General features: G+C 68.9%; 59 protein-coding genes, 1 tRNA gene and 1 pseudogene (2 of these 61 only partly in view). 44 read left to right on the top strand and 17 right to left on the bottom strand.

What is annotated here, in order from left to right; translation table 11 throughout:
• A protein-coding gene (gene bioD, locus ACFTWF_RS25430) for a dethiobiotin synthase (protein ID WP_378463927.1) crosses the window boundary here: on the top strand, positions 1-319 show its end. It extends 401 nt beyond the left edge of the window; 319 of the gene's 720 nt are visible here — the last part of the coding sequence; its start codon lies beyond the left edge, outside the window; it ends in the stop codon at positions 317-319.
• On the opposite strand, the gene ACFTWF_RS25425 is transcribed toward bioD, so the two are convergent.
• Entirely contained in the window at positions 306-680 is a 375-nt protein-coding gene (locus ACFTWF_RS25425; protein ID WP_378463926.1) for a VOC family protein, read from the bottom strand. The two genes, bioD and ACFTWF_RS25425, sit on opposite strands and share 14 nt — an antisense overlap.
• A gap of 22 nt (positions 681-702) precedes the next feature.
• Entirely contained in the window at positions 703-1,089 is a 387-nt protein-coding gene (locus ACFTWF_RS25420) for a VOC family protein (protein ID WP_378463925.1), read from the bottom strand.
• Positions 1,090-1,287: 198 nt separating this feature from the next.
• Here ACFTWF_RS25420 and ACFTWF_RS25415 point away from each other — a divergent pair, with 198 nt between their 5' ends.
• Genes ACFTWF_RS25415 through ACFTWF_RS25400 form a run of 4 tightly spaced genes read left to right on the top strand, consistent with a single transcriptional unit; the run spans position 1,288 to position 5,103 of the window.
• A complete protein-coding gene (locus ACFTWF_RS25415) occupies positions 1,288-1,572 on the top strand; it encodes a hypothetical protein (RefSeq protein WP_185724391.1) in 285 nt (94 codons plus the stop codon).
• Positions 1,569-2,393, top strand: coding sequence for a hypothetical protein (locus tag ACFTWF_RS25410; RefSeq protein ID WP_378463924.1), 825 nt, complete (start codon positions 1,569-1,571; stop codon positions 2,391-2,393). The genes ACFTWF_RS25415 and ACFTWF_RS25410 overlap by 4 nt, the downstream gene beginning before the upstream one ends.
• Before the next feature lie 21 nt (positions 2,394-2,414).
• Positions 2,415-4,349 (top strand): fumarate reductase/succinate dehydrogenase flavoprotein subunit, encoded by a 1,935-nt coding sequence (locus ACFTWF_RS25405; RefSeq protein ID WP_378463923.1) that lies wholly within the window; start codon positions 2,415-2,417, stop codon positions 4,347-4,349.
• 1 nt (position 4,350) lies between these two features.
• Positions 4,351-5,103, top strand: coding sequence for a succinate dehydrogenase/fumarate reductase iron-sulfur subunit (locus ACFTWF_RS25400; protein WP_378463922.1), 753 nt, complete (start codon positions 4,351-4,353; stop codon positions 5,101-5,103).
• A 43-nt stretch (positions 5,104-5,146) separates the two neighbouring features.
• On the opposite strand, the gene ACFTWF_RS25395 is transcribed toward ACFTWF_RS25400, so the two are convergent.
• The 4 genes from ACFTWF_RS25395 to ACFTWF_RS25380 all read right to left on the bottom strand — a co-directional run bounded on the left by ACFTWF_RS25395 (position 5,147) and on the right by ACFTWF_RS25380 (position 8,443).
• Positions 5,147-5,818, bottom strand: coding sequence for a sterol desaturase family protein (locus ACFTWF_RS25395; RefSeq protein ID WP_378463921.1), 672 nt, complete (start codon positions 5,816-5,818; stop codon positions 5,147-5,149).
• The gene (locus ACFTWF_RS25390) at positions 5,815-6,549 is read right to left on the bottom strand and encodes a FadR/GntR family transcriptional regulator (RefSeq protein WP_378463920.1); all 735 of its coding nucleotides are present in this window, start codon (positions 6,547-6,549) and stop codon (positions 5,815-5,817) included. The genes ACFTWF_RS25395 and ACFTWF_RS25390 overlap by 4 nt, the downstream gene beginning before the upstream one ends.
• A gap of 53 nt (positions 6,550-6,602) precedes the next feature.
• Complete coding sequence (locus ACFTWF_RS25385; RefSeq protein WP_378463919.1) at positions 6,603-7,736, bottom strand: lipase family protein; 1,134 nt, start codon at positions 7,734-7,736, stop codon at positions 6,603-6,605.
• A 77-nt stretch (positions 7,737-7,813) separates the two neighbouring features.
• Positions 7,814-8,443, bottom strand: a complete 630-nt coding sequence (locus ACFTWF_RS25380) for a TetR/AcrR family transcriptional regulator C-terminal domain-containing protein (RefSeq protein ID WP_005260290.1) — start codon at positions 8,441-8,443, stop codon at positions 7,814-7,816.
• Positions 8,444-8,597: 154 nt separating this feature from the next.
• Here ACFTWF_RS25380 and bioB point away from each other — a divergent pair, with 154 nt between their 5' ends.
• From bioB to ACFTWF_RS25365, 3 genes are read left to right on the top strand one after another with little or no spacing between them, the layout of a single operon-like run.
• Positions 8,598-9,611 (top strand): biotin synthase BioB, encoded by a 1,014-nt coding sequence (gene bioB, locus ACFTWF_RS25375; protein WP_378463918.1) that lies wholly within the window; start codon positions 8,598-8,600, stop codon positions 9,609-9,611.
• A 5-nt stretch (positions 9,612-9,616) separates the two neighbouring features.
• The gene (locus tag ACFTWF_RS25370) at positions 9,617-9,844 is read left to right on the top strand and encodes a hypothetical protein (protein ID WP_378464013.1); all 228 of its coding nucleotides are present in this window, start codon (positions 9,617-9,619) and stop codon (positions 9,842-9,844) included.
• A 10-nt stretch (positions 9,845-9,854) separates the two neighbouring features.
• Complete coding sequence (locus ACFTWF_RS25365; RefSeq protein ID WP_378463917.1) at positions 9,855-10,412, top strand: DUF2567 domain-containing protein; 558 nt, start codon at positions 9,855-9,857, stop codon at positions 10,410-10,412.
• Here ACFTWF_RS25365 and ACFTWF_RS25360 read toward each other — a convergent pair.
• Entirely contained in the window at positions 10,402-11,214 is an 813-nt protein-coding gene (locus tag ACFTWF_RS25360; RefSeq protein ID WP_378463916.1) for an SDR family NAD(P)-dependent oxidoreductase, read from the bottom strand. The genes ACFTWF_RS25365 and ACFTWF_RS25360 overlap by 11 nt on opposite strands.
• An 83-nt stretch (positions 11,215-11,297) precedes the next feature.
• Between ACFTWF_RS25360 and ACFTWF_RS25355 the strand changes: the two genes are divergently transcribed.
• Both ACFTWF_RS25355 and ACFTWF_RS25350 read left to right on the top strand, forming a co-directional pair.
• Positions 11,298-11,897 (top strand): TetR/AcrR family transcriptional regulator, encoded by a 600-nt coding sequence (locus ACFTWF_RS25355; protein ID WP_378463915.1) that lies wholly within the window; start codon positions 11,298-11,300, stop codon positions 11,895-11,897.
• 76 nt (positions 11,898-11,973) lie between these two features.
• Positions 11,974-12,357 carry an SDR family NAD(P)-dependent oxidoreductase gene (locus ACFTWF_RS25350; RefSeq protein ID WP_378463914.1) on the top strand — a complete coding sequence of 128 codons (384 nt, stop codon included), beginning with the start codon at positions 11,974-11,976 and terminating at the stop codon, positions 12,355-12,357.
• Between the two features lie 9 nt (positions 12,358-12,366).
• On the opposite strand, the gene ACFTWF_RS25345 is transcribed toward ACFTWF_RS25350, so the two are convergent.
• Positions 12,367-13,101: an NUDIX domain-containing protein gene (locus ACFTWF_RS25345; RefSeq protein ID WP_378463913.1), complete on the bottom strand. Its 735-nt coding sequence runs from the start codon at positions 13,099-13,101 to the stop codon at positions 12,367-12,369.
• A 78-nt stretch (positions 13,102-13,179) separates the two neighbouring features.
• On the opposite strand from ACFTWF_RS25345, the gene nadA reads away from it, so the two are divergent.
• Genes nadA through nadC form a run of 3 tightly spaced genes read left to right on the top strand, consistent with a single transcriptional unit; the run spans position 13,180 to position 16,651 of the window.
• The gene (gene nadA / locus ACFTWF_RS25340; protein WP_378463912.1) at positions 13,180-14,217 is read left to right on the top strand and encodes a quinolinate synthase NadA; all 1,038 of its coding nucleotides are present in this window, start codon (positions 13,180-13,182) and stop codon (positions 14,215-14,217) included.
• A complete protein-coding gene (locus ACFTWF_RS25335) occupies positions 14,214-15,782 on the top strand; it encodes an L-aspartate oxidase (RefSeq protein WP_378463911.1) in 1,569 nt (522 codons plus the stop codon). The genes nadA and ACFTWF_RS25335 overlap by 4 nt, the downstream gene beginning before the upstream one ends.
• Complete coding sequence (gene nadC / locus ACFTWF_RS25330) at positions 15,782-16,651, top strand: carboxylating nicotinate-nucleotide diphosphorylase (protein ID WP_378463910.1); 870 nt, start codon at positions 15,782-15,784, stop codon at positions 16,649-16,651. The genes ACFTWF_RS25335 and nadC overlap by 1 nt, the downstream gene beginning before the upstream one ends.
• Positions 16,652-16,703: 52 nt before the next feature.
• Here nadC and ACFTWF_RS25325 read toward each other — a convergent pair whose 3' ends face one another.
• Both ACFTWF_RS25325 and ACFTWF_RS25320 read right to left on the bottom strand, forming a co-directional pair.
• Positions 16,704-17,333 carry a LysE family transporter gene (locus tag ACFTWF_RS25325; RefSeq protein ID WP_378463909.1) on the bottom strand — a complete coding sequence of 210 codons (630 nt, stop codon included), beginning with the start codon at positions 17,331-17,333 and terminating at the stop codon, positions 16,704-16,706.
• Between the two features lie 36 nt (positions 17,334-17,369).
• Positions 17,370-18,647, bottom strand: a complete 1,278-nt coding sequence (locus tag ACFTWF_RS25320; RefSeq protein ID WP_378463908.1) for a glycoside hydrolase family 1 protein — start codon at positions 18,645-18,647, stop codon at positions 17,370-17,372.
• A gap of 87 nt (positions 18,648-18,734) precedes the next feature.
• Here ACFTWF_RS25320 and ACFTWF_RS25315 point away from each other — a divergent pair, with 87 nt between their 5' ends.
• The 13 genes from ACFTWF_RS25315 (at position 18,735) to ACFTWF_RS25255 (ending at position 29,146) form a co-directional block, all read left to right on the top strand.
• A complete protein-coding gene (locus ACFTWF_RS25315; RefSeq protein ID WP_378463907.1) occupies positions 18,735-20,678 on the top strand; it encodes an acyl-CoA dehydrogenase family protein in 1,944 nt (647 codons plus the stop codon).
• A 232-nt stretch (positions 20,679-20,910) separates the two neighbouring features.
• The gene (gene hisD, locus ACFTWF_RS25310) at positions 20,911-22,233 is read left to right on the top strand and encodes a histidinol dehydrogenase (protein ID WP_378463906.1); all 1,323 of its coding nucleotides are present in this window, start codon (positions 20,911-20,913) and stop codon (positions 22,231-22,233) included.
• Positions 22,230-23,372, top strand: a complete 1,143-nt coding sequence (locus ACFTWF_RS25305; RefSeq protein WP_378463905.1) for a histidinol-phosphate transaminase — start codon at positions 22,230-22,232, stop codon at positions 23,370-23,372. Before hisD ends, ACFTWF_RS25305 begins: the two co-directional genes overlap by 4 nt.
• A complete protein-coding gene (hisB, locus tag ACFTWF_RS25300; protein ID WP_011594184.1) occupies positions 23,369-23,983 on the top strand; it encodes an imidazoleglycerol-phosphate dehydratase HisB in 615 nt (204 codons plus the stop codon). The genes ACFTWF_RS25305 and hisB overlap by 4 nt, the downstream gene beginning before the upstream one ends.
• Before the next feature lie 13 nt (positions 23,984-23,996).
• On the top strand, positions 23,997-24,149 hold the full coding sequence (locus ACFTWF_RS25295; protein WP_378463904.1) for a hypothetical protein: 153 nt from the start codon (positions 23,997-23,999) through the stop codon (positions 24,147-24,149).
• On the top strand, positions 24,149-25,330 hold the full coding sequence (locus ACFTWF_RS25290; RefSeq protein WP_378463903.1) for an MFS transporter: 1,182 nt from the start codon (positions 24,149-24,151) through the stop codon (positions 25,328-25,330). The genes ACFTWF_RS25295 and ACFTWF_RS25290 overlap by 1 nt, the downstream gene beginning before the upstream one ends.
• 9 nt (positions 25,331-25,339) lie before the next feature.
• Complete coding sequence (gene hisH / locus ACFTWF_RS25285; protein WP_185724367.1) at positions 25,340-25,975, top strand: imidazole glycerol phosphate synthase subunit HisH; 636 nt, start codon at positions 25,340-25,342, stop codon at positions 25,973-25,975.
• On the top strand, positions 25,972-26,229 hold the full coding sequence (locus ACFTWF_RS25280) for a hypothetical protein (RefSeq protein ID WP_378463902.1): 258 nt from the start codon (positions 25,972-25,974) through the stop codon (positions 26,227-26,229). The genes hisH and ACFTWF_RS25280 overlap by 4 nt, the downstream gene beginning before the upstream one ends.
• Before the next feature lie 19 nt (positions 26,230-26,248).
• The gene (priA, locus tag ACFTWF_RS25275) at positions 26,249-26,983 is read left to right on the top strand and encodes a bifunctional 1-(5-phosphoribosyl)-5-((5-phosphoribosylamino)methylideneamino)imidazole-4-carboxamide isomerase/phosphoribosylanthranilate isomerase PriA (RefSeq protein WP_012687996.1); all 735 of its coding nucleotides are present in this window, start codon (positions 26,249-26,251) and stop codon (positions 26,981-26,983) included.
• A gap of 9 nt (positions 26,984-26,992) precedes the next feature.
• On the top strand, positions 26,993-27,826 hold the full coding sequence (locus ACFTWF_RS25270) for an inositol monophosphatase family protein (RefSeq protein WP_378463901.1): 834 nt from the start codon (positions 26,993-26,995) through the stop codon (positions 27,824-27,826).
• Positions 27,823-28,596 (top strand): imidazole glycerol phosphate synthase subunit HisF, encoded by a 774-nt coding sequence (gene hisF, locus ACFTWF_RS25265; protein ID WP_005247506.1) that lies wholly within the window; start codon positions 27,823-27,825, stop codon positions 28,594-28,596. The genes ACFTWF_RS25270 and hisF overlap by 4 nt, the downstream gene beginning before the upstream one ends.
• Positions 28,593-28,937, top strand: coding sequence for a phosphoribosyl-AMP cyclohydrolase (gene hisI, locus ACFTWF_RS25260; RefSeq protein WP_378463900.1), 345 nt, complete (start codon positions 28,593-28,595; stop codon positions 28,935-28,937). Before hisF ends, hisI begins: the two co-directional genes overlap by 4 nt.
• Before the next feature lie 20 nt (positions 28,938-28,957).
• Entirely contained in the window at positions 28,958-29,146 is a 189-nt protein-coding gene (locus tag ACFTWF_RS25255) for a 4-oxalocrotonate tautomerase family protein (RefSeq protein WP_378463899.1), read from the top strand.
• Between the two features lie 39 nt (positions 29,147-29,185).
• On the opposite strand, the gene ACFTWF_RS25250 is transcribed toward ACFTWF_RS25255, so the two are convergent.
• Positions 29,186-29,695, bottom strand: a complete 510-nt coding sequence (locus tag ACFTWF_RS25250; protein ID WP_378463898.1) for a MarR family winged helix-turn-helix transcriptional regulator — start codon at positions 29,693-29,695, stop codon at positions 29,186-29,188.
• 197 nt (positions 29,696-29,892) lie between these two features.
• Between ACFTWF_RS25250 and ACFTWF_RS25245 the strand changes: the two genes are divergently transcribed.
• Positions 29,893-30,672, top strand: a complete 780-nt coding sequence (locus ACFTWF_RS25245) for a dioxygenase (protein ID WP_378463897.1) — start codon at positions 29,893-29,895, stop codon at positions 30,670-30,672.
• Here the strand turns inward: ACFTWF_RS25245 and ACFTWF_RS25240 are convergent.
• Positions 30,660-31,124 carry a peroxiredoxin gene (locus ACFTWF_RS25240; protein ID WP_378463896.1) on the bottom strand — a complete coding sequence of 155 codons (465 nt, stop codon included), beginning with the start codon at positions 31,122-31,124 and terminating at the stop codon, positions 30,660-30,662. The genes ACFTWF_RS25245 and ACFTWF_RS25240 overlap by 13 nt on opposite strands.
• Positions 31,125-31,183: 59 nt before the next feature.
• Here ACFTWF_RS25240 and ACFTWF_RS25235 point away from each other — a divergent pair, with 59 nt between their 5' ends.
• The 13 genes from ACFTWF_RS25235 to ACFTWF_RS25175 all read left to right on the top strand — a co-directional run bounded on the left by ACFTWF_RS25235 (position 31,184) and on the right by ACFTWF_RS25175 (position 49,333).
• On the top strand, positions 31,184-32,770 hold the full coding sequence (locus tag ACFTWF_RS25235; protein ID WP_378463895.1) for an anthranilate synthase component I: 1,587 nt from the start codon (positions 31,184-31,186) through the stop codon (positions 32,768-32,770).
• The gene (locus ACFTWF_RS25230; RefSeq protein WP_378463894.1) at positions 32,767-33,468 is read left to right on the top strand and encodes a TIGR02234 family membrane protein; all 702 of its coding nucleotides are present in this window, start codon (positions 32,767-32,769) and stop codon (positions 33,466-33,468) included. The genes ACFTWF_RS25235 and ACFTWF_RS25230 overlap by 4 nt, the downstream gene beginning before the upstream one ends.
• An 86-nt stretch (positions 33,469-33,554) precedes the next feature.
• Positions 33,555-34,364, top strand: coding sequence for an indole-3-glycerol phosphate synthase TrpC (gene trpC / locus ACFTWF_RS25225; RefSeq protein ID WP_378463893.1), 810 nt, complete (start codon positions 33,555-33,557; stop codon positions 34,362-34,364).
• 63 nt (positions 34,365-34,427) lie between these two features.
• Positions 34,428-35,747, top strand: coding sequence for a tryptophan synthase subunit beta (gene trpB, locus ACFTWF_RS25220; protein WP_185724355.1), 1,320 nt, complete (start codon positions 34,428-34,430; stop codon positions 35,745-35,747).
• Complete coding sequence (trpA, locus tag ACFTWF_RS25215; RefSeq protein WP_378463892.1) at positions 35,744-36,547, top strand: tryptophan synthase subunit alpha; 804 nt, start codon at positions 35,744-35,746, stop codon at positions 36,545-36,547. Before trpB ends, trpA begins: the two co-directional genes overlap by 4 nt.
• A complete protein-coding gene (gene lgt / locus ACFTWF_RS25210; RefSeq protein WP_378463891.1) occupies positions 36,544-37,596 on the top strand; it encodes a prolipoprotein diacylglyceryl transferase in 1,053 nt (350 codons plus the stop codon). Before trpA ends, lgt begins: the two co-directional genes overlap by 4 nt.
• Positions 37,589-38,416, top strand: a complete 828-nt coding sequence (locus ACFTWF_RS25205; RefSeq protein ID WP_378463890.1) for an NINE protein — start codon at positions 37,589-37,591, stop codon at positions 38,414-38,416. The genes lgt and ACFTWF_RS25205 overlap by 8 nt, the downstream gene beginning before the upstream one ends.
• A gap of 273 nt (positions 38,417-38,689) precedes the next feature.
• A complete protein-coding gene (gltB, locus tag ACFTWF_RS25200; protein ID WP_378463889.1) occupies positions 38,690-43,273 on the top strand; it encodes a glutamate synthase large subunit in 4,584 nt (1,527 codons plus the stop codon).
• A complete protein-coding gene (locus ACFTWF_RS25195; RefSeq protein WP_378463888.1) occupies positions 43,266-44,768 on the top strand; it encodes a glutamate synthase subunit beta in 1,503 nt (500 codons plus the stop codon). The genes gltB and ACFTWF_RS25195 overlap by 8 nt, the downstream gene beginning before the upstream one ends.
• A gap of 37 nt (positions 44,769-44,805) precedes the next feature.
• Complete coding sequence (pyk, locus tag ACFTWF_RS25190; RefSeq protein ID WP_378463887.1) at positions 44,806-46,224, top strand: pyruvate kinase; 1,419 nt, start codon at positions 44,806-44,808, stop codon at positions 46,222-46,224.
• Positions 46,225-47,103: an acyl-CoA thioesterase gene (locus ACFTWF_RS25185; RefSeq protein WP_378463886.1), complete on the top strand. Its 879-nt coding sequence runs from the start codon at positions 46,225-46,227 to the stop codon at positions 47,101-47,103. It begins immediately after the preceding gene.
• 105 nt (positions 47,104-47,208) lie between these two features.
• Positions 47,209-47,451, top strand: coding sequence for a hypothetical protein (locus ACFTWF_RS25180; protein ID WP_378463885.1), 243 nt, complete (start codon positions 47,209-47,211; stop codon positions 47,449-47,451).
• Positions 47,452-47,545: 94 nt separating this feature from the next.
• Complete coding sequence (locus ACFTWF_RS25175) at positions 47,546-49,333, top strand: ABC transporter ATP-binding protein/permease (protein ID WP_378463884.1); 1,788 nt, start codon at positions 47,546-47,548, stop codon at positions 49,331-49,333.
• 7 nt (positions 49,334-49,340) lie between these two features.
• Here ACFTWF_RS25175 and ACFTWF_RS25170 read toward each other — a convergent pair whose 3' ends face one another.
• The 3 genes from ACFTWF_RS25170 to ACFTWF_RS25160 form a co-directional block, all read right to left on the bottom strand.
• Complete coding sequence (locus ACFTWF_RS25170; protein WP_378463883.1) at positions 49,341-50,366, bottom strand: DUF4185 domain-containing protein; 1,026 nt, start codon at positions 50,364-50,366, stop codon at positions 49,341-49,343.
• A gap of 18 nt (positions 50,367-50,384) precedes the next feature.
• Positions 50,385-50,888: an SRPBCC family protein gene (locus ACFTWF_RS25165; protein WP_378463882.1), complete on the bottom strand. Its 504-nt coding sequence runs from the start codon at positions 50,886-50,888 to the stop codon at positions 50,385-50,387.
• A 104-nt stretch (positions 50,889-50,992) separates the two neighbouring features.
• On the bottom strand, positions 50,993-51,868 hold the full coding sequence (locus ACFTWF_RS25160; RefSeq protein ID WP_378463881.1) for a sigma-70 family RNA polymerase sigma factor: 876 nt from the start codon (positions 51,866-51,868) through the stop codon (positions 50,993-50,995).
• A 98-nt stretch (positions 51,869-51,966) separates the two neighbouring features.
• Between ACFTWF_RS25160 and ACFTWF_RS25155 the strand changes: the two genes are divergently transcribed.
• The gene (locus ACFTWF_RS25155) at positions 51,967-52,422 is read left to right on the top strand and encodes a carboxymuconolactone decarboxylase family protein (RefSeq protein WP_378463880.1); all 456 of its coding nucleotides are present in this window, start codon (positions 51,967-51,969) and stop codon (positions 52,420-52,422) included.
• Between the two features lie 83 nt (positions 52,423-52,505).
• Here ACFTWF_RS25155 and ACFTWF_RS25150 read toward each other — a convergent pair.
• A tRNA-Leu gene (locus tag ACFTWF_RS25150) sits at positions 52,506-52,579 on the bottom strand.
• A gap of 100 nt (positions 52,580-52,679) precedes the next feature.
• Here ACFTWF_RS25150 and ACFTWF_RS25145 point away from each other — a divergent pair.
• Entirely contained in the window at positions 52,680-53,309 is a 630-nt protein-coding gene (locus tag ACFTWF_RS25145; RefSeq protein WP_378463879.1) for an ANTAR domain-containing response regulator, read from the top strand.
• Between the two features lie 43 nt (positions 53,310-53,352).
• Here the strand turns inward: ACFTWF_RS25145 and ACFTWF_RS25140 are convergent.
• A pseudogene (locus ACFTWF_RS25140) lies at positions 53,353-54,192 on the bottom strand (oxidoreductase).
• A 110-nt stretch (positions 54,193-54,302) separates the two neighbouring features.
• Between ACFTWF_RS25140 and ACFTWF_RS25135 the strand changes: the two are divergent.
• Together ACFTWF_RS25135 and ACFTWF_RS25130 are read left to right on the top strand one after the other, a co-directional pair.
• Positions 54,303-54,863: a TetR family transcriptional regulator gene (locus ACFTWF_RS25135; protein ID WP_378463878.1), complete on the top strand. Its 561-nt coding sequence runs from the start codon at positions 54,303-54,305 to the stop codon at positions 54,861-54,863.
• 166 nt (positions 54,864-55,029) lie between these two features.
• On the top strand, positions 55,030-55,135 hold the 5' portion of the coding sequence (locus ACFTWF_RS25130) for an ABC transporter substrate-binding protein (RefSeq protein WP_378463877.1). 1,217 nt of this gene lie beyond the right edge of the window; 106 of the gene's 1,323 nt are visible here — the first part of the coding sequence; it begins with the start codon at positions 55,030-55,032; its stop codon lies off the right edge, out of view.

The raw sequence follows: 55,135 nt of genomic DNA, 5'->3' as shown, positions 1-55,135 counted from the left end.
TCCGGCCGTCGTGGTCGCCGCCGCCGGGCTCGGCACCCTCAACCACACCGACCTCACGATTAGGGCGCTGGCAGCGGCCGGCCTGGTCTGCGCCGGAACGGTGATCGGGTCGTGGCCGGACGAGCCGGACCTCGCCGAGCGGTGCAATCTCGAGGACCTGCCCGCGGTGACGGGAATCGACGTCGTCGGCTCGGTGCCCGCGGGCAGCGGGCGCCTCGACCCGGCGTCGTTCGGTGCGGCCACGTCCACCTGGTTCGACGCGACCTGGCTGACGGCGACGGTCACCGCACCCGGATCCGCGGGCGTCAGGATTCCCTGAGCACCGACAGCACGTTGCCCGCGGGGTCGGTGAACCAGGCGATGTCCGGGCCATTGCCGCGCATGATCCCCTTGTCGTCCTGGTCGAATCCGTCGTACCGCAGGAACTGGATCCCGCGCTCGGTGAGGGCGTCGACGGTCTTGTCGACGTCGTCCACGGCGAAGTTCAGGATGGTGAACGAAGCCGGCGTGTGATCGGGTTTCGGGTAGATCAGCACCACCGGACCCTGGGGGAGATGCAGGCCCAGCAGACCCATCTCCTCCTCGGTGACCTCGAGTCCCAGGGTGTCGGAGTAGAAGGACTTGGCCGCGGCGATGTCGTCGACGGCGAATCCGCTGAATGCTCTCGCATGATTCAACATGTCTGGTCTCTTTTCGTGAGGGTCAGGACATCTCGGCCCGCGCCCGCGCGCTGAGCTCGATGATCTGGACGTAGTTGCCGTCGGGATCGACGGCGGTGCCGAACCAGCTGCCGTCGCGATCCTCGAGCGGGGACAGCCACGTGGCACCGAGGTCGTCGAGGCGACCGGCCGCGGCGCGGGCGTCGGTGACCTCCACGTTGAGCAGGACGCGTCCCGGTTCGGGATTCGTGTCACCGACGTCGTCGCGCCGGTCGAGCATGATGTAGAAGCCGTCGAAGTCGAGGACGTCGTAGCCCGGTTCGCCGGGCGTCCGTTCGACCTTCGGCGAGAATGCCGCAGTGTACCAGTCCCGCAGCCGTTCGGGTTGTGTGCTGGCGAGCAGGATGCTTCCGATCGTGGCGTCGGCCATGATGTCCTCCGGGTGGGTTCGTCGGTGATCGTCCTACAGGTACTGACTCGGCGGCCCACCGAAAGTCATCGACGGACTCGGCGGCACCGCCGAAATTTCGTCGCGGCGAGTTGAGGGCCGAAATGTGCGCGAGGTACCCGGCATGTCGGTAGTGTGATTCGTGTCACGGCGTCATCCGGCTGGGTTGGGAGGGGTCACATGTCGACCTCCGAAATGCTCGAATTGAATCGCACAATCGACCGCCTTCGGCGCGCTGTCGGTTCGCTGCAGACGATGTACGGCGACGCCGCATCCGTGCGGCGACTGAGCAACGATCTGGAGCGCCTCGAGATCGACGCGCGCGACCTCGACTCCTCGCCACCCAACGTCGTCCACCGCGAACCGGTGGAGCGAATCAAGGTGTCGGACACCCCATACGACGCGTCGATGTGGCTCGGTGTCGACGACGAGGGGCTGGGCGGGCTCCACTACGAGCGCGGATGAGCGCGCCGCCGAAGAATCCCGAAAGTGCCGGCGTCGGGTCTCCGACGCGTGCCCGGATCGCGGAACGCACCCTCCGGACCGACCGGTGGTGGCTGGCCCCGCTGCTGACGGTCCTCGGCCTGTCCGTGTTCGTCGTGTACGCATCGGTCCGGTCATGGGTCCGTACCGCGTACTTCGTCGAGGACTACCACTACCTGACCCCGTTCTACTCGCCGTGCCTGAGCGATTCGTGTGTGCCCGGTTCGAGCGACTTCGGGACACCCATCGGCGAGTTGCCGATGATCATCCCGCTCGGGTTCCTGGTGCTGCCGTTCCTGCTCGGCTTCCGGCTCACGTGCTACTACTACCGCAAGGCCTACTACCGGTCCGTGTGGTTCTCGCCGCCCGCGTGCGCGGTCGCGGAACCGCACGGCCGGTATACGGGTGAGACGCGACTGCCGCTGATCGTCCAGAACGCGCACCGCTACTTCTTCTACGTCGCACTCGTCGTCTCGCTGATCAACACGTACGACGCGATCCGCGCGTTCCACGGCGCCGACGGCGGATTCGGAATCGGGCTCGGCACACTCATCCTGGTCGGCAATGTGATCCTGCTCTGGGCGTACACCGTCTCGTGCCATTCCTGCCGGCACGTCACGGGCGGCAGGCTCACCCACTTCTCCAAGCACCCGATCCGGTACCGGCTGTGGACCGGGGTCAGCAAGCTGAACACGCGGCACATGCAGCTCGCGTGGACCACCCTCGCCACCCTGATCGTCACCGACTTCTACGTGATGCTCGTCGCGAGCGGCACCATCTCCGACCTGCGCCTGATCAACTGACTGCACCGAAGAGGGAGTGGAATGACGGAAGTCGAACGGCACCAGTACGACGTCGTGGTCATCGGTGCCGGGGGCGCCGGACTGCGAGCCGTCATCGAAGCCCGGGAGCAGGGCCTGTCCGTCGCCGTCGTCTGCAAGTCGCTGTTCGGCAAGGCGCACACGGTCATGGCGGAGGGCGGCTGCGCCGCCGCGATGGGAAACGCCAACGAGAAGGACACCTGGCAGACCCACTTCCAGGACACGATGCGCGGCGGCAAGTTCCTTAACAACTGGCGGATGGCCGAACTGCACGCGCGGGAAGCACCCGACCGGGTGTGGGAACTCGAGACGTACGGCGCACTGTTCGATCGGACTCCCGACGGCCGGATCAGCCAGCGTAACTTCGGTGGCCACACCTATCCGCGGCTCGCGCACGTCGGCGACCGCACCGGTCTCGAACTGATCCGCACCATGCAGCAGAAGATCGTGTCGCTGCAGCAGGAGGATTTCGCCGCCAGCGGCGACTACGAGGCCCGGATCAAGATCTTCGCCGAATGCACCATCTCCGAACTCACCAAGGACGGTGACCGGATCTCCGGTGCCTTCGGATACTGGCGTGAGAGTGGACGCTTCGTCCTGTTCGAGGCACCCGCCGTCGTGATGGCCACCGGCGGGATCGGCAAATCGTTCAAGGTGACGTCCAACTCGTGGGAGTACACCGGCGACGGTCACGCCCTCGCCCTGCGCGCAGGCGCCAACCTCATCAACATGGAATTCGTCCAGTTCCACCCCACCGGCATGGTGTGGCCGCCCAGCGTCAAGGGCATCCTCGTCACGGAGGGCGTCCGCGGCGACGGCGGTGTGCTGAAGAACTCCGAAGGCGAACGGTTCATGTTCTCGTACATCCCGCCGGTCTTCAAAGGCCAGTACGCGGAGACCGAGGAAGAGGCCGACGGCTGGTACAAGGATTCCGACAACAACCGCCGCACACCGGATCTGCTGCCCCGCGACGAGGTGGCCCGGGCCATCAACTCCGAAGTCAAGGCAGGCAGGCAGACGCCGCACGGCGGCGTGTACCTCGACATCGCCTCGCGGATGCCCGCCGACGAAATCGTGCGGCGGCTGCCCTCGATGTACCACCAGTTCAAGGAACTCGCAGACGTCGACATCACCAAGGAGCAAATGGAGGTCGGGCCCACCTGTCACTACGTGATGGGCGGCATCGAGGTGGACCCCGACAGCGGGTCGTCCAGCGTCGCCGGTCTGTTCGCCGCGGGGGAGTGCTCCGGCGGGATGCACGGTTCCAACCGGCTCGGCGGCAACTCGCTGTCCGATCTGCTCGTGTTCGGGCGGCGTGCGGGACTCGGGGCCGCGGAATACGTGAAGTCGCTCCAGGAGCGTCCCGCCGTCTCCGCGGCCGCGGTGGACGCGGCGGCACGGATGTTGTTGTCGCCGTTCGATCCGTCCGTCGAGGAGGGCGGTACCACCGAGAACCCGTATACCCTCCACACCGAACTGCAGCAGACCATGAACGACCTCGTCGGCATCATCCGGAAGGAGGACGAGATCGCGCGCGCCCTGGAGAAACTCACCGAGATCAAGGGCCGGATCGGAGGCGTCGAGGTGGAGGGGCACCGCCAGTTCAACCCCGGCTGGCACCTCGCCGTCGACCTGCGGAACATGGTGCTGGTCAGCGAATGCGTCGCGCAGGCGGCTCTGCTGCGCACGGAAAGTCGCGGCGGGCACACCCGCGACGACCACCCGAACATGGAGGCGGACTGGCGCAACACCCTGCTGGTCTGCAGCGTGGTCGGCGACATGTCCACGCACCCCGACTCCGTGGTCCCGGACGTCACGGTGACCCGCGAGCCCCAGGTCCCGATGCGACCGGAACTGCTGGAGCTGTTCGACATCGACGAACTGGCCAAGTACTACACCGACGCCGAGCTCGCGGAACATCCGGGAAGGAAGGCCTGAGATGGGATACGACGCGCAGTTCCGGGTATGGCGCGGCGACGCCGACGGCGGCGCCCTCGAGGACTACTCCATCCCCGTCAACGAAGGTGAGGTGGTGCTCGACATCATCCACCGGTTGCAGGCCACCCAGGCCCCGGATCTGGCGGTGCGGTGGAACTGCAAGGCGGGCAAGTGCGGGTCGTGTTCCGCGGAGATCAACGGGCGGCCACGGCTGATGTGCATGACGCGGATGTCGACGTTCACGGAGGACGAGGTGGTGACGGTGACGCCGCTGCGGGCGTTCCCGGTCATCCGGGACCTCGTCACCGATGTGTCGTTCAACTACGAGAAGGCCCGGGAGATCCCGTCGTTCACCCCGCCGCCGGGGCTGGAGCCGGGTGAGTACCGGATGCAGCAGGTCGACGTCGAGCGGTCGCAGGAGTTCCGCAAGTGCATCGAATGCTTTCTCTGCCAGAACACCTGCCACGTCATCCGGGATCACGACGACAACAAGCCGGCGTTCTCCGGTCCCCGCTTCTTCATCCGCGTCGCCGAACTGGAGATGCATCCACTCGACACGGCCGACCGTCGTGATGCGGCGCAGGAAGACTTCGGTCTCGGGCTCTGCAACATCACCAAGTGCTGTACCGAGGTGTGCCCGGAGGGGATCAAGATCACCGACAACGCCATCATTCCGATGAAGGAGCGGGTGGTCGACCGCCGGTACGACCCGCTCGTCTGGTTGGGCAACAAGCTGCGACTTCGCCGCCCGTGAGTACTTGTCAACCGCCGGCGGTTGACAAGTACTCACGGGTGCGTCAGCGCACGGCGTGGAGATTGCGGGCGGTGGGTGACTTCTCCACCGATTCGGGGTCGGGGTCGGTGCCGAGGATCCGGTCGGCGGTGCCCGAGGTGGTGACCGTGAACCAGTAGTGCTCGTTCTTGTAGTGGTGGTGGCGGTGGTTGCGCCAGATCGCCCGGTACAGGCGGGAGTTCGGCTTGTAGTCGCTGTGGATGAGGTAGTGCGTCCATTCGTACAGCACACCCAGGATGCTCAGCACCACCAGGAACGTCAGTCCGAGCCCGATACGCGGAAACGCGAGCAGCGCAATGGCCACGAGCACCGGGATCAACCACATCAGCGTCTGCCACGGGATGAAGATCAGCGGCACGTCGCGCGGATCGACGTGGTGCTCGCGATGTTTTCGGGCGAGGAGCGAATCGACGGTCAGCCCCAGAACCTTCCGGGGTTTCCAGTGCAGGATGCACACGTGGATGACCCATTCGGCGAACGGGAAAACCGCCAGCATCACCGCAGGAACCACGGCGTCGGTGATCTGCCAGTCGCCGACGGCGACGCGGGCGGCCACCGCGGCGATCAGCATCCCGCTGATCATCCACGGGGACGGGTGGCGGCGGAACTGGTCCGCTGCGTCGCGGAGGCTGATCGACCTGCGTTGGCGTCGATCTGCGGGAGGTGTCGTGGTCATGTGTCCTTCTCCGAATCGTGTTGCAGTGCGTCGATCACGGCGGTCACGGCCGCCGTCCCGAGGTCGAGGAGGGTGGAGGCGGTCTGTGCCGCGAGTTCGTCGTCGTGCGCGGAGATCGCCTCCGCCAGGCCGCGGTACAGGTCGGTGCGGCCGACCTCCGCGACCATGACGGCGGCCATGGCCGTCATGGTCGGCTCGTACGCGTTGCGCAGGCTGTTGAAGATGAGGCGGAACGCGATCGAATCGGCGGTGTCGACCACGCGCTCCCAGAAGGCCAGGGCGGCGACCTGCTGCGCGACGGGGTCGCTGTCGGACGCGAGGTGATCCACCGCAGCCCGGAGGACCGCGCCCGACTCGTCGGTTGCCCGGGTCGCGGCGAGCCGGGCAACCTGCACGCCGATCATCCGCCGGGCCTCGAGCACGCTGCGGACCACCGCGAAGTCGGGTTCGCCGCCGCGAACGAGCAACTGGGACAGCAGTTCGGGCCCGCCGTGCTGCCGGAAGTCGCGCACCGAGGTCGCGTCGCCCTGCCGGACCTCGACGAGTCCCGCCTGGGCCAATTTCTGGATCGCTTCCCGGACCGCGGGCCGGGACACCCCGAACGCCTCGGCGAGGCGTCGTTCGCTCGGAAGGGCCTCGCCGGCGGCGAGATCGCCGCCCAGCACCCGGGCGGTGATCTGGTCGAAGACTTCGGTGGAGGCGGATTTCCGTGCGATCGGTTCGAACATCATGACCCGACACTAGAACCAGGACAGGTAAGAGGTCAAGTGGTCTTACCAGTTGTCTACTTGAATAGATCCCGGACGAACGCACTCGTGTCGGGCAGGGACGCGGGCATGGTCTGGAGGTGGCCCGTCGGATACGTCCGGAACACGAAGCTCTGTCCATTCGCCGTGAGGTCGGCCGTGAACTTCCAGGTGAGCGCTATGGGGACGACGTCGTCGAACAGGCCCTGGCCGATGAACAGCGGGCGGTCGTAGCCCCGAACGGGCACGCCGAGGGTGGTGCGCACCGCCGCCAGGACGGCCGGGTCGTCGAGCGGCCGCGACATCAACTGTCCGATCGAGATGCCGGCGAGTTGGGGTGCGGCCTCCTCGTAGCAGAGCGATTCGACGCGATCGAGAACGTCGATGCCGAGCGGGGTGAGGTAGCTGTCGATGTCGAGGTCGGGCCGTGACGCGCGGAGCCCGGCGAGTGCGTACGCCACGAACACGGTGCTCCCGGTGAGGGGGATCTGAGGGAAGCCCGGGCCGACGAGCGGCGCCAGGTTCTCCAGATTCGACGGGGCGCCGGTGGCGACGGTGCCCCGGAAGTCGAGATCGGGCGCATACGTGGTGGCCATCGAGGCGGCGACGAGAGCTGCGTGGCCGCCCTGGGATTGGCCGAGCGCGACCCACCGATCCGACAGCGACGGTGTGACGGCCCGCGCGGCCCGCACCATGTCGATCACGCTGTGCGCCTCGGTCGGTCCGTCCAGGTACGGGTGCACACCGGGAGTGCCGAGCCCGACGTAATCCGTTGCGGCGACGGCGTATCCCTGATCCAGCCAGGCACGGACGTACGGTCCGACGATCTTCCCCGTCACCGTCGGCGCGCACGCGTCCGCGATACCGACCGTGCCGTGGGCCCAGGACACGACGGGCCACCCGCCCGGCGGCGCCTCGCCGGGTGGCAGCAGGATCGCGCCGGTGCTGAGCGCAGGTTCGTTCATCGGCCCCGTCGTCCAGTAGGTGACGTAGGTGGCGTCGGCGACGCCCGGCGGTCGCGCGTCCGGCGCCACCGGCGTCGCGACGACGACGGCTCCCGGTTCGCCGCCCGCAGCCTGCTGCGCCGGCGCCGGGGTGGGCGCGCCGAGGAGTGACAGAGCGAGTGCCGCCGCGAGAGCCGTTCCGGCGCGGCGGCCGAGTGAAGACGTCATCGCGTCCGTCCCTGGGCCGTCGGGGGCGCCGCGCGGCCCGCAGGAGGCCGACACGACGTCGACTCAATTGTGCTCGATCAGGGGCGGTGGGCGGAGTCTTTCAGGCGTGCACGAATCCCGTCGACGAACAGCGACAGGCCGAAGTCGAACCGGACCGCCGGATCGCCGTCGAGTAGGTCCTCGTCGTACGCCGCGATCGGCGACTGCGGCGCGTCGGGGGACAGGGCGGCCCGGGTGAGGGCGCCTGCCGACTCCATCTGCGCCCGCGACTGCTCGTCGACCGTGTGGCCGAGGACGTAGTAGAGCAGCGAGTAGGACGACAGTTCCGCGTGTTCGCGGGACAGCCCGGACCGCAGGCCGACCGCGGCGAAGCTCTCCCGGACCCGGGAGTTCGTCATGCGGGACGCGTACGTGGCGGAGACCAGTTCGGCACCGTCGCGGTGGGCGAGCAGTGCGGTGCGGAGGCGGTGGGCGAGTTCAGTGAACTCCGCGTCCCAGCCGGGGGCCGTGACGGGGGCGTCGACGTCTTCGAGGATCTTGTCGGCGAGGGCGCCGAGCAGGGTCTGCTTGTTGGGGAAATGCCAGTACAGGGCGCCCGGTTGGACCCCGAGTGCCGTTGCGAGTCGGCGCATCGTGAGGTCGGCGAGGCCGAACTCGTCGAGGATCGCCATTGCGCCGTCGAGTACGTCGCCTCGTCGCAATTGCACTGTGTGATCTCCCCATCTCGTCGAAAAGCCTGCTTCGGCTTTGACAGTATTCCACCACGGATCTAACGTGAACACCGTTCAACTTGTACGGTGTTCAATTTTTCGGTTCCGTCGATCCGCGACACGTGATCGGCCCGCTTTCCAGGAGATACGTGTGACCTCGGCCCCGGTACAGACAGACATCCTCGCCCTCGCGCGTGATCAGGTTCTCGAGCGCGGAGAGGCGCTGACCGAGAGCCAGGTGCTCGAGGTTCTGCAACTTCCCGACGACCGGCTCGAAGAACTGCTCGCCCTCGCCCACGACGTGCGCATGAAGTGGTGCGGCCCCGAGGTCGAGGTCGAGGGCATCATCAGCCTCAAGACCGGCGGCTGCCCCGAGGACTGCCACTTCTGCTCCCAGTCCGGACTGTTCCAGTCGCCGGTGCGCGCGGCGTGGCTCGACATCCCGTCGCTGGTGGAGGCCGCCAAGCAGACGGCCAAATCCGGTGCCAGCGAATTCTGCATCGTCGCCGCCGTCCGCGGCCCCGACGAGCGCCTGCTCGCCCAGGTCGCCGCCGGCATCGAGGCGATCCGCAACGAGGTCGACATCCAGATCGCCTGCTCGCTGGGCATGCTCACCCAGGAACAGGTCGACCAGCTCGCCGCGATGGGAGTGCACCGCTACAACCACAACCTCGAGACGTCGAAGTCGCACTTCCCGAACGTCGTCACCACCCACACGTGGGACGAGCGCTGGAACACCCTCCGCATGGTGCGCGAAGCCGGCATGGAGGTGTGCTGCGGCGGCATCCTCGGCATGGGCGAGAGCCTCGAGCAGCGCGCCGAGTTCGCGGCCAACCTCGCCGAACTCGAACCCGACGAGGTCCCGCTCAACTTCCTCAACCCCCGCCCCGGGACCCCGTTCGGCGACCTCGAGGTCCTGCCCGCGAGCGAGGCCCTCAAATCGGTGGCCGCGTTCCGCCTCGCACTGCCCCGCACCATCCTCCGCTTCGCCGGCGGCCGCGAGATCACCCTCGGCGACCTCGGTGCCAAGCAGGGCATCCTCGGCGGCATCAACGCCGTCATCGTCGGCAACTACCTGACCACCCTCGGCCGCCCGGCCGAACAGGACCTCGACCTGCTCGTCGATCTGCAGATGCCGATCAAGGCCCTGAACGACACCCTGTGACGACCATGGCGGACACCGTGACGGGTGAGGAGCGATACAACCCCTACACCGGCCGCCGCGTGGTGGCCGGTGTCGACGACGCCGTACCCACGGCGGCGCAGCTGGGACTCGAGCCGCCACGCTTCTGTGAGGCGTGCGGCCGCCGGATGGTCGTACAGATCAGCCCCGACGGCTGGTGGGCGAAATGTTCCCGCCACGGTGTGTTCGACTCGATCTCCGCCGGACGGCGGTAGCGTCGGGGAGGTGACCACACTCCCGCGTTTCAGGCTTCGCTCTGCCGCCGGAATCTTCTGCGGGACGGTGGTGGCGAGCGCGCTCGTGGGGGTGCTGTGGGGTGTGCTCGCACCGGCCGAACATCTTCTGGTCGTCGCCCCCGACCGCGGGGTGTCGCTGACGGGGGAGAGCGTGCACCGGTTCGACGCCATCGGAATGTTCGCGTGCGCGGGCCTCGTGGTCGGCGTCCTCACCGCGGTCGCGGCGTGGACGGCGCGCAGAAGCCGCGGCCCGGTGGCGCTCGGGGCTGTCCTCGGCGGCAGTGTGGTCGGCGCCTGCGTGATGGCGCTCGGGGGAATCGGTGTGGCGGCGCTGCGCTTTCCCGACCCCGACACCTCCGCGGCCGGGGTCGTGGTGGCGGTCGCACCGGGGATCGGCACGCCGCTCGTGCTGATCTTCCAGCCCCTGATCGCGTGCGTGCTGACGTTGGTGCTCGCCGCGCTCAACCCGTACGACGATCTCGGCGTGAGCGACCACCCGGTCGACCTCGACGAGCCGGACGAGCGCGACGCGACGCTTACATCGTGACCGAGGTGCGCATGCGCACGTCGCCGAGAAGGCGCCCGCTGGCGAGGGCGCCGATGCGGCGGGTCGCGAATCGCGTGCTGATCGACGACACCCAGTTCATCACCCCGGAGACGACGCTCGGCGGCGTGCTCCGGCGATCCAGTGCGCGCAACGTCGTCGTCACCACCTGGTCCGGCGTCTGCATGCGACCGACGGCGGCGTCCTCGGAACCGACGACGTCGAAGAACTCGGTGCGGGTGGCGCCCGGGCAGACGGCGAGGACGGTGAGGCCGGTGCCCCGCGCCTCCGCCCACAACGCCTCCGTGAAGTTCAGGACGAACGCCTTCGTCGCCCCGTAGACGGCCATCCCCGGTGTCGGCTGGAACGCGGCGGTGCTCGCCACGTTCACGAGTGCGCCGCGTCCCCGGAGCAGGTCGGGCAGGAACGTGTGCGACAGATCGACCAGCGTCGTGACGTTGAGCTGGATCTCGGAGGTGAGCCGAGCCAGATCGGCGGACGCGAAATCTCCGTGCGTCCCGAAGCCGGCGTTGTTGATCAGGGAGTCGACGCGGATGCCGCGGGCGGTGAGTTCGCCGCGCAGTCGTTCTCCGGCGCCGGGGGTGGCGAGGTCGAACGGAAGGACGGCGACGGACACGTGGTGTGTGTCGCGGAGTTCGGTCGCGAGCCGCTCGAGCCGGTCGGCGCGACGGGCGACGAGGACCAGGTCGGCCCCCCGCTCCGCGAATCGGCGAGCGAACTCGACGCCGAGGCCCGCGCTCGCGCCGGTGATGAGGACGGTCGTTCCGGATACGTCGAAGGACATGTCTGCTCCTAGCGGTGGGGTGCATGCGAATGTAGTCAGTGTCATCTATGTAGTCAACGACAACTTCTTGTTAGGCTGGCCCCATGTCCGTCGCCGAACAGCCCTACCATCACGGAAGCCTTCGCCAGGTGCTGCTCGCCCGCGCCGAGAGCACGCTCGAGAAGGACGGCGTCGACGGACTCTCCCTTCGCCAACTCGCCCGTGAGGCCGGGGTCAGCCACGCCGCACCCAGCAAGCACTTCCGGGACCGCCGGGCATTGCTGGAAGCGCTCGCGGAATCCGGATTCGTTCGTCTCACGCGAGCGCTGGAACGCGCGGTCGACGAGGCCGAACCCCACGCCCGCGCCCGCTTTGCCGCGCTCGCCGACGCGTACGTGACCTTTGCGCTCGGCCACCGCGAGTTGCTGGCCCTCATGTACGGCAGCAAGCACGCTCCCGGGGCGGCCACCGAATTGGTGGACGCAGGCCACGCCGCGATGGACCTGACGGTGCGGATCGTCGCCGACGCCCAGGCGTCGGGCGAGATCGGGCCCGGGGACGCGTCACGCATCGCCCTCGTCGCGTTTGCCACCTTCCACGGGATCGCGACGCTCGCCGCCGGTGGAATGCTCGACGGCGCCCCCGTCGACGAAGTGGTCACGGCCGCATCGGACACATTCTGGCGGGGTCTCGCGCCGGCCTGACGCCGCCCACTCCCGGCGATCTCACAGCGTGCCCTCATCGCGCGCTCGAGTACCGGCGCTTACCTGGAATCGGACAATGTCGATCCCTCAGGAGGCGAAGATGATGTACCCGGACGAGACCCGTTCGATCCGCGGAGTGGTGCTCGTGACCGCGGCGGGCGGCGAGCAGGGCAGGCGCACCGCGCAGGAGTTGCTCGATTCGGGCTGGTGCGTCGCGGTCACCGCACGCACCGTCGCCGAACTGGCCCGGATCATGCCGGGCATGTCCGGACACCGGCTGCTCGCGGTCGCTGCCGACCCCACCGACCCCCGGCAGGTCGAGACGCTGCTCGACCGCGTCCTCGCACGCTTCGGCCGCATCGATTCGGTGCTCGGCGCCGAGTCCTCCGTCGCGTCGGCGTGGCGGCGCCGCAGTGTGTCGCAGGGGAGTGAGGCATCCCAGGGGAACGCGGCGGCCTGATGGTGCGGGTCAGCTCGGCGGCCGGAGCGCGGCGAACTCGTCCGTCACCCGCAGGGTGGAGTCGGTGAACCGGTAGAGCGCGGCCGGGCGCCCGCCGGTGCGTCCCGACGGTGCCGTGCTGCCCGTGGGTGTCAGTACCCCACGCCGGCCGAGGACGCGCTGGAGGTTGGTGGCATCCACCTGGTAACCCAGTGCCGCGCAGTAGATCTCGCGGAGCGTGGACATGGAGAACTCGTCGGGGGCCAGTCCGAATGCGATGTTGGTGTACGACAGTTTGGCCGCGAGACGGGTGCGCGCGTGCCGGACGACGGTGCCGTGATCGAACGCCATCTCCGGGAGTGCGGACACCGGGTGCCACGCGGTGTCGGGGGGCAATGTCGGGTCGGCGGGGAGGGGGACGAGCCCGAGGAACGTCGACGCGATGGTGCGCGGGCCGGGCACGCGGCGCGGGTCGCTGAACACCGAGAGCTGCTCGAGGTGGGAGACCTCCCGCACGTCCACTTTCTCGGCCAGCTGGCGTCGCGCGGACGTCGTGAGGTCCTCGTCCTCGCGGAGGAGTCCGCCGGGCAGCGACCACGCTCCGGCCTGGGGGTCGAGGGCTCGCTGCCACAGCAGCACGGCGAGCTCGCCGCTGCCGGCCGCGTGACGGAGATCACCGCCTTGACCTGCGGTGATGTGGTCCGGGAAGTGGCGAACCTGGAACACCGCGGTGAGCACTTCATGCGTGGTGTTACTATTGGGCATGTTTTCGACCCTAAGTCGAAAACCTCGATTTCGGAAATTCGGGCCAGCCCGCCCGAGTTCACGGTGAAGGAGCAAGCCATGACGACCACGACGTTGTGGGCGGGTACCAACCCGCAGATTCAGGACGGTCCCGGCGGTTACGCGGGCGTCGAGGCGAGCGAAGAGTGGGCTGCCGAGATCAAACGGCTGGCACGGGAGCGGGGAGCGACCCTGCTCGCGCACAACTACCAGCTGCCCGCCATTCAGGACGTGGCCGACCACGTGGGCGACTCCCTGGCGCTCTCGCGCATCGCGGCCGAGGCCCCCGAGGACACCATCGTGTTCTGCGGCGTGCACTTCATGGCCGAAACCGCCAAGATCCTCAGCCCCGCCAAGACGGTGCTGATCCCGGACGAGCGCGCGGGATGCTCCCTGGCCGACTCGATCACCGCCGACCAGTTGCGCGAGTGGAAGGCCGAGTTCCCCGACGCCGTCGTCGTGTCGTACGTCAACACCACCGCCGAGGTGAAGGGACTGACGGACATCTGCTGCACGTCGTCCAACGCCGTCGACGTGGTCGCGTCGATCGACCCCGACCGCGAGGTGTTGTTCCTTCCCGACCAGTTCCTCGGCGCCCACGTCAAGCGTGTCACCGGTCGCAAGAACATGCAGATCTGGGCGGGTGAGTGCCACGTCCACGCCGGCATCAACGGCGACGAGCTCACCGCGCAGGCCAAGGCCCACCCCGGCGCCGAACTGTTCGTGCACCCCGAATGCGGCTGCGCCACCTCGGCTCTCTACTTGGCCGGCGAGGGATTCGTGCCCGAGGACAAGGTGAAGATCCTGTCGACCGGCGGCATGCTCGACGCCGCCCGCGCGACCGGCGCCAAGCAGGTGCTGGTGGCCACCGAGGTCGGGATGCTGCACCAGCTGCGCAAGGCCGCGCCGGACGTCGACTTCCAGGCCGTCAACGACCGCGCGTCCTGCCCGTACATGAAGATGATCACCCCCGCTGCCCTCCTCCGCTGCCTGCTCGAAGGCAAGGACGAGGTGCACGTCGACCTCGAAACCGCGGAGCGGGCCCGCAAGTCGGTGCAGCGCATGATCGAGATCGGAAACCCGGGCGGCGGCGAGTGAGCAGCCCGGCCCGGGGGATTTCCTGGGAAGAGCACGCCGACCTCGTCGTAGTCGGCGGGGGCGTGGCCGGACTGACGGCCGCGCGCACCGCCTCGCTGCGCGGGCTGACCGTGCTCACCGTCAGCAAGGGAGGGCCGGCGGACACCGCGACGCAATACGCGCAGGGCGGCATCGCGGTGGTGGGTGACGCCGTCACCGATTCGGTGGAGTCGCACGTCGCCGACACGTGTGAGGCCGGTGTGGGTCTGTGCGACGAGGACGCCGTACGGTCGATCGTCGCGGGAGGCCGCGACGCGGTGGCCGCGCTGACCGACCTGGGTGCGGTGTTCGACCGCGGCCGCGACGGAACCGTCTCTCGTACCCGTGAGGGCGGGCACAGTACCCGGCGGATCATCCACGCCGGCGGCGACGCCACGGGCGCCGAGGTGCAGCGCGCGCTGGGCGCGGCCGGGCTCCCCGTCCTGTTCGGTGCGTCCGCCGTCCGGGTGCTCACCGATGCGCGCGGGGTCACGGGCGTACTCGTGGACTCGCCGCGCGGACTCGGTGTGATCCACGCACCGGCCGTCCTGCTGGCGACCGGCGGTCTCGGGCAGCTGTACGCGTGCAGCACCAACCCGCCCGGGGCCACCGCGGACGGCATCGCCCTCGCGCTGGACGCCGGAGCGGCCGTCGCCGATCTGGAGTTCGTGCAGTTCCACCCGACCGTCCTGTTCACGCCCGGCGGTCTCGGCCGGCGCCCGCTGGTCAGCGAGGCCGTCCGCGGCGAGGGCGCGATCCTCGTCGACGCGAACGGTGATTCCGTGACCGCCGGGGTGCATCCGCGCGGCGACCTGGCGCCCCGCGACGTGGTGTCGCGGGCGATCGCGTCCCGGCTGCGCGAGCTGGGGCACGACCACGTCTACCTCGACGCTCGTCGCCTGCCCGGGTTCGCGGAACGGTTCCCGACCGTGACGGCGTCCTGCCTGGACGCCGGGATCGACCCGCGTGAGCAACTGATTCCGGTCGCACCCGCCGCGCACTACTCGTGCGGCGGAGTGGTCACCGACGTCCATGGGCGTACTGCTGTCGCCGGCCTCTACGCGGCCGGCGAAGTGGCCCGGACCGGGTTGCACGGCGCCAACCGGCTGGCCTCCAACAGTCTCCTCGAGGGGCTGGTGGTCGGCGAGCGCGTCGGCGCCGCGGCCCTCGAGCGGGCCGACGTCCGCGTGGAGGCGTCCGATCCCGTGCAGCGTGCGCTCCCGACCGCGCCGCGGGAACTGGTGCAGCAGTGGATGACCGACAACGCGTCCGTCGTGCGCGACGGTGCGGGTCTCGGGGCGGTCGCCGCCTCCCTGGCCGTGTCGCCGCGCACGGTGCCCGCGGGGGAAACCGCGCTCGAGGACGCCGCGTTGACGCTCACGGCGACCGCGCTCGTGCTCGCCGCCGGCGCGCGGACCGAGAGCCGCGGATGTCACACCCGCAGTGACCACCCGGAGACGTCCGACGAATGGCGCCGCAGCACGCACGTGCGCCTGCGCGACGGCGAACTCGAGCTTCTCGAACCTCAACTGACAGGAGTGCTGTGATGGCCGACCACGCCCTTCCGGACGGTCTGGACGCGGACGAGGTGCGCACCCTCGTGCGTCTGGCCCTCGACGAGGACCTGCGATACGGACCGGACGTGACGTCGTCGTCCACGGTCCCGGCCGATGCGGTGGCCAAGGCGTCCGTGGTGTCGCGCGCCCACGGCACCGTCGCCGGTCTCGACGTCGGGCTGCTGGTGCTCGACGAGGTGATCGGGTCGGGTCGCTACGAGGTCCTCGACCGGGTCGCCGACGGCACCCGCGTCGCCCCCGGGCAGGCCGTGCTGACGGTGTCGGCACCCACCCAGGGGCTGCTCACCGCGGAGCGGACGATGCTGAACCTGGTGTGCCACCTGTCCGGCATCGCCACCGCGACCGCCGCGTGGGTGGACGCGGTCGACGGCACCGGGGCGAAGATCCGCGACAGCCGCAAGACGCTGCCGGGCCTGCGGTCGTTGCAGAAGTACGCGGTCCGGGTGGGCGGCGGCGTCAACCACCGGATGGGTCTCGGCGACGCCGCGCTGATCAAGGACAACCACGTCGCGGCGGCCGGGTCGGTGGTGGCGGCGCTGCGGGCCGTGCGCGCCGCGGCGCCGGACATCGAATGCGAGGTGGAGGTCGACAGCCTCTCGCAGCTCGACGAGGTTCTGGCCGAGAACGTCGAACTGGTGCTGCTCGACAACTTCCCGCTGTGGCAGACGCAGATCGCCGTGCAACGCCGCGACGCCACCGCGCCCGGCACCAAGCTGGAATCGTCGGGTGGTCTCACGCTGGACGTCGCGGCCGACTACGCCGGGACCGGAGTCGACTACCTTGCGGTCGGTGCGCTCACCCATTCCGTGACCGTGTTGGATCTCGGCCTCGACATGTGATTCTCACCCGTGAGTACTTCTTAACCGCCCGCGGTTAAGAAGTACTCACGGGTCAGACGGCGCGGCGGATCGTCGCGAGGAACGTGGCCGCCACGAAGAACAACCCGGAGAACGTCCGGTTGGTGGCGCGTTGCTGGCGCGGTGAGCGCATCAGCCGCAGGACTTTCGACGCCAGCCCGGTGTAACCGGTCATGACGGCGACGTCGACCGCGACCATGGTGGCGGCGATGATCAGGTACTGGGGGAGCAGCGGTGCCGACGGGATGATGAACTGCGGGAGCACCGCCAGCATGAAGACGACGGCCTTCGGGTTACTGGCGTTGACCAGGAAACCGCGCAGCGTCATCGCGGGACCGCTGGTCTCGGCGACAGCCTCGTCGACTTCGGATACGTCGGTCGCGCTCGCCCGCCACTGCCGGACGCCGAGGTACACCAGGTAGGCGACGCCGAACCATTTGATCACGGTGAAGGCGAGCGTCGAGTTGGCGAGCAGTGCACCGAGTCCGGCGGCGACGACCGCGATCTGCAGCAGCAGCCCCAGCTGGAGACCGGCGATGTTCCAGTAGCCGCGGCGCAGCCCGCACCGCATCCCCGTGGCCATCGACGCGATCGCGCCCGCCCCCGGGGACAGGCTGATCACGCACGACGCCCCGAGCACTGCACACCACATCTGCCACGCCACCAGGTGATCGTACGACGCGTCCCGGCGGCGACCGGTCTACGGGGGATCGACGCAGCTGATCGGCGGATCGACGAGGGAGCAGGCACCGGCGGGCCGAACGGGTCGGTAGCCGGGCGGGAGCCCGTTCGCGACGAGGTCCCGGTACGTCGTCACCGCGTCGGTGGGTCGCCGGGTGAGGGTCGGATCGGTCAGCGCGTCGACGGTGAACAGGCCGAACCGGGGACGGAACGTGCCCCATTCGTAGTTGTCGGTGATGGACCAGTAGTTGTATCCGATCACCGGGGCGCCGTCCGCCCGCGCCCGCTCCATCCAGTAGACGTGATCGCGGAGATGATCGGACCGGGTGTAGCCGTCCGGCCGGGGCTTCCCGTCGTCGGTGGACATGCCGTTCTCCACGACGTACAGCGGCAGTCCGGGGAAGGCGCGGGCGTACCGCATCAGGGCGTGGTAGATGCCGTCCGGTTGGGGGTCGATGGCGTAGAAGGCGTCGGTGACGGCGTTCGCCGCGGTGAGGTTGTCGAGGGAGAGGCCGTAGTAGTAGTCGACGCCGAGGAAGTCGAGTTTGTCGCGGACACGGTCGACGAACGTGGCGTCGAGCGCATCCATCGCTGCCGGGACGTACGCGAGGTTGCTGCTCACCCGGGCGCCCGGGTCCCGGTCGTGGATGAGGTCGTACGCGCGGCGGTGGACCTCGACGAGCCGGTCGAGCATCTGCGGGACCCGGTCCGGGCCGATGCCGCCGAACGTCAGCTCCTTCTGCACGTACACCGTCGGCTCGTTGATCGTGATCCAGAGGGCGCCGAGACCGGAATAGCGCTCGACCACCTTCTGCGCGTTCGCGAGCCAGTCGTCGACGGTGTCCGGCTCGGCCCACCCACCCTGATCGGCGACCCACCCCGGGTACACCCAGTGGTCGAGCGTGATCATCGGGGTCATTCCGCGGCGGGTGATCTCCTGGACGACGTCGTCGTAGTACCGCAGTTCGGTCTCGTCCCATACGCCGGGGGCCGGCTCCACCCGCGCCCATTCGACGCCGAACCGGAACACGTCGACACCCAGGTCCGCGGCGCGGGCGATGTCCTCGGCGTACCGGTGACGAAAGTCGACGGAATTCTCGATCGCGTCGTGGGTCCGGCCGGAGTCGGAGTACCGCCGCCAGTTGCTGTCCGGGGAGGAACCCTCCGACTGGAACCCGGACGTCGCCACGCCCCACAGGAAGTCGTCGGGGAGCGGCGCCGCGTGCACCGCGGCGGCGGGGCTCAGCAAGCACAGTAGAACCGCGCCGGCACCCAGGAGTCGCGTGGGAGTCCGCATCGGCCGAAGAGTATCGGAAATGCACTCCAGAGTGCGCCGATTGGGGGATACTGGCGAGTAGGACTACCCGCCAGTAGGAGGCGCGTCATGGTCGACACCTCAGCTCCGAAGGTCACCGAAGAAGAAGCACGAGCGGTCGCAGAGGAGGCGAGGGAGTCCGGCTGGGACAAACCCTCCTTCGCGAAAGAACTGTTTCTGGGACGGTTCCGGCTGGATCTGGTTCATCCCTTCCCACGGCCGGCTGCGGACGACGCCGCCAAGGCCGAGGAATTCCTCGTCCGACTCCGCGCCTACTGCGAGGAGATGGACGGCAGCGTCATCGAATCGCAGTCACGCATTCCCGACGAATACGTCCGCGGCCTCGCCGACCTCGGATGCTTCGGCCTGAAGATCTCCGAGGAGTACGGCGGCCTCGGGCTCTCGCAGGTCGCGTACAACCGGGCGTTGATGCTCGTCGCCTCGGTGCATCCGAGCCTGGGCGCGTTGCTGTCGGCGCATCAGTCGATCGGCGTCCCCGAGCCGCTCAAGCTCGCCGGCACCCCCGAGCAGAAGCGCGAATTCCTTCCGCGATGTGCGCGCGGCGCCATCTCCGCCTTCCTGCTCACCGAACCCGACGTCGGGTCGGACCCCGCGCGGCTGGCGTCGTCGGCGACACCCATCGAGGACGGCGCCGCGTACGAACTGAACGGTGTGAAGCTGTGGACGACCAACGGGGTCGTCGCGGAACTGCTCGTCGTCATGGCGCGCGTACCCAAGAGCGAGGGCCACCGCGGCGGCATCTCCGCCTTCGTCGTCGAGGCCGACACCCCCGGCATCACCGTCGAACGGCGCAACGCGTTCATGGGACTACGCGGAATCGAGAACGGCGTCACCCGGATGTACAACGTCCGAGTCCCGCGGGAGAACCTGATCGGCCGGGAAGGCGACGGACTGAAGATCGCGCTCACCACGCTCAACGCGGGCAGGCTGGCGATTCCGGCGATGTGCGCCGGGGCGGGCAAGTGGTCGCTGAAGATCGCCCGCGAATGGTCCGGTGTGCGCGTGCAGTGGGGCAAGCCCGTCGGCGAGCACGCGGCCGTCGCCAACAAGTTGTCGTTCATCGCCGCGACCACGTACGCCCTCGAAGCGGTGGTGGACCTGTCGGCGCATATGAACGACGAGGGCCGCAACGACATCCGGATCGAGGCGGCGCTCGCCAAGCTGTGGTCGTCCGAGATGGCCTGCGTCATCTCCGACGAACTGATCCAGGTCCGCGGCGGTCGCGGATATGAGACGGCGGCGTCGCTGGCCGCCCGCGGAGAACGGGCCGTACCGGTCGAGCAACTGGACCGCGACCTGCGCATCAACCGGATCTTCGAGGGCTCCAGCGAGATCATGCGGTTGCTGGTCGCGCGCGAGGCCGTGGACGCGCACCTCACGGCGGCCGGCGACCTCGCGGACCCGCACGCCGACGCCGGTGCGAAAGCCCGCGCGGCTGCCAAGGCGAGCGGGTTCTACGCGAAGTGGCTGCCGCAACTCGTGGCCGGCAAGGGGCAGGTGCCGACGTCGTACAGCGAATTCGGCGTCCTCGCGAAGCATCTGCGGTTCGTCGAACGGCACTCCCGGAAGCTGGCGCGTTCGACGTTCTACGGGATGGCCCGGTGGCAGGCGGCGCTGGAGAAGCAGCAGGGCTTCCTCGGCCGGGTCGTGGACATCGGCGCCGAACTGTTCGCGATGTCCGCGACGTGCGTCAAGGCGGAGATGCAGCGCGAGGAGAACGAGGCCGAGGGTGCGGCAGCGTACGAACTCGCCGACGTGTTCTGCCGGCAGGCGGCGCTGCGGGTCGAGAAGCTGTTCGAAGGGTTGTGGCACAACACCGACGACGTGGACAAGCAGGTCGCGCGCTCGATCCTCGAGGGACGGTACGCGTGGCTGGAGCGGGGAGTGGTCGACCCCAGCGAGGGCACCGGTCCGTGGATCACCGAGTGGACGCCCGGTGCGTCCACCGAGGAGAACCTGGCGAGGAGGTTCGTGGAGTCCACCCGCCTCTAGCCTGTCGAGGTTCCCGCGACCGGGACGACGCGCACCACAGCGCAGCACCCGCCGGCGTTCCGACGCCGGCGGGTGCCTGTGTGTGCACGGTCGCCGACCGAAACCCGGTCGGCCGCCGACCGGTGAAAATGGGGTGCGCCTATCCTGGATAATCGGTGTCGAGCCCTGTTCTCCGCAGAACAGTCCGCTCGTCCGAGACACCGTGTCCCGACAGTCGCAGAGAGGACCTCTCATGCTCGCCCGCACCGACCTTCGTGGTCGTACCCCTTCCACGGCCGAACTTCGCGCCGCACTTCCTCGAGGTGGAGTGGATGTGGACGCGGTCCTGCATCAGGTTCGCCCCGTCGTCGAGGCGGTCCGTGAGCGCGGCGCCGACGCGGCCCTCGAGTTCAGTGAGAAGTTCGACGGCGTCCGCCCCGCGCAGGTGCGGGTGCCGCAGGCCGAGCTGGACCGCGCCCTCCACGAACTCGACCCGGCCGTCCGCGCCGCCCTCGAGGTCGCGATCGAACGGACCCGCAAGGTCCACGCCGACCAGCGCCGCACCGACACCACCACCGAGGTCGTCCCGGGCGGCACCGTCACCGAACGGTGGGTGCCCGTCGACCGGGTCGGGCTGTACGTCCCGGGCGGCAACGCCGTCTACCCGTCCAGCGTCGTGATGAACGTCGTCCCCGCGCAGGCCGCCGGTGTCCGCTCGCTCGTGGTGGCGTCGCCGCCGCAGTCCGGGTTCGGTGGTCTGCCGCATCCGACCATCCTCGCCGCGGCCGCCCTGCTGGGCGTCGACGAGGTGTGGGCCGTCGGCGGCGGTCAGGCGGTCGCCCTCCTCACCTACGGCGGCACGGACACGAGCGGTGAAGAACTCGCCCCCGTCGACCTCATCACCGGCCCCGGCAACATCTACGTCACGGCCGCCAAGCGCCTCTGCCGCGGCCTCGTCGGCATCGACGCCGAGGCGGGGCCCACCGAGATCGCGATCCTCGCCGATCACACGGCCGACCCGGTGCACGTCGCGGCCGACATGATCAGTCAGGCCGAACACGACGTGATGGCCGCGAGCGTGCTCGTCACCAGCAGCGTCGAGCTCGCCGACGCCGTCGACACCGCCCTGGCCGCGCAGCTCGAGATCACCAAGCACCGGGAGCGCGTCACCGCCGCGCTGTCCGGCACGCAGTCGGGCACCGTCCTGGTCTCCGACGTCGAGGCCGGGCTGCGGGTGGTCAACGCGTACGCCGCCGAGCACCTCGAGATCCAGACCGAGAACGCCACCGCCGTCGCCGCGAAGGTGACCAGCGCGGGCGCGGTGTTCGTCGGGCCGTGGGCGCCGGTCAGCCTCGGCGACTACTGCGCCGGATCCAACCACGTTCTGCCGACCGCCGGTTGTGCCCGGCACTCCTCGGGCCTGAGTGTGCAGACATTCCTTCGTGGCATCCACGTCGTCGACTACTCCGAGTCCGCGCTGAAAGAGGTCTCCGGCCACGTCATCACCCTCGCGAACGCCGAGGACCTGCCCGCACACGGCGAGGCCGTGCGGCTGCGGTTCGAGGCGCTGCGGTGACCGCGTCGAACGTGCCCGGATCCGCGATCGGGGTCGACGCGTTGCCGATCCGGGAGAATCTGCGCGGCAAGTCGGCGTACGGGGCGCCGCAGCTGACGGTCCCCGTTCAGCTGAACACCAACGAGAACCCGCACCCGCCCACGCAGGCGCTCGTCGACGACGTCGCGGAGTCCGTCCGGGAGGCGGCGCGGGAACTGCACCGCTACCCGGACCGCGACGCGGTCGCACTGCGCACCGACCTCGCCGCGTACCTCGCCCGCCAGACGGGTGTGCCGGTGACGGTCGACAACGTGTGGGCGGCCAACGGGTCCAACGAGATCCTGCAGCAGTTGCTGCAGGCGTTCGGCGGTCCCGGGCGCAGCGCGATGGGCTTCGTGCCGTCGTACTCGATGCATCCGATCATCGCGGACGGCACCGAGACCGAATGGCTACCGATCTTCCGGCGCGCCGACTTCGCGCTCGACGTGGACGCCGCGGTCGCGGCGATCGCCGAACGCACGCCCGACGTCGTGTTCGTCACCAGCCCCAACAACCCGACCGGGCACAGTGTCGGTATCGCGGAACTGCGCCGGGTCCTCGACGTCGCCCCGGGCATCGTGATCGTCGACGAGGCGTACGCCGAATTCTCCGACGCGCCCAGTGCCCTGACGCTGATCGACGAGTACCCGTCGAAGCTGGTCGTGTCGCGGACGATGAGCAAGGCGTTCGCGTTCGCCGGCGGCCGGCTCGGATATCTCGCGGCGGCACCGGCTTTCATCGAGGCGCTGCTCCTGGTCCGGCTGCCGTATCACCTGTCGGTGGTCACGCAGGCCGCCGCCCGGGCGGCGCTGCGGCACGCGAACGAGACGCTCGGCAGCGTGCACGCGCTCGCGACCGAACGGGTACGGGTGTCGAAGGCATTGGAAGACACCGGGTTCCGTGTCGTCCCCAGTGACGCCAACTTCATCCTGTTCGGTGAGTTCACCGACAGTGCACACGCCTGGCAGGCCTACCTCGACCGCGGCGTGCTGATCCGGGACGTCGGCATCCCCGGATACCTGCGCGCCACCGTCGGCCTGGCCTCCGAGAACGACGCCTTCATCGTGGCGAGCGACGAGATCGCCGCCACCGAACTCACCAGCTCAGGAGACCGAGGATGACCGACCGCATCGCCCGCGTGGAGCGCACCACCAAGGAATCCAGCATCACCGTCGAACTGAACCTCGACGGCACCGGAATCGTCGACGTCTCCACGGGTGTCCCGTTCTTCGATCACATGCTGACCGCGCTCGGTTCCCACGCGAGTTTCGACCTCACCGTCCACGCGAAGGGCGACATCGAGATCGAAGCGCACCACACGGTGGAGGACACGTCGATCGTGCTCGGTCAGGCCCTGGGTCAGGCCCTCGGCGACAAGAAGGGCATCCGACGGTTCGGTGACGCGTTCATCCCCATGGACGAGACGCTCGCGCACGCGTCCGTCGACGTGTCCGGCCGTCCGTACTGTGTCCACACCGGCGAACCGGAACACCTGCTGCACTCGGTGATCGGCGGGTACCCGGGGGTGCCGTACGCGACGGTGATCAACCGCCACGTGTTCGAGTCGATCGCGCTCAACGCGCGCATCGCCCTGCACGTGCGCGTGCTGTACGGACGCGACCAGCACCACATCACCGAAGCCGAGTTCAAGGCCGTCGCCCGGGCACTGCGCGAGGCCGTCGAACCGGATCCCCGCGTCACGGGTGTGCCGTCCACCAAGGGCAGCCTGTGAACCGGACGCATTCGTGAGCGTCGTCCTCGTCTACGTCCTGTTCATCGCCGCGGGAATCGCGGCGGGCGGCGCGTACTCCATGTGGAAGTTCAACAAACTGGCCTCGGGTGTGCTGCTGGCACTGGCCGTGCTGGCAGCCGTGGCGGGCGTTCTCAGGCTGGTGTGATGCCGATCGCCGTGGAGGCTCGCCGGGGCCTGCTCCGCACACCGGGCATGGTCGCCGCGATGGTGATGGGCGCGGCGGCGTTCGGCGGCTGGGCCGTGCTCCTGCCGGTGGTGCCGCTGATCGTGTCACTGTCCGGCGGCTCGGACACCCTCGCGGGCAGCGTGACGGCCGTGTTCATGGCCGCCACCGTGATCACGCAACTCGGCGTGCCCCGGCTCCTGCACAGGTGGGGGCATCGATGGGTGCTCGCTGCCGGCTGCCTCCTGCTCGGGCCACCGTCGCTGCTCCTGCTGCTGTCCACCGACGCGATCCCGGTGCTCGCCGTCTCGGCGGTCCGCGGATCCGGCTTCGGCATGCTCACCGTCGCCAGTAGTGCACTGGTCGCGGAACTGGTTCCCCGGGAGCTGCTCGGCAGGGCGACGGGCGCGCAGGGAATCGCGGTGGCCGCCGCGCAGATGGTCGGGCTGCCCGCGGGTCTCGCGATCATGCAGCACTGGTCCGCGACGCCCGTCTTCGTGATCGGGGCGCTCATCCCGGCGCTCGCCGTGCTCGCGATCACGCGGCTGCCGGCCATCCACGCCCCCGCGGATCGCACCGCATCGGGCCGCATCCCGCTCGCCGCGGTGCTGACTCCCTGGCTCGCGATCGCGATCGCGGCGGCCGCGTTCGGTGGCCTGTCCAGCCTGCTCCCGATCGCGATCTCGGAGCGGGCGTCGCTCGCCGGGGTGATCCTCGCCGTCTCCAGCGGTGCGACGCTGGTCGGGCGGTACGCCGCGGGATCCTTTTCCGACCGCCTCGGGGTCGGCCGTGCCCTGGTGCCCGCCCTGGCGTTCGTGTGCCTCGGCCTGGTGCTGTTCGCCGTCGCCGCGGCGACGGGTGCGCCCGCACCGCTGCTGGTGTTCGCGGCGCTGGCGTTCGGATTCGGGTTCGGCGCGGTACAGAACGAGTCCCTCGTCATGATCTTCACCGCCGCGGGGCCCGCCCGATTCGGCTCGGCGAGCGCCGGCTGGAACATCGGGTTCGACGCCGGCACCGGATTCGGTTCCCTCGCGCTCGGAGTCGTCGCCTCGACGGCCGGGTATTCCTGGGTATTCGGGGTCGCGGCGACCGCGGTCGCGGTGGTCCCCGCCGCCGGAACGGTTCTCGGCCGCGCCCTCCGGCGCCGTTCACCCGCCGGATAAGGTTGTGCCATGACCGTCTCCACGATTGCCGTCCTCGACTACGGCTCCGGCAACCTGCATTCGGCCACCCGCGCGCTGGCCCGGACCGGTGCGCGCGTCGAGGTCACCTCCGACCACAAGGTCGCGCTCGCGGCCGACGGTCTCGTCGTTCCCGGTGTCGGCGCGTTCGCGGCCTGCATGGAGGGACTCCGCGCCGTCCGCGGGGAACGGATCATCGGTCAGCGCCTGGCCGGCGGCCGGCCGGTCCTCGGAATCTGCGTCGGCATGCAGATCCTCTTCGAACGCGGAGTCGAATTCGGCGTCGAGGCGGAGGGCTGCGGCGAGTGGCCTGGCACCGTCGAGCGCCTGCAGGCCGACGTGCTGCCCCACATGGGCTGGAACACCGTGGAGGCGCCCGGCAACAGCACGCTGTTCGCCGGGATCGATCCCGGCACGCGCTTCTACTTCGTCCACTCGTATGCGGCGCAGACCTGGGAGCTCCCGACGCCGGAGCGGCTCGCACCGCCCGCCCTGACGTGGGCCGACCACGGCGGCAAATTCTTGGCCGCGGTCGAGAACGGCGCATTGTCCGCCACCCAGTTCCACCCCGAGAAGTCCGGCGACGCGGGAGCGGAACTGCTCCGCAACTGGGTCCGCAGCTTGTGACCGAACCCGGCGGCGGTCGCGGCGACCTGTCGATCGGCAGGCTCGCCGTGTATGCGATGGGCGCCGCCACCGCGGTGCTCGTCCTCGCCACCGTCATCATTCTGGTGGCGAAGCCGGGGCCCGTCCTCGGGCTGATCGTCGGATTGCTCGGCGTCGCCGGCGCGATCGCGGCCATGGGCTACGTGTCGAAACGCATGACCCGCAACGCGTACGGTCCCGATCGCGAGGACCCGGGGCCGGGTTCCGACCGCTGAGCGACTAGGGTTGTCGCACGTGAGCCTGGTCCTTTTGCCTGCTGTAGATGTCGTCAACGGTGAAGCTGTTCGCCTCGTCCAGGGGGAGGCGGGAAGCGAGACCGGATACGGCTCGCCCCGTGATGCCGCCCTCGCATGGCAGAACGACGGTGCCGAGTGGGTCCACATCGTCGACCTCGACGCCGCATTCGGGCGCGGATCGAACCGGGAACTTCTCGCCGACGTGGTCGGCGAACTCGACGTCCAGGTGGAACTGTCCGGTGGAATCCGCGACGACGCATCACTCGAGGCCGCCCTGGCCACGGGCTGCGGTCGCGTGAACCTCGGCACCGCCGCCATCGAGAACCCCGAATGGTGTGCCCGTGCCATCGCCAAGTACGGCGAGAAGATCGCCGTCGGTCTCGACGTGCGCCTCGTCGACGGGGAGTACCAGCTCCGCGGTCGCGGCTGGGTCACCGAGGGCGGAAACCTGTGGGAGACCCTCGCCCGGCTCGACAAGGACGGCTGCTCCCGGTACGTCGTCACCGACGTGAGCAAGGACGGCACCCTCACCGGCCCCAACCTCGAACTCCTCGCGCAGGTCTGCGCGGCCACCGACGCCCCCGTCGTGGCCTCGGGCGGCGTGTCCACCATCGACGACCTCCGGGCGATCGCCGGACTCGTCGACCGGGGCGTCGAGGGGTCCATCGTCGGCAAGGCGCTGTACGCGGGCCGGTTCACCCTGCCCGAGGCGCTCGCCGCGGTCTCGGGCTGAGTTCGCGCCATGGCCCTGTCCCGTGATCCCCGGGAACTCCTCGCCGTCGCCAGCGAGCTGCTCGACGGAGTGCACGACCGGTTCGTCTCGGGTGTGGGTGCGCCCAGCGCTGTCCACAAGGGTCCCGACGACTTCGCGACCGCCGTCGATCTCGAACTCGAGAAGCGGCTGACCGGGGAACTGCGCGACCGGACCGGCATCGACGTCCACGGGGAGGAATTCGGCGGTCCCGACCTCGACAGCGGACCCGTCTGGGTGCTCGACCCCATCGACGGCACCTTCAACTATTCGGCCGGTCTGCCCACGGCCGGCACCCTGCTCGCGCTCCTCGACGACGGGGTTCCCGTTCTCGGTCTGACCTGGTTGCCGCTGGTCGGGCGACGGTACGCGGCGGTCGCGGACGGCCCGCTGCTCGAGGGGGGACAGCCGCTGCCACGGCTCGGGCGCACGTCGCTGGCGTCGTCGATCGTGGGTCTGGGGGCGCTGAACATCGACAGTCGCGGCCGAATCCCCGGCGCCTTCCGACTGCAGGTCCTCGCGCAGCTCAGCCGGGTGTCCTCGCGTATCCGGATCCACGGATCCACGGGTGTCGACCTCGCGTTCACCGCGGCCGGAATACTCGGCGGCGCGGTGGTGTTCGGGCACAATGCGTGGGACAACGCGGCCGGTGTCGCGCTGGTGCGCGCCGCGGGTGGTGTGGTGACGGATCTGGGCGGCCGGCCCTGGACAGTGACGTCCGATTCGGTGCTCGCCGGAGCGCCCGGAGTGCACGGCGAAATTCTCGATATCCTCGGATCACTGGGTGATCCCCGTTCCGAGCCTTCAGGAGGGCGTACGCAATGACTCTGGCGGTTCGTGTGATTCCGTGTCTGGACGTCGATGCCGGGCGCGTCGTCAAGGGCGTCAACTTCGAGAACCTGCGGGACGCGGGTGACCCCGTGGAGCTGGCCGCCGCGTACGACGCCCAGGGCGCCGACGAGCTCACATTCCTCGACGTCACCGCGTCCACCGCGGACCGGGGCACCATGCTCGACGTGGTGAGCCGGACGGCGGAGCAGGTCTTCATCCCGCTCACGGTCGGCGGCGGTGTCCGCACCGTCGAGGACGTCGACCGGCTGCTGCGGGCGGGCGCCGACAAGGTGAGCGTCAACACCGCGGCGATCGCCCGGCCCGAGTTGCTCCGCGAACTCAGCGAACGCTTCGGGTCCCAGTGCATCGTGCTGTCGGTGGACGCGCGCACCGTGCCGCAGGGGCAGCCCGACACCCCGTCGGGGTGGGAGGTCACCACGCACGGCGGCAAGCGCGGCACCGGCATCGACGCCGTCGAGTGGGCGGTCCGGGGCGCCGAACTGGGTGTCGGGGAGATCCTGCTCAACTCGATGGACGCCGACGGCACGAAGGCCGGCTTCGACCTGCCCATGATCCGGGCGGTGCGGGCTGCCGTGCACGTGCCGGTGATCGCCAGCGGGGGAGCGGGCGCGGTCGAGCACTTCGCGCCCGCGGTCGGTGCGGGCGCGGACGCCGTCCTCGCCGCCAGCGTCTTCCATTTCGGTGACATGACGATCGGCGACGTGAAGAAGTCCATGCGTGAAGAAGGGATCACCGTCCGATGAGTCTCGATCCCGCCATCGCGTCCCGGCTCAAGCGCAACGAGGCGGGCTTGTTCAGCGCCGTCGCGCAGGAACGGTCCACGGGCGACGTCCTGATGGTGGCGTGGATGGACGACGAGGCCCTCGCGCGCACCCTCGAGACCCGCAAGGGCACGTACTACTCCCGGTCCCGTCAGGAGTACTGGGTGAAGGGCGAGACGTCCGGTCACACGCAGTTCGTGCACGAGGTGCGGCTCGACTGCGACGGCGACAGCGTGCTGCTCGTCGTCGATCAGGAGGGGGCGGCGTGCCACACGGGCACGCACACCTGCTTCGACACCGACGTGCTGCTCGCTGCGGAGTAGCGTGCCCGCTGTCGGGCAGAATGTCCGCCATGCCACTCATTCAGATCAGTCAGACACCGGGGCTCACGGCGGAGCAGAAGCGCGCCACGATCGAGGCCGTCACGAAGGCCTACGCCGACGCGACGGGTAAGGATCCCGCGGCGGTGTGGGTGACGATCACCGAGGTCCCGCGCGACAGCTGGGGTGTCGGCGGGACGCCGCTGGGGTGAGCTGCCGGGTCGCCGCTGGGGTGAGCTGCTGAGTTGCTCTCAGGCTCGGCCGGTTCCGGAGGCGATGCTCTTGTCCAACTGGGTAAGCATGGCGCCGGACAGTTCGGACAGTTGCCGTACCTGATCGGTGGACAGTCCGTCGAAGATGAGGGATCGGACGGATTCGACGTGCGGTGGGGCGGCCTCGACGACTTTGGCCATGCCTTCGTCGGTGAGGACGGCGTCGGAGCCGCGGCTGCCGGGGATGCTCTCGCGGCGCACCCAGCCGGCTTTTTCCATCTTGGTGACGACGTGGGACAGCCGGGAGAGTGACGCGTTGGCGCGCTGGGCGAGCAGAGACAGTTGGAGGCGCCGGTTCTCCTCACCGGAGAGCGAGGCGAGGACGAAGTACTCGAAGTGGGTGAGTGCGGAGTCACGCTGCAGTTGGGTGTCGAGTGCGGCGGGGAGCCGGGTGACCAGTGCGATGAGGGTGAGCCAGGCCTCTTGCTGTTCGGCGTCGAGCCATCGGGTGGCGGGCTGGTCCGAATTGCCCTCGTCGTTACCACTCATCGGTGGTGTCCTCCATTCGTGCGTCGATCCACGCGTGCAGCGTGTCCAACATAGTTAGCACGCCGCGGGCCGAGTCGTGGCCGGGGAATAGTTGCCGCGGCCGCGTGTTGACTCCTATAGTAACTTGAAGGTTCAACATCGACAGTCGGTGATTCGCCGGCGCCGTCGATGGAGGATCTCTATCCGAAGGAGTCGCGATGACCGCCACCATGCCCGCACTGTTCCTCAGCCATGGTGCGCCTCCGCTGGTGGACAGCGCTCTGTGGGTGTCCCAGCTGGCCGAGTGGGCGGGCGAGCTGCCCCGGCCGACGGCCATCCTGATGGTGTCGGCGCACTGGGAATCGGCGCCGCTCACGATCGGATCCACCACCACCGGCACCCCACTCGTCTACGACTTCGGCGGATTCCCCGAACGCTTCTACCGTGCCACCTACGAGTCGCCCGGTGCTCCGGCGCTCGCCGCGCAGGTCGCGGCCCTGATGCCGGACAGCGAGACGGTCGCGCACCAGCCGCACCGCGGACTCGACCACGGCGCCTACGTGCCGTTGACGGTCATGTACCCGGACGCCGACATCCCGGTGCTCCAGATCTCGCTCCCCACGCTCGACCCGCAGCGGCTGCTGCACCTCGGGCAGCGGCTGCGCCCCCTGCGCGAGCAGGGCGTGCTGATCGTCGGCTCCGGTTTCACGACGCACGGGCTGCCGTTCCTGCGCGACCCGTCGCCCGAGGCGACGGCCCCCGGCTGGTCGGCGGAGTTCGACGCCTGGACACAGGAACGCCTCGCCGCGGGCGACGTGGATTCGCTGATCGACTTCCGCTCGCTCGCGCCGGGTATGCCGTACGCGCACCCGACGATCGAGCATTTCGCGCCGCTGTTCGTCACGCTGGGCGCGTCCAGCGATCCCGAACAGATTCCCCGGCAGGTGATCGACGGCTTCTGGATGGGGTTGGCCAAGCGGTCGCTTCAGGTGGCCTGACGCGTCCGGAGGAAGGCCAGCGCCTGATCGCCGTGCGTGTTGGCGCGGAATTCGCTCGAGATGACCTCGAGCACGGTGCGGTCGGTGTCGATGACGAACGTGGACCGCTTGACCGGGGCGAGCTTGCCGAGCAGTCCCCGCCGGACACCGAACTTCTCGGCGACGACGCCGTCGGCATCCGACAGCAGCGGGTAGTCGAACGACTGCGCCTCGGCGAACGACGCCTGCTTCGCGACGGCGTCGGTGCTGATCCCGGCGCGCGACGCGCCTACGGCGGAGAACTCGACGCCGAGGTCCCGGAAATGGCAGGCTTCGGCGGTGCAGACCGGCGTCGACGCCGCGGGGTAGAAGAACAGCACCAGCGGGCCGTCCTCGAGAAGGCTCGACAGCGACCGTGCGATGCCGTCCTGATCGGGCAGGGTGAATTCCGGTGCGAGCTGACCTGGCTTCATGAGTGCCGAGGCTACCCGCGCACGCAGCCACGGCGAGTGCGCCTGGGATGATGGTCGGCATGCACGGCGAGCCCACTACGATTCCCGCACCCGAGTCCGCCGCCACCCCGGCCGACGGCGGGTCCGACTCGACCACCACGCGCGAGCAGTTCCACGCTCTCGCCGCCGAACACCGGGTGGTCCCGGTGACGCGCAAGGTGTTGGCAGACGCGGAAACTCCGCTGTCGGCGTACACCAAGCTCGCGGCGAACCGGCCCGGCACCTTCCTGCTCGAGTCGGCGGAAAACGGCCGATCGTGGTCGCGATGGTCGTTCATCGGCGCGGGCAGTCCCGCCGCGCTCACGGTCGTCGATGGTGAGGCCGCCTGGTACGGCAACGTTCCCGCGGGTGTGCCGTCCGGCGGGGATCCGATCGCGGCCCTCGGCCGGACCCTCGAACTGCTCCGGACCGAGCGGCTGCCCGACCTCCCGCCGCTGACCGGTGGCATGGTCGGCTTTCTCGGATACGACGCGGTCCGGCGCATCGAGCGCATCGGCGAGCACGCCACCGACGACCTGCAGGTCCCCGAAATGGTGATGCTGCTCGCGACGGATCTGGCGGCGGTCGACCACCACGAGGGCGCCATCACCCTCATCGCCAACGCCGTCAACTGGGACGGCACGGACGAACGTGTCGACGAGGCCTACGACTCCGCGGTCGAGCGGCTGGACCGGATGACCCGGGCACTGTCGGCCCCGGCGTCGTCGACGGTGTCGACGTTCGCGAAGCCCGCCCCCGACTACCGGCGTCAGCGCACCACCGAAGGTTTCGGTTCCGATGTGCTGAAGCTCGTCGGCGACATCGAGGCGGGCGAGGCGTTCCAGGTGGTGCTGTCGCAGCGTTTCGAGATCGACTGCACCGCCGACCCGATCGACGTCTACCGGATGCTCCGCGCCTCCAACCCCAGCCCGTACATGTACCTCCTCAACGTGCCGAACGGCAGCGGCGAGACCGCGTTCTCGATCGTCGGGTCGAGCCCGGAGGCTCTGGTGACCGTGTCGGAAGGCGTGGCCACGACGCACCCGATCGCCGGCACCCGGTGGCGTGGGCACACCGAGGAGGAGGACATCCTGCTCGAGAAGGATCTTCTCGCCGACGAGAAGGAGAACGCCGAGCACCTGATGCTCGTGGATCTGGGTCGCAACGACCTGGGACGGGTGTGCGAACCGGGCACCGTGAAGGTGCACGACTATCGCCACATCGAGCGGTACAGCCACGTGATGCACCTCGTCTCCACCGTCACCGGCCACCTCGCGGAGGGCAAGCAGGCCCTCGACGCCGTCACCGCGTGCTTCCCGGCGGGCACCCTGTCGGGTGCGCCGAAGGTCCGGGCGATGCAGCTGATCGAGGAACTCGAGCCGACGCGCCGCGGGATCTACGGCGGCATCATCGGGTACCTCGATTTCGCCGGCGACGCCGACACGGCGATCGCGATCCGGACGGCGCTGATCAAGGACGGCGTCGGGTACGTCCAGGCGGGCGCCGGTGTCGTCGCCGACTCGAATCCCGAGTACGAGGACACCGAAGCGCGGAACAAGGCGATGGCGGTGCTCAGCGCGATCGCGGCGGCGCACACGCTGAAGACCCTGGGAGGCGACACGCAGTGAGTGACGCGTCGGAGACGGTTCGGGAACCCGCGCGGGCGGGACGTCGCCGGTCGATGATCGCGGTACTGCTGCTCGCGGTCGCCGCGGTGTGCCTGTGGGGTGCGTCCCGGATGACGTGGGTCGAGGTCACCTCCTCCGACGGGCTCGGCGAGGCACGCACCGCGGCCCTCGTCGGCGGCACGTGGGCCGCGGCGCTCACACCGCTCGCGCTGACCCTGGTCGCCGCGATCGCGGCGTCGTTTGCGGTCAAGGGCTGGGCGCTGCGGGTGCTCGGTGTGCTCGTCGCGGTGGTGGCCGTCGCGGCCGCCGTGCCCGCGGTGAGGTTGATCGTCTCCGGCGCCTCCGACGACGAGGCGGGACGGCTCGCCGAACTGCCGGGCCGCGCCGAGGTCCAATCGGTGTCGGTGCACGCCGGACCCGCCGTGCTTGTGCTGATCGGCGCACTCGCGGCCCTCGTCGCCGCTGTGGAACTCGTCCGCCGGCCCCGGGTGCGGGCCGGGCTCTCCTCCAAGTACGACAGCCCGGGCGCCCGGCGCGATGCGGCGAAGACCGGCGCCGATTCGGCCGGCGAACCCGTCACTCAGCGCATGCTCTGGGACGCGCTCGACGCCGGAGAGGACCCGACGGTCGACGACAGGAAAGCCGAAGCTGTCGACCAAGTTGACGACGACGACCAGGACCCGGGTACCCGAACGTAAACAGAATCAGAGTGCCATCTAGGCTGGCTTCACCCCTGATGATGTTCCTCACATCGGGTTTCTGCCCAGAAAGGACTCGGGCCACGATGACTGTTCTCGACTCGATTCTCGACGGGGTGCGCGCCGACGTCGCCGCCCGCGAAGCCGTCCTCGACTTCGCCGCAGTCAAGGCTGCCGCCGCTGCCGCACCGCCGGCCCTCGATGCCGCGGCCGCCCTGCTCGAGCCGGGCATCGGAGTCATCGCCGAGGTCAAGCGTGCGAGCCCCTCGAAGGGTGCGCTCGCCGACATCGCCGATCCCGCCGAACTGGCCGCCGCCTACCAGGCCGGTGGCGCCCGGGTGATCAGTGTGCTCACCGAGGAGCGACGGTTCCAGGGGTCCCTCGCGGACCTCGACGCCGTGCGCCGGGCGGTGACCATTCCGATCCTCCGCAAGGACTTCATCGTCGGGCCGTACCAGATCCACGAGGCCCGCGCGCACGGTGCCGACGTCGTGCTGCTCATCGTCGCCGCCCTCGAACAGCACGCGCTGGCGTCGCTCATCGACCGCACGGAGTCGCTCGGGATGACCGCCCTCGTGGAGGTGCACACCGAGCAGGAAGCCAATCGGGCGCTCGAAGCGGGCGCCAAGGTTATCGGGGTCAACGCGCGCAACCTCAAGACGCTCGAGGTCGACAAGAACACGTTCGGCGAGATCGCTCCCGGGCTGCCCACGGAGATCATCAAGATCGCCGAGTCCGGGGTGCGCGGTACCGCCGACCTGCTGGCCTACGCCGGTGCCGGAGCCGACGCGGTCCTGGTCGGCGAAGGCCTCGTCACCAGCGGGGATCCGCGCAAGGCGGTGGCCGATCTGGTCAACGCCGGCGCGCACCCGTCCTGCCCCAAGCCGTCGCGCTGAGCCTGCGTCGGCGGAACTGACCCGGGCGGCGGCGGAACCCGGCGTTGGGGCAGACTGGACCTTGTGACTTCACGTAATTCGGAAACCGTCTTCAAGGGTGGCAATCTGCCGACTGCCAGCGCCGGAATCGCCGAGCGCACGACGCACGACCCCGACGCCGGAGGTCACTTCGGCGTGTACGGCGGACGGCACGTGCCGGAGGCCCTGATGGCGGTGATCGAGGAGGTCACCGCCGAGTACGAGAAGGCGCGCGCCGACGACGCGTTTCTGCACGAACTCGATCGTCTCCAACGCGATTACACCGGCCGTCCGTCGCCGATCTTCGAGGCGACCCGCATGAGCGAATTCGCCGGTGGAGCGCGTCTCATCCTCAAGCGCGAAGACCTCAACCACACCGGGTCGCACAAGATCAACAACGTGCTCGGCCAGGTGCTGCTCGCCAAGCGCATGGGCAAGACCCGGATCATCGCCGAGACCGGTGCGGGCCAGCACGGGGTGGCCACCGCCACCGCATGTGCCCTGCTCGGTCTCGAATGCGTCATCTACATGGGTGCCGTCGACACCAAGCGGCAGGCGTTGAACGTCGCCCGCATGCGGCTGCTCGGCTCCTCGGTCGTGTCCGTCGAGTCGGGGTCGAAGACCCTCAAGGACGCCATCAACGAGGCGCTGCGCGACTGGGTCACCAATGCCGACAACACCTACTACTGCTTCGGTACGGCGGCGGGGCCGCATCCGTTCCCGACCATCGTCCGCGACTTCCAGCGGGTCGTCGGTCTGGAGACGCGCGCCCAGGTGCAGGCGCTGACCGGCCGGCTGCCCGACGCGGTGACGGCCTGCGTCGGCGGCGGTTCCAACGCCATCGGCATCTTCCACGCGTTCCTCGACGACCCGGCCGTCCGGCTGGTCGGCTACGAGGCCGCCGGTGACGGTGTCGAGACCGGGCGGCATGCCGCCACGTTCGCGGCGGGCACGCCGGGTGCGTTCCAGGGCGCGTACTCGTACCTGCTGCAGGACGAGGACGGGCAGACCATCGAGTCGCACTCGATCTCCGCGGGCCTCGACTACCCGGGTGTCGGGCCCGAGCATGCACTCCTCAAGGACATCGGCCGCGCCACCTACGAACCGGTCACCGACACCGAGGCGATGGACGCCCTGCGGTTGCTGTCCGAGCGCGAGGGCATCATCCCGGCCATCGAATCCGCGCATGCCGTCGCCGGGGCGCTGCGACTGGGCCGCGAACTGGGGGAGGGCGCGATCGTCGTCGTCAGCCTGTCCGGGCGCGGCGACAAGGACATGGACACGGCGGCCGAGTGGTTCGGACTGTTCGATCCCGACGACTCGACCGAGACCACCACGACTGACAAGGAAGGTTCGGCCAAGTGAGCGAACGACTCTCGCGCCTCGCCCCGACGTTCGCGCAGTGCCGCGAGGAGAAGCGTGCCGCGCTCGTCGGGTACCTCCCGGCCGGGTTTCCCACCGTCCAGGACTCCATCGACGTCTTCAAGGCGATGGTCGAATCCGGTTGCGACATCGTCGAGGTCGGCATCGCCTACTCCGACCCGGTCATGGACGGCCCGACCATCCAGGCGGCGGCCGAGACGGCGCTTCGGAACGGTGTCCGGGTCCGCGACGTGTTCACCGTCGTCGAGGCCATCGCGTCCGTCGGCGGCAAGGCCGTGGTGATGACGTACTGGAACCCGGTTCTGCAGTACGGCGTCGACAAGTTCTCCCGTGACCTGGCGAGTGCCGGTGGCCTCGGGCTGATCACGCCCAACCTCATCCCCGAGGAGGCCGGCGAGTGGATCGCCGCGTCGAAGGAGCACGACCTCGACCGGATCTTCCTGGTGGCCCCGTCGTCGACCGAGGAGCGCCTCGCGTTGACCCTCGACGCCAGCAGCGGCTTCGTGTACGCCGCCTCCACGATGGGTGTCACGGGTGCGCGTGACGCGGTGTCGTCGATGGCCCCCGAGCTGACGGCCCGCATCCGCGCCCACTCGGACATTCCGGTGGGCGTCGGGCTGGGTGTGCGTTCCGGCGCCCAGGCCGCCGAGATCGCGGCGTACGCCGACGCCGTCATCGTCGGATCTGCGCTGGTCACCGCGGCGGAGAACGGTCTGGATGCGGTGCGCTCGCTCACGGAGGAACTCGCCGAGGGCGTTCGCTCGGCTACCGTGGCGTCGTGACTTCCACTGTGGACGTACTGGCCTACATTCCGAGTCCGCCCCAGGGTGTCTGGTATGTCGGACCGGTGGCCCTGCGCGCGTACGCGCTGTTCATCATCGTGGGGATCATCGTCGCGATCGTGTGGGGCGACCGCCGCTGGGTCGCGCGCGGTGGCGAGAAGGGCACCGTCCTCGACATCGCGATCTGGGCGGTGCCGTTTGGCCTGATCGGCGGCCGGCTGTATCACGTGATGACCGACTGGCCGACCTACTTCGCGGAGGGCGGCCACCCCGTCGACGCGCTGAAGGTGTGGCAGGGCGGCCTCGGCATCTGGGGCGCCGTGGCCCTCGGCGGTGTCGGCGCCTGGATCGGATGCCGTCGCCGCGGTATCCCGTTGCCGGCGCTCGGCGACGCGATCGCGCCCGCGATCCTGCTCGCGCAGGCCATCGGCCGGTTCGGGAACTACTTCAACCAGGAGTTGTACGGTCGCGAGACCGACGTCCCGTGGGGGCTCGAGATCTTCGAACGCCGCAACGACGCGGGTCAGGTGTCGCCGCAGCTGATCGACGGCGTCTCGACCGGTCAGGTCGCATTCGTGGTGCATCCGACGTTCCTGTACGAGGCGCTCTGGAACGTGCTGATCGTCCTCGTGCTCGTCTGGGTCGATCGCCGGTTCCGGATCGGCCACGGCCGCCTGTTCGCGCTGTACGTCGCCGGCTACTGTGCCGGACGCTTCTGGATCGAACTGATGCGCAGCGATCACGCCAGCCTCATCGCGGGGATCCGCGTGAACTCGTTCACCTCGGCCCTCGTGTTCGTCGCGGCTCTGGTGTACTTCTTCGCCGCCACGAAGGGTCGCGAGGATCCGGCGGATCTGCGACCCGCCGGCAGCGAACCGGTCGAGAGCGAGACCGCGGAGACAGACACCGTAACGAAGACGGAGGACGAGGGCACCGACGCGCCTGCGTCGGAGCCGGCATCGGACGAGAAGGCCGCGAGCACTGCGAGTGCGGTCGGCGACGCGGGCACGAAATCCATCGACAGCAAGAAGGATGACGCGAATGACTGAACCGGGCAAAGCATCCGACGATTCCGGCAAGGGTGTACCCGAGGACGCACACAAGGTCGATCTGGGGAAGAGCAGCGACGGCACCGAGAACACCGAGTCGAACCTGCCGCCCGAGTTCGGTTCACCCTTCGATTACGACGCCACCGCCGAGGCCTCGCTGTCCCAGCCGCCTGCCACGTCCGACGCGACACCGTCGCCGGGTGCGTCGGGCACGGGACCGGGATGGGACACCTACTCGGGTGTCGGAAACGGTCCGGGCTGGGGTTCGACGCCCACGTATCCGTCGCCGAGCGGGACCGAGCCGACGGCGCCGTTCCCGAACGTGGGCGACTCGACGTCGCCGACCACGCCCTATCCGGGTTACGACAAGCCGCAGCAGCCGGACGGTCCCACGTACGGCGCGCCCGACCCGAACTACGGCGCGCAGTACGGGGCGGCACCTCAGGACTACCAGCAGCCGGGCTACCAGCAGCCGGGATACGGCCAGCAGCAGGGTTACCCCCAGCAGGGGTACCCGCCCCCGGGATACGCGCCCGGATACAACGTGTACGCCGATCCGTCGGCGCCGTTCGGCCGGCATCCGCTGACGGGTGAGCCGTACTCGGACAAGTCCAAGCTGACCGCAGGCCTGCTGCAGATCTTTCTCGGGGCCTTCGGCGTCGGGCGCTTCTATCTCAACCAGCCCGGGATCGCGGTCGCGCAGATCGCCGTCACGTGGCTCACCTGTGGGATCGGCGGAATCTGGCCGTTGGTCGACGGCATCATGATGCTGACCGGCAGTGTGAAGGACAAGTACGGACGCCCCCTCCGGGAGCAGTGACGACCGAAGTGAAAGCTGTGGCCCGTGTTGCTGATGCGACACGGGCCACGGTGCGTTCCGGGGCCCGATTCGGCATATCTTGCCGGGTATCCGTCCTGGTAAGCTGAGCGCGCCGGAGATATGTCCGGTTACAACCTTCACGGGCCGATGCTGTCCCGGTAGACCCCCGAAAAGCAGTTAGCGCCCGTCGTGGCGACCCCGCTAGCGGAGGCCGCCGACAGCACGTGCGGAGCGCACACTGGTGGTCTTCCTGGCCGATGTGGAGGTATATCGGTGCTGTTCTCTCAGTCGCCCGGACCCCAGGGCTTGTACGACCCGGACCAGGAAGTCGATTCCTGCGGTGTCGCCATGGTCGCGGACGTGCACGGGCGCCGCTCGCATTCCATCGTGGCCGACGGACTCCTCGCCCTCGAGAACCTCCAGCACCGTGGGGCGGCGGGCTCGGAACCGAACAGCGGAGACGGCGCCGGCATCCTGCTCCAACTCCCCACCGAGTTCTTCGAGGACGTCGCCCCGTTCGGTCTCCCCGCACCCCTCGGCGACGGCAGCAGCACCTACGCCGCGGGAATCTGCTTCCTCCCGCAGGACCACGGCGCGCGGGCGGTCGCGATGCAGCGGGTGGCCGACCTCGCCGCCGACGAGGGACTCGAGGTCCTCGGCTGGCGTGACGTTCCCGTCGACCCGGACGGCGCGGACGTCGGCTCCACGGCGCGGGACTGCGAACCCCACATGGCCCAGTTGTTCGTCGCCGGGCCCGCGGTCGGCGGAATCCGACCGGGCGGGCTCGCGCTCGACCGCCTGGTCTACCCGCTCCGCAAGCGGGCCGAGCAGGTCACTCCCGAGGTCGAGTCCGAGGGCAGCGGCGTGTACTTCCCGTCCCTGTCGAGCCGCACCCTCGTCTACAAGGGCATGCTCACCACGTCGCAGCTGGGGCGGTATTTCCCCGACCTGCGCGACCCGCGGATCGCGAGTGCGATCGCGATCGTGCACAGCCGGTTCTCGACCAACACGTTCCCGTCCTGGCCGCTCGCGCATCCCTTCCGGTTCGTCGCGCACAACGGCGAGATCAACACGGTTCGCGGCAACCGGAACCGCATGCGCGCACGGGAGGCGCTGCTGGCGAGTTCGGTGATCCCCGGCGATCTGCGCCGGCTGTACCCCATCTGCACGCCCGACGCGTCGGATTCGGCGTCGTTCGACGAGGTCCTCGAACTGCTGCACCTCGCCGGACGCAGCGTCGCGCACGCGGTGATGATGATGGTGCCGGAGGCCTGGGAGAACGACACGTCGATGTGCCCCGACCGGCGGGCGTTCTACCAGTTCCACGCGTCGCTGATGGAGGCGTGGGACGGACCGGCGTGCGTGACGTTCACCGACGGAACCGTGGTCGGAGCGGTCCTGGACCGCAACGGTCTGCGCCCGGGGCGCTGGTGGCAGACCGTCGACGGCCGGGTGGTTCTGGCCAGCGAGAGCGGTGTCCTCGACGTTCCCCAGGCGGAGGTCGTGGCGAAGGGCCGCCTGGAACCGGGGCAGATGTTTCTCGTCGACACGTCCGAGGGCCGGATCGTGCCCGACGAGGAGATCAAGATGCGGCTGGCGGCGGAGCGGCCGTACGCCGAGTGGCTGTATGCCGGTCTGCTCGAATTGAAGACGCTGCCGGACCGTCCGCACGCGCAGCACAATCACGAGTCGGTGGTGCGGCGTCAGGTGGCGTTCGGGTACACCGAGGAGGACCTGCGGATTCTGCTGGCGCCGATGGCCGCGTCCGGAGGGGAGCCGCTCGGCTCGATGGGGACGGACACCCCGATCGCCGTGATGTCGCAACGGTCCCGGTTGCTGTACGACTATTTCGTCGAACTGTTCGCACAGGTCACGAACCCGCCGCTCGACGCGATCCGCGAGGAGATCGTGACGTCGCTGTCGCGGGTCATGGGGCCCGAGCAGAATCTGCTCGAGCCGACCGCGGCGTCCTGCCGGCAGATCGTGCTGCCGTGGCCGGTGCTCGACAACGAAGAGCTGAACAAGATCATCCACGTCAACGCGGACGGCAACCATCCCGGGCTGGCCGCGGCGGTGCTGCGCGCGCTGTACGACGTGGAGCGCGGCGGTGCGGGGATGGCCGAGGCGATCGAGGAGTTGCGGGCCCAGGCGAGCGCCGCGATCGCGGACGGCTACCGGACGCTGGTGATCTCGGACCGCGACTCCGACCACACCCGCGCGCCGATCCCGTCGCTGCTGGCGGTGGCCGCGGTGCACCATCACCTGGTGCGCACGAAGGAACGCACGAAGGTGGCGTTGGTCGTCGAATCCGGTGACGCCCGCGAGGTCCACCACCTCGCGCTGCTCATCGGGTACGGGGCGGCGGCCGTCAACCCGTACCTCGCGATGGAGTCGATCGACGACCTCGTGTCGGAAGGCGAACTCACCGGAGTCGAGCACACGATCGCCGTGCGGAACTACCTCACCGCGCTCGGCAAGGGTGTGCTGAAGGTGATGTCGAAGATGGGCATCTCCACCGTCGGCTCGTACACGGCGGCGCAGGTGTTCGAGGCGATCGGCCTGGACCGCGACCTCGTCCACGAGTACTTCACCGGCACCGTGAGCAAACTCGGCGGTGCGGGTCTCGACGAGATCGCCCGCGAGGTGATGGTCCGGCACCGGCAGGCCTACCCGGACAATCCGGCGGAGTTCGCCCACCGGCGGCTCGAGGACGGCGGCGAGTACCAGTTCCGCCGTGACGGCGAACTGCACCTGTTCACTCCCGAGACGGTGTTCCTGCTGCAGCACGCCACCCGCACGGGCCGGCACGAGGTGTTCGCGAAATACAGCGACGAGGTGAACCGCCTCGCGGAGGCCGGTGGCGCACTGCGCGGATTGTTCACGTTCCGGGAGGGTGTGCGCCCGCCGGTGCCGCTGGACGAGGTGGAGCCGGCCGAGCGGATCGTCACCCGGTTCAACACCGGCGCGATGAGCTACGGCTCGATCTCGGCCGAGGCACACGAGACGATGGCCGTCGCGATGAACAACCTCGGCGGACGGTCCAATTCGGGTGAGGGCGGCGAGAACGTCGACCGCCTCTACGATCCGTCGCGGCGCAGCGCCGTCAAGCAGGTCGCGAGTGGGCGGTTCGGGGTCACCAGCGACTACCTGATCAACGCCAGCGACATCCAGATCAAGATGGCGCAGGGCGCCAAGCCCGGCGAGGGCGGCCAGCTGCCGGCGTACAAGGTGTATCCGTGGGTGGCCGAGACCCGGCACTCGACGCCGGGAGTCGGACTGATCTCGCCGCCACCGCACCACGACATCTATTCGATCGAGGATCTCGCCCAGCTGATCCACGACCTGAAGAACGCCAACGATCGGGCGCGGGTCCACGTGAAGCTGGTCAGCTCGGTGGGCGTGGGTACGGTGGCCGCCGGGGTCAGCAAGGCGCACGCCGACGTGGTCCTCATCTCCGGCAATGACGGCGGCACCGGCGCCACTCCGCTGACGTCGATGAAGCATGCGGGGGCGCCGTGGGAGATCGGCCTGGCCGATGCCCAGCAGACGCTCGTGCTCAACGGTCTGCGCGACCGCATCACCGTGCAGTGCGACGGCGGGATGCGCACCGCACGGGACGTCGTGATCGCGGCACTGCTGGGTGCGGAGGAATTCGGGTTCTCGACCGCCCCGCTGATCGTGGCCGGGTGCATCATGATGCGGGTCTGCCACCTCGACACCTGCCCGGTGGGCGTCGCCACCCAGAACCCGGAACTGCGCAAGCGCTACACCGGCAAACCGGAATTCGTGGAGGAGTTCTTCCGGTTCGTCGCCGAGGACGTGCGACAGTACCTGGCCGACCTCGGGTTCCGCAGCATCGACGAGGCCGTCGGACACGCGGACGTCCTCGAGACCGCACAGGGGATCGCGCACTGGAAGAATCGCGGACTCGATCTCGGTCCCGTGTTCGCCGTCCCCACCGGGCCGGACGGGACGCCGCTGTCGCAGCGGCGACGCAACCGCGACCAGGACCACGGACTGGATCGGGCACTGGACCGCACCCTCATCCAGTTGGCGGAGGGCGCGCTCGAGGACGCCCACGCCGTCGAGATCGAGATGCCGGTCCGCAACGTCAACCGGACCGTCGGCACGCTGCTCGGCGCCGAGGTCACCCGGCGCTACGGCGCCGCCGGGTTGCCGGACGACACGATCCGGCTCACGTTCACCGGGTCGGCCGGGCAGTCGCTGGGCGCGTTCCTGCCCCCGGGCATCACCATCGACCTGACCGGCGACGCCAACGACTACGTCGGCAAGGGATTGTCGGGTGGGCGGATCGTCGTCCGCCCTGCCGACGACGTCCTGTTCGTACCGGAAACCCAGGTGATCGCCGGCAACACCCTGCTCTACGGCGCCACGTCGGGGGAGTTGTACCTCCGGGGGCGGGTCGGCGAACGCTTCTCGGTGCGGAACTCGGGCGCGTCGGCGGTGGTGGAGGGGGTCGGCGACCACGCCTGCGAGTACATGACGGGCGGACGGGTGGTGATCCTCGGACCGACCGGGCGGAACCTCGCGGCCGGCATGTCCGGCGGCATCGCGTACGTCCTCGACCTGGACCCGGCGGACGTCAACCCGGCCATGGTCACGCTCCTGCAACCCGACCCGGACGACCTCGACTGGTTGCGCGGCGCGGTGACCCGGCACCACCGGTGGACGGGGTCGGCGGTGGCCGCGTCGGTGCTGGCCGACTGGCCGCGGCGGTCCGCGTTGTTCACCAAGGTGATGCCGGTGGACTACCAGCGGGTGCTGGACGCGACCCGGATGGCCAAGGCCGAGGGACTCGACGTCGACACTGCGATCATGGAGGCGGCACGTGGCTGATCCACAGGGCTTTCTGCACATCGTGAAGAAGGAGGCGCGCAAGCGCCCGGTCGCGGAGCGGGTGCACGACTGGGACGAGGTGTACGCGCCGCAGAGTCCGGCGGAGCGGGCGGCGGAGGTGTCCGAGCAGGCCGCGCGGTGCATGGATTGCGGAATTCCGTTCTGCCACTCGGGGAGTGCGGGCTGCCCGCTGGGCAACCTGATCCCGGAGTGGAACGACCTCGTGCGCCGCGGTCGCTGGTCGGCGGCGAGTGAACGGCTGCACGCCACCAACAACTTCCCGGAGTTCACGGGACGGGTGTGCCCGGCGCCGTGCGAGTCGGCATGTGTGCTGTCGCTCGCCGACACGCACACGACGGGCAGCGTGACCATCAAACGGATCGAGCAGGCCATCGCCGATGTGGCGTGGGAATCCGGCACGGTGGTGCCGAAGCCGCCGATGATCGCGACGGGCCGCACGGTCGCGGTGGTCGGGTCCGGCCCGGCCGGCCTCGCGGCGGCCCAGCAACTGACCCGCGCGGGACACGACGTCACCGTCTACGAGCGCGACGACCGGCTCGGGGGACTGCTGCGGTACGGCATCCCGGAATTCAAGATGGAGAAGGCGATCCTCGATCAGCGTCTCATGCAGATGCGCGCCGAGGGCACCCACTTCGTCACCGACTGCGAGGTCGGCGTCGACCTCACAGTGGAGCAGATGCGTGAGAAGTTCGACGCCGTCGTGCTCGCGATCGGTGCCCTGCGCGCCCGCGACAACACGTCCGTCGAGGGCCGCGAGCTGAACGGGATCCACCTCGCGATGGAACATCTCGTGACCTCGAACAAGGAATGCGAGGGGGACGGGCCCGCCTCGATCACGGCCAGGGGCAAGCACGTCGTCATCATCGGCGGCGGCGACACCGGGGCCGACTGCCTCGGAACGGCGCACCGTCAGGGCGCGCTGTCGGTGACCCAACTGGACTACAACCCGGAGTTGCCGACGGAACGGGACGAGGCCGCGACCCCCTGGCCGGCATGGCCGATGGTGCTGCGCACGTCGCCGGCGCACGCCGAGGGCGGTGTCCGCCGGTACCAGGTCGCGGTGCAGCGATTCCTCGGCGACGACAACGGGAACGTCCGATCCATGGTGCTCGCCGAGGTGCAGGTCACCCGCGAGGACGGCAAACGCACCATCACCCCGGTCGGCGAGGAAATCGAATTGCCGTGCGAACTGGCGCTTTTCGCGATCGGGTTCGAGGGCGTCGACCTCGGGCCGCTGCTCGACGACTACGGGTTGTCGCCCACCCGGCGCGGTGCGCTGTCCTGCGGACCCGACTGGCAGACCACCGCGCCCGGCGTCTTCGTCTGCGGGGACGCGCACCGCGGCGCCTCGCTCGTCGTGTGGGCGATCGCGGAGGGCCGGTCCGCGGCGCACGCCGTCGACGTGTATCTGACGGGGGCGTCGGACCTGCCGTCGCCGGTGCATCCGACGGCGCTCCCGCTGGCAGTCGTCTAAATGGAGAAGGGCGCGCCGGGCGACTAGGCTCGAGGCCGTGAACCGACGCACGAAGATCGTATGCACACTTGGACCTGCTACCGCCACCGGTGACCGTATTCGCGAACTCGTCGAAAGCGGTATGGACGTGGCCCGGCTGAATTTCAGCCACGGAGATCATTCCGACCACGAGGAGAACTACAAGCGGGTGCGGGCCGCCTCGGATGCGACGGGCAAGGCCGTCGGTGTCCTCGCGGACCTGCAGGGTCCGAAGATCCGGCTCGGCCGGTTCGCCGAGGACCGCACCACGTGGGCCGACGGGGAGGTCGTGCGGATCACCGTCGACGACGTCGAGGGCACCCACGACCGGGTCTCGACGACCTACAAGCAGCTCGCCGAGGACGCCAGGCCGGGTGATCGGCTGCTCGTCGACGACGGCAAGGTCGGTCTCGTCGTCACCGGGGTCGAGGGCAACGACGTGGTGTGCCGGGTCACCGAGGGTGGTCCGGTGTCCAACAACAAGGGTGTGTCGCTGCCGGGGATGAACGTGTCGGTCCCGGCGCTGTCGGAGAAGGACATCGCGGACCTCGAGTTCGCGCTCGGCCTCGGTGTCGATTTCATCGCGTTGTCGTTCGTGCGGTCCCCGGCGGATGTGGAGCTGGTGCACGCGGTGATGGACCGGGTCGGCCGCCGGATCCCGGTGATCGCGAAGCTGGAGAAGCCGGAGGCTATCGACAACCTCGAGGCGATCGTGCTGGCGTTCGACGCGGTGATGGTCGCGCGCGGTGACCTGGGGGTGGAGTTGCCGCTCGAGCAGGTGCCGTTGGTGCAGAAGCGGGCCATTCAGATCGCGCGGGAGAACGCGAAGCCGGTGATCGTGGCCACGCAGATGCTGGAGTCGATGATCGAGAATTCGCGGCCGACGCGGGCGGAGGCGTCCGATGTGGCGAACGCCGTCCTCGACGGTGCGGATGCGGTGATGCTGTCCGGGGAGACGTCGGTCGGCAAGTATGTGATGGAGACGGTGCGCACGATGGCGCGGATCGTGGAGGCGGTCGAGCACGAGTCGACGCAGGTGCCGCCGTTGACGCATGTGCCGCGGACCAAGCGGGGGGTCATCTCGTATGCGGCCCGGGACATCGGGGAGCGTCTGGATGCGAAGGCGTTGGTGGCGTTCACGCAGTCCGGGGACACGGTGCGCCGGTTGGCGCGGTTGCACACGCCGTTGCCGTTGCTGGCGTTCACGCCGTTGCCGGAGGTGCGCAGTCAGTTGTCGCTGACGTGGGGCACGGAGACGTTCATCGTCGATCCGGTCGACAGCACCGACGCGATGGTGCGTCAGGTCGACCACGCGCTGTTGGGGTTGGGCCGGTACCAGAAGGGTGAGTTGGTGGTCATCGTCGCCGGTTCCCCGCCGGGCACCGTAGGCTCGACCAACCTGATCCACGTCCACAGAATCGGCGAAGAGGACCACTAGGTGAGCGAAGTCGCGGCGAAGTCCGATCTCCAGACCCTGCTCGAACTTCTCGATCTCGAGAAGACCGGCGAGGACACATACAGAGGTCGGCATCCCGCGCAGGTGGGTAGCCGGACGTTCGGCGGCCAGTTGATCTCTCAGGCACTGGTCGCCGCCGGCCGCACCGTCAGCGGCGACCGGGCCGTGCACGCGGTCAACGCCCACTTCATCCGTGGCGGCAACGTCAAGGAACCCATCGAGTACCGCGTCGAACGGCACCGCGACGGCCGGGCCTTCGCGAACCGGCAGGTCACCGCGTTGCAGGACGGGCAAGAACTGTTCGTCATGCTGGCGGCGTTCCAGGACTGGGGCAAGGGACTCGAGCACGCGGTCGAGGTGCCCGACGTCCCGTTCCCGGACACGCTCCCGCCGCTCGGCGACCACTTCATGGGGTACGAGGACCGACTGAAGATGTTCGTCGACGCGCTCAAGCCGATCGACATGCGCTACGCGAACGACCCCTCGTGGATCCTCAAGGGCACGGGGGAGAAGCTCACCCACAACCGGGTCTGGATGAAATCGGACGGCGACCTCCCCGACGATCCGCTGATCCATGTGGCCGTCATGGGGTACTCGTCGGACACCACGGTCCTCGATTCCATCATCACCACCCACGGATTGTCGTGGGGGCTCGACCGGATCGTCGCGGCCACCGTCAACCATTCCATCTGGTTCCACCGGCCGTTCCGGTTCGACGACTGGACGCTCTACGCCACCGAGTCGCCGGTCGCGGCGGGCTCCCGCGGCCTCGCGACGGGCAGGTTCTTCTCCCTCGACGGCGAACTCCTGGCCACCGTGGTCCAGGAGGGCCTGATCCGCCACTTCCCGCCGCGGACGTAGAGACCCCGCCATTCCTTTGCCACCGAACGGCTTTGAACGGTAGTTCAACCAGTGGCCGCGGCGTATGGTCGGTCAGGAATCTCCTCAACGGAACGGACGTGCACGATGAGCGCAGACGAACCCGATCAGAAGAACGCCGGCCGGGAGACCGAAATCCCCGTCCCCGACGACGAGGCGATCGCCGAAGCCAAGAAGAAGATGGAAGAGATCGACGCGCGCTACGAGCCGGGCGCCCGGGAGACGGTCGTCCTGCCCGGCTCCGACGGCACGGTGTCGGGCACTGCCTTCGACGACTACGTCGACGACGAGGGCAACCTGAAAAAGCCTGAGCCGGAGAAGGGCTCGTAGACACTGCGCGTATCTCTCGCCCAGCACCCGCGTGCGGGGTTAGACTTCGCCATCTTTTCTGGTGAGTTTCACCTCGTGATCGGGGATATGGGTCGTGGACTGGAACAACGTGGTGTGGGACAGCTCGATGTGGCTGCTGAAGGCCTACGTCATGACTGTCGTGGTGTTCGTCGTCGTGATCGTGCTGCTGGCGCGGTTCACCAGATGGGGTAGGCAGTTCTGGCGCTTCGCCGCGCCCTACTTCGATCCGCGGCGGAGCCTCAAGCCGCTGGTGATCCTGGCGGTGCTGCTCCTGTCGACCGTCTTCGCGGTGCGGATGACCGTGCTGTTCTCCTACTGGTACAACGACTTCTACGATTCGATCCAGAATCTGGACGAGACCGCGTTCTGGCACTTCCTCCGCGTGTTCGCGATTCTGGCGACGGTCCACGTGGTGCGGGCCCTGATCGAGTACGTGATCGGCCAGACCCTCGACATCGACTGGCGGACATGGCTCAACCATCATCTCGTCGACGACTGGCTCGACAGCCGCGCCTACTACCGCGACCGGTTCCTGGCCGATGCGATCGACAACCCGGATCAGCGCATCCAGGCCGACATCACCAACTTCGTGACGACGTCCCGCACGCTGTCGATGGGTGCGGTGACGGCGGTGCTGTCGATCGTGTCCTTCACGGGCATCCTGTGGGATCTGTCCGGCCCGATGACGGTGTTCGGGGTGGAGATCTCGCGGGCGATGATCTTCCTCGTCTACATCTACGTCCTGGTGACCACGGCGGTGGCGTTCTGGATCGGCAAGCCGCTCATCAAGCTGAACTTCCTCAACGAGAAACTCGGCGCCAACTTCCGTTACGCACTGATCCGGGTGCGGGAGTACGGCGAGAGCATCGCGTTCTTCCGTGGGGAGAACGTCGAGCGCCGCACCCTCGCCGGCCGGTTCGCCGACGTCATCCGCAACATGTGGCACATCGTCTTCCGGACCTTGAAGTTCAGCGGATGGAACCTCACCGTCAACCAGACGGCCGTCATCTTCCCGTTCCTCGTGCAGGGTCCGCGGCTGTTCACCGGTCAGGTGTCGCTCGGTGACGTGATGCAGACGTCGCAGGCCTTCGGTCAGGTCCACGACTCGCTGTCCTTCTTCCGCGAATCGTATGCGGACTTCGCGAGTTTCCGTGCCACCCTCATCCGACTCAACGGCCTCGCCAACGACAACCAGCACGCCGACGAACTTCCGGTCCTGAAGACCGGCAAGTCGGGCGACGACCTCCAGGTGGAGAAGCTGGACGTCCGCATCCCGACGGGGGAGACGCTCATCGAGGGCCTCGCGCTCACGGTGAGCCCGGGCCAGTCGTTGCTGGTCAAGGGTCCCTCGGGGTCGGGCAAGACCACTCTTCTCCGCACCCTCGCGGATCTGTGGCCCTATGCCGACGGCACCGTGTCCCGGCCGTCGGGGGAGGCGATCTTCCTCTCGCAGCGGCCGTACCTTCCGCTCGGTTCCCTGCGGACGGCGCTGGCATACCCGAAGGAGCCGTCGGCGGCCGACGACGCCGTGCGTGACGCGCTGACGAAGGTGTCGCTCGGCAATCTGGGTGATCGGCTCGACGAGATCGCCGACTGGACGCGAATCCTGTCGCCGGGTGAGCAGCAACGTCTCTCGTTCGCGCGGGTACTGATCGCCCGTCCCGCGGTGATCTTCCTCGACGAGGCCACGTCGGCGATCGACGAGGGCCTCGAGCACACGCTCTACACCCTGCTCGGGACCGAACTCCCGAACAGCATCGTGGTGAGCGTCGGGCATCGCAGCACCCTGAACCAGTTCCACTCCCGTGGGGTGGAACTGGAGGGCGAGGGCCGGTGGACGGAGTCGGAACTCGTCGGGTGAGGGCGAGCTACCGTACGTCCAGCCGGGTCCTGAACTGCAGAACCCGGTAGGGATCTCCGGTGGTCGTGTTCCATTGCGACACAAGCAGATGCAGGTCGTCTGCTGTCGATGCGGGATGGATGTAACCGCCGTAGATCTGCGCCCACGTTCCGTCCGCGGCACCCCAGTCGCCGCCGGCGACCTGCACGGTCGGCGCCGACCACGGACCGTCGATACGCTCCGCGGTGCGGGTGACGATCGCGTAGGCGGCGGGATCGAAGTACGCGAGGACCCAGATGCCCTCGATGTTCCGCAGGCACATTTCGCCGACGGGTCCCGGCAGGATCGGTGTCGCGGGCTGTCCCCAGGCCCAGTTCGCGGCGGGGTTCCAGCCCCAGTCCTCGTAGGCCGCCGGATCGAGGATGTGCGATTCGGGGACCCGCCGCAGGATCATCCCGCGCGGATTCTCGCGGTCGAACGCACTGGAGATCACGTACACGTAGCCGTCGCGGCGTTCCATCGTCCACAGTTGGTCGAGCGAGCCGCCGCGGTTGTCCCAGCGGGCGTCGGTCCGGTGCCAATTCTCGCCGCAGTCGTCGGTGTAGGCGAGATAGGTGAAGTTCGTGGGCCAGTCGGCAGACCTCCACGAGTGCACACTGACGACGGACAGATACGTCCGGTCGCCGATCGTGACGGCGTCCGCGGGAACGACGGTGAACTCACTGCCCGGCGAATCCCGGTCGGGGAGTTCGCGTACGTCGTGGGCGTTGGGGAGGATCTCCCGCGCCGTCCTGCCGCCTGCGGCGGAGTCGAACCCGACCCCACCGCGGAGATCGGTTGTGGTGGAACGCAACATGACGGGACTGCGCCATCCACGGGGCCGTCGGCCGGGTGAGCTGAACGTGTCGCCGAAGAAGAACGCGACGCTGCCGTCGGCCAGGCGCACGGGACAGCCGAGATCGGTGCCGTGCACACCCCATCGCCGCGTCGCCGTGCCGGTGACCTCCGTGACGAAGGTGGCTGCCGGTGTGGTGGCGCTGCCCGGGATAGGCACTCCTCCGTGTCGTTGTGGTCAGGAGGTCTTGCGATACGACGAGGCGAGTTCGTCGGCGCGATCCCACGGCGACCAGTCGACCTCGCGGCCGTCGAGCTGAGCCTCGACCACTTCGAGTCCTGCATGCCAGCCGGCGGCGTGTGCGTAGGCGGATTCTTCTTCCTCGACGGTGTGGGTGAGTGTCAGCCAGCAGCCGCCACTGCCGTCGGGAACGAGCTCCCAGTGCAGCGTCTCGGCGTCCCACAGGTACTCGAGAATGTGTGCGGGGTGAACCGAGATGACCGTACCGGTGGTGGTCTGATCTGCAGGTAGTCCGAATCGGCTCACCTGCTCCGGAGTGACCCGGAACACGAGCTCGGCGCCCGGGGTGAGATCGAATTCGACGTCGGCGGGGAACCAGGCCTTCAGGTACTGCGGGTCGGTGAGAACACGCCACACCTTCTCCGGCGAGTGCGAGAGCGCTTGCTGGAATCGAAGGGCTACCCGCCCGTCGTAGGTGAATGTGACGGTGCCGAGCTCCATGGGTGACCTCCGTGCTCGAGGGCGTACCTGTCCCACCATGGTACTGGCAGGACGGCGCAGAACCCCAGAATCGGCCACAAAAAACCGCCGCTACCTGCGGATCGTCAGTCGGTGACCAGTGGCAGGCCCAGATGCTGCAGACGGTCCGGGTCGGCGAGGATGTCGATCCGCGCAATCTTTCCGTCCGCGACGGTGAACGCCATGACGGACATGGCAGTTCCGTCGGGTGCGGCCACCACCCCGGCAGTGCCGTTCACCAGGGCGAGCCGGGCGAACGGGGCGAAGCGCGAGAACGTGAGGGCCTGCTCGGTGACGGCCCGGGCGCCGCGCACCACGCCGGATCCGTCTGCGCCGCGGTCGGCCCGCAGGACGATGTCCGGGTCGAGCAACTCCAGCAGCGAATCGAACCGTCCGTCCCGCGCCGCGGCCATGAATGCCTCGACGATTTCTCGCTGGCGGACGAGGTCGGCATCCGGGACCGGTCCCGACCCCTGCACCCGGCGGCGCGCGCGGCTCGCGAGTTGGCGGGAGGCGCCGGGGGTCCGCCCGGCGATCGGAGCGATCTCGTCGAACGACAGGGCGAACATGTCGTGCAACACGAACGTGAGTCGTTCGGCCGGCGTCAAGGTGTCGAGGACCACCATCAGGGCGAGCCCGACGGAGTCACCGAGCACGGCCTCCTGCTCGGGATCGGCGCCGTCGACCGCGCTCACGATCGGATCCGGCACGTGGGCGTCCAGGGACTCCTCGCGGCGCGTCGTTCGCGCGCGGAGCATGTCGAGGCAGACCCGCGCGACGACCGTCGTCAACCAGCCACGCAGGTTTTCCACCTCCGCCGTCTCGCTGCGGCTGAGCCGGAGCCAGCCCTCCTGCACGGCGTCCTCCGCCTCGCTCAGCGAGCCGAGCATCCGATACGCGACCGCTTTCAGATGAATGCGGTTCTGCTCGAAGCGTCGCGCCAGAAACTCGTTGTCGTCCATCTGTCACATTCCCTCGTCGCGGTCCGTCATAACAGTGACGAACGAAAACAAGCCGAGGTGACATCACATCACCCGAATACAGTTGGAGGCAGGCAATCATGAAAGCCCGGATGACCAATCCCGCGATGATCGTTCCCGACGCCATGACGGCACTCCTCGCGCTGGGGAAGGCGACCGCGAAGGCGAACGTGCCGCCGGTGACCCACGCGCTCGTGCACTTGCGGTCGAGCCAGATCAACGGCTGCAGCGTGTGCGTGGACATGCACGCGCGCGAACTGGAGAAGGAGGGGGAGACCAACGAGCGGATCTTCGCGGTCGCGGCGTGGCGGGAGGCGCCGTACTTCACCGACGCCGAACGCGCGGCCCTGGCACTGGCCGAGTCGATGACCCGGTTGAGCGATCGCGCGGACGCCGTACCCGACCACGTGTGGGACGAGGCCACCCGGCACTACGACGAGAAGGATCTCGCGGCGCTGGTCCTGTCGATCGCCACCGTGAACCTGTGGAACCGCCTCAACGCCGCCACCCGGCAGATCGCGGGCGCGCAGTGGTAGCGGGAACGCCGTAGCGGGGGACCAAACGGGAATCGCAGGTCGGAGAAAGCATCCGACCTGCGATTCGCGGTACATCCTGGCAGTGCCCTCGGTGAGACTCGAACTCACACTGGACGGGTTTTGAATCCGTTTCCTCTGCCAATTGGGATACGAGGGCGTGTTGCGCTGTACCACTGTAGAAGATCGTCGTCGGGAGTCAACCACCGGTACCCTTCTAACGTTCGCTCCCCGCGCCGGGGTCGTTCGAGCAGAGGAGAATGGTGGCCATGAACGCTCCCCAGCAGCAAGGTGTGCCGTCGCAGCCGCGGCGGGTCGTGGTGGCCGAGGACGAGGCGCTGATCAGGCTCGATCTCGTCGAGATGCTGCGGGAAGAGGGCTACGACGTGGTCGGTGAGGCGGGGGACGGGCAGGCCGCGGTCGATCTGGCGGTGGAGCTCAAACCCGATCTCGTGATCATGGACGTGAAGATGCCCCGACGGGACGGCATCGACGCGGCGTCGGAGATCGCGGCGAAACGCATTGCGCCCGTGGTCATTCTCACAGCGTTCAGTCAGCGCGAGCTGGTGGAGCGGGCGCGCGACGCCGGGGCGATGGCGTATCTGGTCAAGCCGTTCTCCGTGGCCGACCTGGTGCCCGCGGTCGAGTTGGCGGCGAGCCGGTTCAAGGAGGTGACCGCGCTCGAGCGCGAGATCTCCGATCTGTCCGAGCGTCTGGAGACCCGCAAGGTCGTCGAGCGGGCCAAAGGCGTGTTGATGGAGAAGCAGTCGCTGACCGAGCCCGAAGCGTTCAAGTGGATCCAGCGCGCCGCGATGGACCGCCGGTCGACCATGAAGGCGGTCGCGCAGGTGGTCCTCGAAACCCTCGGCGGGGAAGCGCCTGCCGGCTGATTCGTGAGATCGGCGACAGCCGCTGCGTTTTCGCCGCCGCGGGTCAGACGCCGGCGGGAAAGTCCGCGGCGCGGCTGACGTCGGCCCACCGCCGGGCCTCGGCGGCGCGTTCGCGGGACGACTTCTCGGCGAGGTCGACGGCGCCGGCCCCGAGCAGTAGTCGCAGCGGGGCGTCCTCGGCGGCAACCACATCCATGATCACCCGGGCGGCCCGGGCCGGGTCGCCGGCCTGGGTGCCGTCGGCGTCCTCCCGGTAGCGGTTCATCGCGCCGACGGTCGCCTCGTAGTCGGGACCGACGGAACTGCGCTGCATCGACGAACCCTGCCAGTCGGTGCGGAACGCTCCCGGTTCCACGATGAGCACCCGCACACCGAACGGCTTCACCTCCGCCGCCAGGACTTCGGAGAATCCCTCGACGGCGAATTTCGCGGCCTGATAGGCGCTCAGCCCCGGCGTGCCGCCGACGCGACCTCAGACGGAGGAGAACTGCACGAAGCTGCCGCTGCGTTGCTCGCGCAGGATCGGCAGTGCGGCGCGGGTGACGTTGACGACACCGAAGAAGTTGGCGTCGACCTGCTGCCGGAAGTCCTCGTCGTCCATTTCCTCGATCGGGGCACTGTTGGCGTAGCCGGCATTGTTCACCACCACGTCGAGGCTCCCGAACCCCTCGACGGCCGTCGCGACGGCGGCGCGGGCGGCCGCGGCGTCGGTGACATCCAGGGCGACCGTCCGGACCCGGTCACCGAACGCGTCGACCAGGTCGTTCAGCTGCTCGGGTCGCCGTGCGGTCGCGACGACGTTGTCGCCGGCGGCGAGGATCGCGGTCACGAGTTCCCTGCCGAAACCGCGTGAGCTTCCGGTGACGAGCCAGGTCTTGGCCATGGTGTTCTCCCTCGACGTGCTTGCAACTGACTGGTTGGTTGCCGACGGATTCCATGAAACACCCGCCGGGTGACGCTGTCAACCAACTATTTGGTTGCTAGCCTGGTGCCATGGTGCGCGACGCAGAGGCAACGAAGAAGCGGCTACTGGACGCGGCGGCGGCCGAGTTCGCCGAGTTCGGCATCGCGGGGGCGCGGGTCGACCGCATCGCGCTGGCCGCCAAGGCGAACAAGTCGATGATCTACGCCTACTTCGGCGACAAGGGCCAGTTGTTCGACGCCGTCTTCGCCGCTCACGTGGTGGCCTTCACCGAGCAGGTACGGTTCGACGCCACCGACCTCCCCGGTTACGCGGGACGCTCCTTCGACCTGTACGAAGACAACCCGGCGACGCTCCGGCTCGCCACCTGGTACCAGCTCGAGCGTCCCGACGGTGAGCCGCTGCAGGTGGTGGTGGCGTCCAACCGCTCGAAGCTCGCCGACATCGAGCGGGCGCAGCGGGACGGGGTGCTGCCCACCCGATTCGAGCCCGTGGAACTGCTCGCCGTCGTCCGGTCCGTCGCGATGTCCTGGCACACGCAGACACCGGAACTCGGCGCGGCGGCCCCCGCGGACCGGGCCCGCCGACGGCAGGTGGTCGTCGACTCCGTGCGCCGTCTCGTCGCCGTCTGAGGAGCGTCACGCTACGTCCGCGTAAACACTCGTCCTTTTCAGATCACAGTAAGGTCACGAGCCTTTCCGGACGGATCGCGAATGCCGCCGGACCGCTAGCGTCTGATCCCACAGCGGACGCCGACTCGGGTGGCGCCCGTACACAGGTGATCTAAGGAGAGTTTGGATGGCTAAACGGACCCTCGTGCGGGCGGCCGCGGTTCTCGGCGCGGCATCTCTCGCACTGGCAGGTTGTAGTTCGGACAGTGGCGACGACTCCGCGAGCGGGAGTG

It is taken from the genome of Rhodococcus sp. NPDC056960 (assembly GCF_042674125.1).
In the GTDB taxonomy this organism is placed as follows: domain Bacteria; phylum Actinomycetota; class Actinomycetes; order Mycobacteriales; family Mycobacteriaceae; genus Rhodococcus_F.
The sequence above is the reverse complement of the archived record's forward strand: the minus strand, read 5'-3'. Positions and strand labels throughout refer to the sequence as shown.

Excerpts from the sequence above, each read along its gene's own strand:
- ACFTWF_RS25425 (WP_378463926.1), bottom strand. The coding sequence starts at position 680 with ATGTTGAATCATGCGAGAGCATTCAGCGGATTCGCCGTCGACGACATC.
- ACFTWF_RS25420 (WP_378463925.1), bottom strand. The coding sequence starts at position 1,089 with ATGGCCGACGCCACGATCGGAAGCATCCTGCTCGCCAGCACACAACCC.
- ACFTWF_RS25415 (WP_185724391.1), top strand. The coding sequence starts at position 1,288 with ATGTCGACCTCCGAAATGCTCGAATTGAATCGCACAATCGACCGCCTT.
- ACFTWF_RS25410 (WP_378463924.1), top strand. The coding sequence starts at position 1,569 with ATGAGCGCGCCGCCGAAGAATCCCGAAAGTGCCGGCGTCGGGTCTCCG.
- ACFTWF_RS25405 (WP_378463923.1), top strand. The coding sequence starts at position 2,415 with ATGACGGAAGTCGAACGGCACCAGTACGACGTCGTGGTCATCGGTGCC.
- ACFTWF_RS25400 (WP_378463922.1), top strand. The coding sequence starts at position 4,351 with ATGGGATACGACGCGCAGTTCCGGGTATGGCGCGGCGACGCCGACGGC.
- ACFTWF_RS25395 (WP_378463921.1), bottom strand. The coding sequence starts at position 5,818 with ATGACCACGACACCTCCCGCAGATCGACGCCAACGCAGGTCGATCAGC.
- ACFTWF_RS25390 (WP_378463920.1), bottom strand. The coding sequence starts at position 6,549 with ATGATGTTCGAACCGATCGCACGGAAATCCGCCTCCACCGAAGTCTTC.
- ACFTWF_RS25385 (WP_378463919.1), bottom strand. The coding sequence starts at position 7,736 with ATGACGTCTTCACTCGGCCGCCGCGCCGGAACGGCTCTCGCGGCGGCA.
- ACFTWF_RS25370 (WP_378464013.1), top strand. The coding sequence starts at position 9,617 with ATGGCGGACACCGTGACGGGTGAGGAGCGATACAACCCCTACACCGGC.
- ACFTWF_RS25360 (WP_378463916.1), bottom strand. The coding sequence starts at position 11,214 with ATGTCCTTCGACGTATCCGGAACGACCGTCCTCATCACCGGCGCGAGC.
- ACFTWF_RS25355 (WP_378463915.1), top strand. The coding sequence starts at position 11,298 with ATGTCCGTCGCCGAACAGCCCTACCATCACGGAAGCCTTCGCCAGGTG.
- ACFTWF_RS25350 (WP_378463914.1), top strand. The coding sequence starts at position 11,974 with ATGTCGATCCCTCAGGAGGCGAAGATGATGTACCCGGACGAGACCCGT.
- ACFTWF_RS25345 (WP_378463913.1), bottom strand. The coding sequence starts at position 13,101 with ATGCCCAATAGTAACACCACGCATGAAGTGCTCACCGCGGTGTTCCAG.
- nadA (WP_378463912.1), top strand. The coding sequence starts at position 13,180 with ATGACGACCACGACGTTGTGGGCGGGTACCAACCCGCAGATTCAGGAC.
- nadC (WP_378463910.1), top strand. The coding sequence starts at position 15,782 with ATGGCCGACCACGCCCTTCCGGACGGTCTGGACGCGGACGAGGTGCGC.
- ACFTWF_RS25320 (WP_378463908.1), bottom strand. The coding sequence starts at position 18,647 with ATGCGGACTCCCACGCGACTCCTGGGTGCCGGCGCGGTTCTACTGTGC.
- ACFTWF_RS25315 (WP_378463907.1), top strand. The coding sequence starts at position 18,735 with ATGGTCGACACCTCAGCTCCGAAGGTCACCGAAGAAGAAGCACGAGCG.
- hisD (WP_378463906.1), top strand. The coding sequence starts at position 20,911 with ATGCTCGCCCGCACCGACCTTCGTGGTCGTACCCCTTCCACGGCCGAA.
- hisB (WP_011594184.1), top strand. The coding sequence starts at position 23,369 with ATGACCGACCGCATCGCCCGCGTGGAGCGCACCACCAAGGAATCCAGC.
- ACFTWF_RS25290 (WP_378463903.1), top strand. The coding sequence starts at position 24,149 with ATGCCGATCGCCGTGGAGGCTCGCCGGGGCCTGCTCCGCACACCGGGC.
- hisH (WP_185724367.1), top strand. The coding sequence starts at position 25,340 with ATGACCGTCTCCACGATTGCCGTCCTCGACTACGGCTCCGGCAACCTG.
- ACFTWF_RS25270 (WP_378463901.1), top strand. The coding sequence starts at position 26,993 with ATGGCCCTGTCCCGTGATCCCCGGGAACTCCTCGCCGTCGCCAGCGAG.
- hisF (WP_005247506.1), top strand. The coding sequence starts at position 27,823 with ATGACTCTGGCGGTTCGTGTGATTCCGTGTCTGGACGTCGATGCCGGG.
- hisI (WP_378463900.1), top strand. The coding sequence starts at position 28,593 with ATGAGTCTCGATCCCGCCATCGCGTCCCGGCTCAAGCGCAACGAGGCG.
- ACFTWF_RS25255 (WP_378463899.1), top strand. The coding sequence starts at position 28,958 with ATGTCCGCCATGCCACTCATTCAGATCAGTCAGACACCGGGGCTCACG.
- ACFTWF_RS25250 (WP_378463898.1), bottom strand. The coding sequence starts at position 29,695 with ATGAGTGGTAACGACGAGGGCAATTCGGACCAGCCCGCCACCCGATGG.
- ACFTWF_RS25245 (WP_378463897.1), top strand. The coding sequence starts at position 29,893 with ATGACCGCCACCATGCCCGCACTGTTCCTCAGCCATGGTGCGCCTCCG.
- ACFTWF_RS25240 (WP_378463896.1), bottom strand. The coding sequence starts at position 31,124 with ATGAAGCCAGGTCAGCTCGCACCGGAATTCACCCTGCCCGATCAGGAC.
- ACFTWF_RS25235 (WP_378463895.1), top strand. The coding sequence starts at position 31,184 with ATGCACGGCGAGCCCACTACGATTCCCGCACCCGAGTCCGCCGCCACC.
- trpC (WP_378463893.1), top strand. The coding sequence starts at position 33,555 with ATGACTGTTCTCGACTCGATTCTCGACGGGGTGCGCGCCGACGTCGCC.
- ACFTWF_RS25205 (WP_378463890.1), top strand. The coding sequence starts at position 37,589 with ATGACTGAACCGGGCAAAGCATCCGACGATTCCGGCAAGGGTGTACCC.
- ACFTWF_RS25180 (WP_378463885.1), top strand. The coding sequence starts at position 47,209 with ATGAGCGCAGACGAACCCGATCAGAAGAACGCCGGCCGGGAGACCGAA.
- ACFTWF_RS25165 (WP_378463882.1), bottom strand. The coding sequence starts at position 50,888 with ATGGAGCTCGGCACCGTCACATTCACCTACGACGGGCGGGTAGCCCTT.
- ACFTWF_RS25160 (WP_378463881.1), bottom strand. The coding sequence starts at position 51,868 with ATGGACGACAACGAGTTTCTGGCGCGACGCTTCGAGCAGAACCGCATT.
- ACFTWF_RS25155 (WP_378463880.1), top strand. The coding sequence starts at position 51,967 with ATGAAAGCCCGGATGACCAATCCCGCGATGATCGTTCCCGACGCCATG.
- ACFTWF_RS25145 (WP_378463879.1), top strand. The coding sequence starts at position 52,680 with ATGGTGGCCATGAACGCTCCCCAGCAGCAAGGTGTGCCGTCGCAGCCG.
- ACFTWF_RS25135 (WP_378463878.1), top strand. The coding sequence starts at position 54,303 with ATGGTGCGCGACGCAGAGGCAACGAAGAAGCGGCTACTGGACGCGGCG.